The sequence below is a fragment of the Oceanobacillus salinisoli genome, from assembly GCF_009733865.1.
Lineage (GTDB): Bacteria > Bacillota > Bacilli > Bacillales > Amphibacillaceae > Oceanobacillus > Oceanobacillus salinisoli.
The window spans coordinates 173,015-230,685 of record NZ_WOFB01000011.1 but is presented as its reverse complement, the minus strand read 5'-3'; the positions used below and the strand labels follow the sequence as shown (position 1 = coordinate 230,685).

Here is a 57,671-nt window from a genome sequence, read left to right as displayed (position 1 = left end):
ATATTAACTTTCACATCTTCCTCCGAATCAGTGGCTACTGGCTCTGGCAGTTTACCTTCTTCAAATAAAGACTTAATTTGTTTTGCGTCCAATGTTTCCACTTCAAGTAATGTCTTCGCAATCAACTCAAGTTTATCCTTATTTTCGGTAAGAATCCGCTTCGCACGGTCATAACAGTAATTAATAAAGTTCTGCATTTCTTTATCAATCTCATATGCAATGGTATCACTGTATGTTTGTTCGTTTTGAATGTCACGGCCTAAGAATACGTTACCGCCGCCACCGCTGGAAAATTGCAATGGCCCAATTTTATCACTCATACCGTATTCCGTAATCATCTTGTTGGCAATATTCGTGGCACGCTGGAAGTCATTATGAGCTCCCGTACTTACTTCACCGAAGATAATTTCCTCGGCAACACGTCCGCCTAACAAGCCCGTTATCTTATCAAACAATTCCGGTTTTGTCATAAAGTAACGGTCCTCTTTCGGAAGCATGACTGCATATCCGCCCGCTTGCCCACGGGGTACAATCGTCACCTTATGTACCATGTCGGCTTCGTCCAGCACCATACCAATGACCGTATGTCCACTTTCATGGTAAGCAACAATATTTCTTTCCTTCTTAGAAATGACCCTGCTCTTTTTAGCCGGCCCTGCAATGACACGATCTGTCGCTTCATCAATATCTTCTTGGCTGATAGCTTTACGATTATCCCGAGCTGCAACTAAGGCTGCTTCATTTAGCAAGTTCTCCAAATCTGCACCTGAGAATCCTGGTGTGCGCATCGCAATCGTTTTTAAATCAACGGAATCATCTAAAGGCTTATTTCGTGCGTGTACTTTTAATACAGCTTCACGTCCATTTACATCTGGGCGATCTACCGAAATTTGACGGTCAAAACGTCCAGGACGTAATAATGCTGGGTCCAGTATATCAGCTCGGTTTGTTGCCGCGATGATAATAATGCCTTCATTGGCAGCAAACCCATCCATTTCAACAAGTAATTGGTTAAGGGTTTGTTCACGTTCATCATGACCACCGCCAAGACCTGCACCACGCTGACGACCAACTGCATCAATTTCATCAATAAAGATAATACAAGGAGCGTTCTTCTTCGCATTTTCAAATAAATCTCGTACGCGGGAAGCACCTACCCCTACAAACATTTCCACGAAATCAGATCCACTGATAGAGAAGAATGGTGTACCTGCTTCACCAGCTACAGCACGAGCGAGCAATGTTTTACCTGTACCAGGAGGTCCTACTAAAAGTACCCCTTTAGGAATACGTGCACCAACTGCTGAGAATTTACGAGGGTCTTTTAAGAACTCAACAACTTCCACAAGTTCTTGTTTTTCCTCATCTGCACCAGCTACATCCTTAAAGCGAACCTTTTTCTTTTCTTCGGTATACATTTTCGCCTTACTCTTACCAAAATTCATGACACGGCCACCACCGCCGCCACCTTGAGCTTGGCTAAAAATAAATAAAATAAACAGACCAATCAATAAGAATGGAAGTATTCCTGTTAAAAAGGTTAACCATGGACTTGGCTGTTCCTCTTCTATTACATTAAGGACCCCTTGTTCTGTTGCTGTTTCTGTTACTTGAGCAATCACATCTGTATTATCAGGTATTTGAGCAATGAAAGTCGTATTATCTCTTAATTCACCTGTAATACGATAAATACCGTTTGCCGGCTGTAATGTCATATCCTCAATATTTCCAGCACTTAATTCATCCATAAATTCTCTTACATTATATTGTTCTCTTTCTTCACCTTGGCCGTTGAATACTCCTATTACTCCGATAACAACGAAGAAAATAAGCATCCAAAAGAACACATTGCGAAAAATCTGATTCATTTCGTACCTCCTCCCTGACGGGGAAAAACTATAGTTCATCGTACCATATGAAAAACTTTATTTACAACTAATTTAACTTCCTTTTCTTCTGATTTTGCTAATCGCTTTCAGTCATTCCATATTAACTAATTAGATGTGCTCAATCTCACAGTATCGCCTATTATGTTGAAATTATTCTCCACCATAAATTTTCGGTTTAAGTACACCAATATATGGCAGATTTCGGTACTTTTCAGCATAATCCAGGCCATAACCAACAACGAACTCGTTAGGAACATTAAAACCTGCTAAATCCGCTGTAATATCCGCTGTTCTTCCTTCCGGTTTATCCAGAAGAGTGACAATTTTAATGGAGTTTGCTTTACGATATTTAAATAAATCAACGAGATAGCTTAAAGTTAGGCCACTATCAATAATATCCTCGATAATCAGTAAATCCCGACCCTCTACCTTTGTATTTAAATCTTTTACAATTTTTACTTCACCAGAAGAACGAGTTTCATTTCCATAACTCGAAACATCCATGAAATCCATCTCAATATGACAGTCTGTATAACGCAGAATATCAGACATAAAAGGCATTGCACCTTTTAACACACCAACTGCTAATGGGAATTTGCCATCATATTCTTTCGTTAGCAGTTCTCCTAATTCCTTACATTTCGCTTTTATTTCTTCCTCTGTTATTAAGATTTTTTCTATATCATTGTGTATGTTATCTTTCACCATCTATATCCTCCTACTGCTGCCTGCTCTGTATTGAACTTGTATCCATTGACCATCTTTTTGTTCTGATGTTGGATTCCCTTTTTTTAAACCGATTAACCAAAGGATATCATCGTTATTATCAACTAAGATAGGCCAACTATTCCGTTTGCTAATGGGAATTTTCTCATCAATGAAGATATCCTTTATTTTTTTACTTCCATTTAAACCTTTCCAACTCATCCTGTCACCAGGTTTTCTCGTTCTTATATGTAATGGTAACGCAACTTGACCTGCGTTTACTCCATAAGAAAGCTTTTCTTGCTTCACTTTATGATTCGCTTCTGCGGATATGATGACCGCCCCATCTGGCAAAACAATTTCTCCTGGAACATGAAGAATCTTATGGTAAGAATAATCTTGAGTAGATTCATCCGGGAAATAAAATAACACTTCCTCGTATGATTTTTCAACTCTTAGCTGAAATGGAAAATCGATACGGTTATTTCCTTTTTCCGTTTCTAATAATGAAAAAAATGCTTCCTCATGCATATAAGATAAATCATAAGGTAAATCCCCATATAGATAATTTAATATTAGATGAAGTGCACGCCTTTGTAAAGCTTGGGCCTGTTTTTTAAACGCATCGATTTTAAATGTTGCCCTATGTTTTTGTGAATCAAGGACAACCATTTCCCGGACTATCTCCTTCGCTTTTTCTTGCAGGAAACTCTCATCCTCGTGCCGCGTTTCACTTAAATATTGTATGGTAGTATGTATATTATTATTTTTTTCTTTTATTAATGGAAGTAGATGTTTTCTGAAAAAATTCCTTGTATAGGCAGTATCGAAATTGGTCTCATCAGTCCGGTATGTGATGCCATGCTCCTTACAATAGATTTCAATATCTGCTTTGGTTGTACATAAGAATGGTCGTATAATCCAACCTCCTGAAAACGGTCGCTTCACAGGTATACCAGAAAAGGCGGTAGATGAAGCAGATCTGGTAAGACTCATAAGCATCGTTTCAATTTGGTCATCCCCATGATGGCCCAATGCCAAATAATCGGCTTGTAATGTTTCCATTTGTTGTGCAAAAAACTGGTATCTTAATTCACGGGCAGCAACTTCCGTACCTAAGCCTTTTTCTTCTTTGTATGCCGGCACATGTAAGGAATCCGAAACGAACGGTATCCCCCATTCTTGACATGTATCCCGTACAAATTCCACGTCTAATCGGGATTCTTCTCCCCTTAATTGATGATCAAGGGAAACCGCAACAATATGTAACCCCCATCTCTGTCTGTTATGATATAAAAAATGTAGTAATGCCATGGAATCAGCTCCGCCGGATACCCCAACTAATACGGTTGCTCCATTTTGAAGCATGTGATGTTTTTTTATAAAATTAAAAACGGATTGTTTCATATGTCATCTCCACTAAAAATCAGTAAACTCTTTGATATTTATTATATCTAAAAACCTGAAGTACCCTCAACTAAACCATATTAGAATAGCAGGGATATAAGATAATATCCTAATGCTATAACGGAAATGCCCCCGATTTCTATGTAAAAAGGTATATTCGAAACTTTTTGATTGGATTTCTTTTTTATTCTGCTTTTGTTTTGTACCTGATAGAGAATCTTAACGACATCCCTTTTCATTTCCGCGCTAGACTGATATTTTCCTGCAATTGCTTTTTTTAACGGATTTCGATAAGGTTCTAATGGCTTTACATTGTCTATCTTCTTATACAATAATTTTTCAGATTGTGGGACTCTTTCAAATCTCCTTGGATAATAGATATTTAAAAAAACCATTACAAGTGCAAACAAATCATAGCTAGGCTCTGCTTTTCTCGTTCCCAACCCCCAATAGCCTCTGTCATAGAATTCTGTATACTCTTTAATTGCTCTCCCTTTTTGTGTCGTCCCCCCGACATCCACCCACCTGACTCTTGTTGGTGAAGATAAAACCATCAAATTATCTAACTTTAAATCTCCAAAAACCCAGCCTGATTGATGCAGTTTTTCTAAATCTTCCAGCAGTTGAAGCAAGAATACTCCAACCCATACATTTCCATGGCTTTTAATAAAAAGAGACATAGATTCCCCTTTTAAATATTCCATCACATAAAAGGAATACGTGACTCCATAAGGGGATACCCAGTCATCGACATCCAATAAATAAGGCCCAAGTCTACTCCCTTGGACCTGTTGCAACGATTTTAATACATTCACTTCTACCGTCATCGATGTGCCCTTATCACTAATCTTTAGAGCAGCCAGTTTTCCGCCGGATTCGCATAAATAAACGGTCCCTATTGCACCTTTTCCGAGTTTCCTCTTAATTTTATATTGCTTTTTGTGCCATTTTCCGGTTATTTGTGTTCCAGGCTTAAAATCAATATCCTGTTTCTTCCACGTCTGATTCATTTTCATTTCTAAAGCTCCTTAATAGGCTCTTCTTACCGAATTGATACATCGCTTCCCGTAATGCTGGACCAGTTGGGGTAATCCCACCACTTGTTAATTTCGGGAATACTTCTGATATGGAATTTAATTGTGGGGACCAGTCTAATACTTTTTGTATATCCTTCCGTTTTCCAGGAAAACTAAAAATACAAAAACGGTTTTTTCCAATTCGGGAATTAAGACTAATAGAAAGATCAATTAAAGATTCTTTCACGGTTGGAAGTTTTTCATGCATACTCGCACTTGTGTCTACCAATACGACGACTTCCAAATCACTCGTTTCCCCTAAATCTTCCACCACTTCCATAATCTCTCCACGTTTTTCCGGTTCCACATCTTCCAATGATTGGTTTGAACCTAAAATTTGCTTTAGCTCTTTATTTACAAATCCCTGTATCGTTTGTGTCATTGCTTGCCTTGTTACCATTTGTACCGTTTGGGATAGCGTTTCGCGATAAACAATTTGACTTACACCACCACCAGAAAGTGCAATATCTTCTACTTCCCGAAGGCCCTCTGCATCTTCCGTTTGATCATCATCGAGGATTCCTATGACATTGACAGTAATCCCTTGCTGATATGCAAGGGCTGCAACTCCAGCAGGATCTTCTCCCTTGTTAGAGCAACCGTCTGTTATTAATAAAATCTGTTTGAGCGTCCCTTTTTTCAAACCGAAAACCTCCTTTTATTCCACTAGCATCATCGACATAAAAAGGAGATTTTATACATAAAATTACTGTCCTAAGCACGGGAAGAGACTAGCAATCTATTCGGACTCCCTCTAGCTGTAGCATTTGTCGGTTGCCATCTCCCCTCTATAACATTTCCATTTCCCACTGCATAAACATTTTTTCCATAGAGAAAACTTCTCCTCCCTTTTTCTTGAACAATCCCCTTCCTCCCTATTTCTATCTTTAATAGATGTTGTAATTGAAATGGAATAGACATACTTATCTGTTTCCAGTAAAGAAGATATACAATAGCAAATATAAAATTAGTTATGATAGAATGCATCAACATAAACTCGCTCCTTTATAATGCTTTGTCACGATATATAGGGACGGCTGCCCATTTCGGCTGATTTTTTGTAACCTTGGAAACGAGGACGGTCATATCATCGTCAATTTCTCCTGATTTCGTTCGAATGACCTCCTCGAGCAGAAGATCAGCAATTTCCTGGGGGTCATCCGTTGTTATTTCCTGAAGCTTTCTCCTCATCCATACATCTGTGTTCTCAATATGCATCGGCCCATCAAATATTCCGTCACTCATCATTATTAATAAGTCTTCAGAAAGCAGTTGTTCACTGACAATATCTACATCAAATTCCTGTATAATACCGATTGGTAAATTACTTGCCTCCACCTTTATGACATCATCCCCTCTTTTAATGAAGCTTGGTGTAGAGCCAATCTTAAGAAATTGTACAAATGCATTATGCAAATCAATGACGGCAAGATCCAGTGTTGCAAACATTTCATCAGTTGTACGTAAAGACAAAATCGAATTAATCGATTTGATTGCCACTTTTTCGGGTATTCCGGTTTGTAAAATTTGCTGAAGCAATCGAAGTGTTTCCACACTTTCTTCACGAGCACGCTTTCCATTCCCCATCCCATCACTGATTGCCATCGCGTACTTACCTGCTCCCAGCTCAATTGTTGTGAAACTGTCTCCGGATATAATACCACCGCCTTTTGCGGCATTTGCGGCACCAGTAGAAACGACATACTCCTTGGCAGACCCAAAAGCTAAATAGCTTGTCCCATTTGGAAATGGCGATATTTCCTCTTGTTTAATCACAATCATTTCATCTAAAATGTCAGACAAAACCGGTGCAATTAGCTTTGCTCCCTCTCCATGGTAACTATAGAAGGATGCGGTCATTTCAATGTCTACATTTCCTTTTTCCAATGAAAAAATGTCTAATTTCTCCAGTTCAATTCCCATATGTTTTAATGCTTGAATAATTTGGTTCTCCTGTATTTCATGATGTTGTCTTTCTTTTAAAATTTCCTTTGCAAAGTCTCCCATAACTTCTGATACACCTTGCAGCTGGTCAGCAACCAAACGCTTACTCTCCATTACCTGCTGTTTTAATTTACGGTTCGCTTCAAAAAAGGTTATCTCTTCTTTCATGACATCCACTACTTTTTTTGATTTTACACAGTGGTTTTCAAACTCTCTCATCACTTTATGATTGGGGCCATTCCCTCCTTCTATATCATCTTTCATTTCCTCCATCAGGGAATACGTTGTGTCAAACTCTTTTTGCCAGCAGCGGTCTTTCATAAAACAGGACTGACATGTTCGTTCTGTCACTTGAGAAAGAAAATAATCCGTCTCTTTCTTTTTCTCGCTTTCATCCACTGCATAAATTTCTGTCGTATCAAAACTTTTCGCCAGCGCACCAAACACACCGGAAAATTGCTCTACACGTTTTGCTGTTACATTTCGTACCTTTTGCAAATATCTTTCTTGTTCGTTCGTATATTCCTCTGTACCTGGTATATATCGCGAAATTTTACTAAACCATGCTGCAGGGGTTAGAAAAAATAAAGTAATGGCCACTAATGATTCCATAAGAGATGGAACTAACTCTGCTGTACTTCCATAAATACCAATTAAAAACGTACCTACCAATAGTCCAATGCCGACACCGACCTTATTCCCCTCTTTTAACAGACCTCCCAACAACCCTGAGAATGCCAAAAGGCTCATTTGAAACAAATTAGCTACATTTGCCAGTGACAAAATTAATCCTGCAACAACACCAACCGTTGAACCAATCGCAGCCCCTCCTATAAAGGCAAACAATAAAACAAAATAACGTGAAAATACCTGCTCAATGGAAGCATTATAAATCTCCCAGCCAATCGTTCCTGTCAAAATCGAGGCAATGAGAATAATCATACAAACAATTTCCTCATTTTTTAACGTGGATTTATACCTTTTTGGTGATATTAATGGAATACTTTGCATAAAGATTAATACTAAGACAGTACCTAGTACACCTTCAACTGCTAATAGCATCCACTCATACGAGGTTAATTGACTATTGAGTGAATATAAAAATATTCGTGATAAAGCAGTAGACAGGAATACAAACAAAGGCACAAGGATTTGCTGATTCTTCTTGTTTTTAAATAATGCAGCCAGAAAAATAAATACTGTCAGTGCCGTGATGGTAAATAAACTATGTGTCAGTGAAAAGCTGACAGATCCAACAAGAACAGCAAGCATCGTATGAAATGTTTTTGCCCGATCCACGAACCAAATTGTTGCAATAAATGCAACGGCAAATGGGGAAACCTCAGATAAGATCACGGCCCGCCCCAACAAAAATCCGACGATAAAAAATAACCAGCCCTTTTCAAATAAAATGACATTAAACTTTAAAGAAAGATTGCTACGTAGTTTTCCAACTTGTTTATTTTTTTTTACACCAAATCCGCTCGTCTCCATCTTTGGAATAGAACCCATCATATTATCCACTCCTATCTTTTCAAATAAGTAAACCACACTATGCTAATTTTTTTTGTCAAAACATCGGTGCAAGTCCAAAAAATCGTTCGACTACTTTCTAAATAAAAAGCAAAATTCAACAAGCATTATAAAAAACACGGTGACAAGCAGCTGTTACGGTTTAAATATTTTACGTCTCCAATAAATCACTCATTTTGTATAGCTTCATTCCCTTTCAAATCCAATCATTTATATTCGATTCTTTGGCGAATCCCAGTGTGATATGACGAAATACGTATAATCCTCTAAATCCGTTTTGACATTTATACAATTTTTTTAGGACAGGCTGTTTTCTAAAAGATGGTCGCTTTTTAAATGGAAATTGTATGTCGCATTTGATATAAAGTGAATCTTCAATCAGTGGGGTTTTTTTTCCAACCCCCACTGATTGTTAGATGAACGAATCAGGAGTTTACTGGCTGTTAGTCCCCCACTTATAATTCTTGAGGCATCTCGAATTCTTGAAGTGGGGGGCTTACAGCCAGTTAATCACGTGATAAACTGAGAACCAATGAAAATTCCTAACGTGATGCTCCTGTATGTTCTGATGATGATACGTGCATGCATTCGCTCCGGTAGAATACTCACGGTTCGTGGGCACGGCCTAAAGCCTCATTAAGGAAAGATCGCCGCTAATCAGGTCTGGAACGTGCTATACAGGAAAAATAAAACATAAATTTCTAACTTCTTTATTTCTATTGACAGAATTTGTCCGCTGTTGTATTATAAGTTCTGTTGACTATTTGGCGGCGTAGCTCAGCTGGCGAGAGCGTACGGTTCATACCCGTGAGGTCGTGGGTTCGACTCCCTCCGCCGCTATCACTTTATAAGCATATAAAAAAACGGTTACCACTGACTCTGCTGGTAGCCATTTTTTTGTGCTTTAGGTTCTTTCGTAAGCTTTGTTGCTTTTTTATCATCACAAATTGAATAATTCCTATCGTGTTGCTCTCGCTTGTCCTAATGATGATAGGGTGCTTACAAAAATTGTTTTTTAATCCAATCAAACATCGATTAGCAAAACTCAGATAGAAGGTTGAATAGCACAACACTAGCGGAGGAAATACACGGAGACTCCTGCGGGAAAAGAGGCATCGGTGAGACCCCTAAAGAAGACAGCACGAGGAGGCTCACCAGCCGCCCTAAGGTGCGCGTAGTGTATTTCCGGAGCGGTTAAAACGTGCAAAACTATCATTTCAAGTTATGCAGGAGTATATATAAAGAAAACAACATTGAATTAGCGAAAAAGCAGGTATCTGTTAGGTGAACAGATACCTGCTTTTTTCGTATATTCCAGAGCATTAGCTACAATTATAGACAGCAACTGCTAGCCTCTCTTAGCACCTCGACCTCCACGTTTGGATTCGGTGTGCTTCTTCAAAGAGGCTAAACGATCTTCAGAATCTTTGAGGAAGCGACTCATCTTAGCTTCGAAATTCTCCTGGCGTTCCTTCTTCACTTTCGGACGGGCAGGACGATCTTTTGCTTTCTTAATGGACAGACCAATCTTGCCATCCTTTTCGACATTAATGACTTTTACCTCGACTTCATCACCGACTTTTAAATGGTCGTTAATGTCTTTTACATAATTGTCGGCAACCTCACTAATATGAACAAGACCTGTTTTTCCTTTTTCAAGTTCAACAAATGCTCCAAAATTAGTGATTCCTGTTACCTTTCCTTGCAGCTTGCTGCCTACTTCAATTGACATAAAAAAAATGCTCCTCCTTAAAAGATTAGATAAAGTAAAAATTGCTTCAGTTTAAGATGTTGTTCAAAAAATTTTTGAACACTCATTTTAAGATTCTTTTCCATCCCAACTGAAAATTAATTGAACGAATCGGCTATAGGGTAAATTCCCCCCCCTTAATCTTCTTTTTGGGGTATAACTTACTCCTTAACCTCCGATAAGCTCATTTATAGTATATTAATCTTATGAAAAAGTGTCAATAAGCCGGTTCCTCATCAGGAATGGTAAAAATAAGCTCCCCTTCCTTTGAGAAGAAATAATTCGTCCTCGCAATATCTAAAACATAGTCCTCATTATTAAGCAACTCAATTTCTTCGTTTAAATTGCTTTCTTCTTCTTTTAACTCGGCTAATTCCTTTTCCAGTTGTTCATATTGTTCCAGTTTCTCAGCATGAAGTATTCGCTGTTTAATATGGTATCCAGCCATGCTCCCAAATATAATCATAGTAACAATAGAAAATAAAACTAAGCGGCGAATTAACCGTTTCTTTTTTCTCTTTTGTCTTTCTATGTATACATCATACTGCTCCATATAGCTTGAGTCTATTTTTGCAACGTTTTTTTTCCGAGAAGACAAAGCTTCTACCTCCTCTTTGAGTTCATATACTTCGCCCATTTGATTAATATATTCTTTATTTTACTATAAAATCCTGCTATTTGCTTTAAAAAATTTTGAAAACTTTTTGGAAGTATACGATAGATCATCTGTAGTATCCATCTAATAGGAGTGATTAGAAGCTTTGTTATAAATAAAATTATCTTCCACAATATACGAACCGTACCTAAAATGATTGTTATAATTAAAGTAAAAAGCCACGTAATGGGGGAAATAATAAGAACTTGTACCACTCTTCTGCAAAAACGATATACGGAAGCAATTATTCGTATCATATACTCTAGTAAACGCTTATATACATTTTGAGCGAGTGCTTGATAAATAGAAAAGCCAAGTAAACATGCAACGAAGACGTAAAACCTTATTTCTCCTGAATTCACTTGAAATAAAACATAAAACAATATAATCGTTTGCATGAGCCAAAAGCATATTTCCATGAAATAGGTTAGGAAAATATTATGCTTCCAATATGGTGTGAAACGACGAAAGGTATCGAGTATCATTCCTAAGTAAAAGCCGCTTGCCACCATAGATATCATCGTTAAAAACTGAACGCTAAGCGTCATCTAAATAACTTGCTAAAGAATCCTTTAGCTTTCTCCTGTCCTTGATCATCTACATAGGAAAGCTCATAGATTTTACCTTTAATGGTTACAATCCCTTCGCCTACATCCAGATTCTTAAGCTGTAGATTTTGGCCGCGAACGATTAAATATCCCATTACTGTCTCCAGTAAGAACTCTTCATTATCAAAACTGTCTACTTCTTTCACTCCTGTAATTTCCAAATTTCTCCGATTGTTTAATTTCACGAAATGATCTGCTTGTGCCCGTGTTACATTTTCTTTATTATCATAATAGTTCATTTAAAATGCCCTCCTTATCACTATTAATAGTATGAAAGGAGGGACAAGTATAGAACCGTAATCTTATAAGAGAATGGTTAAAAAATCCGTTACAAGCGAAACATTCCACTCCGCTGTTTTTTCCATTCGTTTAGAACCGTTAAATTTTCTCTTCTTTAACAATCGTATAAAGTGTCTCTGCTTCATCTTTTTTAACGATTTCCCGCAGGTCATTAACCTTATATGTAACCTTCTTTTGCCCAAATTGAATGGTCAGTTCATCCCCTTGAGACAGCATTGATGAAGCTTTTGCCTGATTACCATTTATCGTAATCCGCCCCTGTTCAGCAACTTCTTTCGCTAACGTCCGGCGCTTAATGATTCTTGATACTTTAAGAAATTTATCCAGCCGCATATCATCACTCTCTTTCTTTTGCTTGATTCCAATAATCATCCATTTCTTCTAATGTGGCATCATTTATATCTCTTCCTGCTTCTTTTAGTTTTTCTTCTATAAAAGTAAACCGGCTAATAAACTTTTGATTGGTTAGCTCAAGTGCAACTTCCGGATGAATGGTATAGTACCTTGATAGATTTGCGAGTACAAACAATACATCCCCAAATTCCTTTTCTATCTCCAACTTCTCTTTCGTATTAATGGCTTCTTTCACCTCTGTTAGCTCTTCATCCAATTTACTCCATATATCTGAAACGTCATCCCAGTCAAACCCTACCTTTGCAGCCTTCTTCTGCAGTTTATAGGCTTTTGCTAATGAAGGAAGTGGCTTAGGTACTCCATCCAGGATCGATTTTCGCTTATCTCCTTTTTCTTGCTTCTTCAGTTCTTCCCATTTTCGATTCACTTCATCAGAGGAGTTCACCGATACATCGCTAAAAACATGGGGATGGCGATAAATCATCTTATTAGTAATCCCTCGAATCACATCGTCCACCGTAAAATAACCATCATCTTCCCCAATTTGACTATGGAGCATTACATGCATAAGTAGGTCGCCCAATTCCTCGATAATGCCTTCATCATCCTTGTTATCAATCGCTTCAATTAACTCATATACTTCTTCAATCGAATGTTCTCTCAGCGACTCATGTGTTTGCTCTCTGTCCCATGGGCAACCATCAGGAGCTCTTAATCTTCTCATGACTTCTCTTAAATTAGAAAAAGTATGATTTAATAGATTGCTCGGTACAGGTGGTACATAAACACTGGTTAAATTGCTCATATCTATCTGGTGATCCAATTCTTCTAATGGAACGATTTTTAATACCTCATGATTGGTTCCGGCGGCCTCTACAATCGTAACCTGATAATCAGCAGGCAAATCTTCCAAAAGAGCAAGTTTTACTTCAGATGCAACAAACTGATCATATACCTGGCAAAAAATAATATGCTGGCGGTACTGTAGCTGGCTTCGTTTAAAGGATGTCCCATCAACAAATTGGAAACCATCAATAGGGTCAATTTTCAATGCCGTAAATAAATCATCCAAATAACTTTGTCCGCCTGCAATGTCCACTTCTACATCAGTTTGTTCCAGCAGTAATTGAACCGTTCTCTCCGCAAGCATCGGATGACCAGGAACCGTATAAATCAGTTTTTTAGTTGACTTTTTCGCATCCTCTACTAGTGCAGAAACAATGCGATGATACACCGCTTCAAAAGCATCCTCTTGCTCATATATTTTATCAAAGGATTGAAAGTTTATTCCTTCTTCCATTAATGCAGTAATTACCGGGTGATCCAGTGTGCGGGTATAAATCTTAGTCGTTTCCCCTGTTAACTTTTTATAAAGTCCTAGCGATAATTGGTTTATATCACCAGCACCTAAACCAATAATTTCAATTTTACCCATCATCTATAACCTCCCTTTATGGATTCGAATAAACAAGAAAGCATAAGGCAATAAGGACAGCTCCCTTTCTGTGAACACTTGGCCTCTTAACAAACTCACTCCAAAAATACAGGCACCCGTTACAACAACAAATAAAACATATCCTAATAAATGCAAACGTGATGTAATCAGCTGATCAGGAATCAATATATCGATAAGCACAATATACGTGATCATCCAAAGGGAAGATTTGATCAGTGCTCTCCAGTCAATATACTTAAAGAAACAAAGCTCGGGCAGCTTCCGCTTTACTTCTATCATGACGATAATAAGAAGGCCTAATAAACTTATTACCGTTGCAGCAGCACCACCTGTTATGCCAAATAGCGGTACGAACAGCTGATTTAGCATCCATTTTGCAAAAAAAGCAATCAAGATAAAAGCCGCGGTTCGTTTAATGTACCCTAAACCTTGTAATATGGAAGAAGCTGTAATTGCCAGAGAGGATAGAAATACAGACAATACAAGGATTTGCAGATCTGCTGTTCCTTTATCATCCTGAAACAGCAATATATTCGTTTCCGGAAAAATAACAATAAGACCAATAGTTGCTGCAATAGCCAAGTAGAAACTGAATAATAACGCACTTCTTATGTAAAAATAAAATTCGCTCTGATGCTCACGTAATTTTTCCTTTGAGATAGATGGAACAACTGCAAGCGTGAAAGAAGAACCTAATACGGTTCCTAATTGAATTAAAGGTTGTCCTCTATCGAAAATCCCCTTTGCTTCCATTGCTTCTATTTTGGATAACCCAAAGTCCATCAAACCGGGAATAAGGGTGAAGGCATCTGCTAACTGAATGACTAATAAAACCATATGATTTAATGCGGCAACCAAGCCTAACACCATCAATGTTTTCACAAAATAATTCCATGGAACCTTCTGTTTTTCCATGGAAAAAGGTTTTTTTATCCTAAAAAATACAAATAGAATGATAATGGCGGTTATTCCACCAGCAATAGATGCTAAAGAAGCAGCTTTCCCAATTTCATATAAACCCAGTACATGATTAGCTGCCAGTACAGCAGCTGAAATAATAAGGAAGACCCGAATCAATTGTTCGGCTATTTGGGAATAGGCAGTTGGTTTCATATAAAGATTCCCTTGAAACACACCACGCAGTAACGACGTAAAAGGAACAAGCAGAAACACATAAGCAGCATATCGGTATGTATCTGTTAAGCTTCTGTCACCAACCCAAATGGCTAGCGCTTCTGCGTTAAACCATAATAAAAAGAAGAGAGTACCGTTTATGAATAACAATATAGAAAAAACAGGAACATAAAAATTGGAAAAGGATCGCTTTTTCCCATCTTTGTCCAAATCGATAACCATTTTAGAGATGGCTTGCGGAAAACCATATAAAGAAAGCATCATAGCTGTTCCTAAAATGGGATACACCTGCTGATAAATATAAAAACCGACATCCCCTGTTAAATTCTGCAGTGGAATACGATACCCCGCACTTAAGATTTTACTAATCAATCCAGCTAATGTTAGGATTAACGCCCCTTTCACCAGCCGATTGGTTTCATGTTCTTCCATTACTAACGTCCTTTTCGGTGTCCTATTCAAGCACCTTTACTGTTGCATTGGCTCACCAGACTTTTACCAACAGGTACCTTCACTTTTCTCATCATATCCACCTCATTATAGCATAGATATGATGGACGACTAGGAGTTTTCGGGTGGATAAAACTTAAAGAGGATGTTCAAAAAGTCCGGTGAAAATGACACATCGACAGAGGACCTTCTACGTTGCTCACGTATTAACTACATACGTTCCGCTATTCAAATCTTCACCGCCTCGAACTTTTCGGTCCTTTTCATCCTCCTATTTGAACACGCACTTAAAGGAAATAACAGTTTAGAAAAACCACATTCACTCACCTTTTAGTGGATGCTCCATTTTTAAAAATACTTTGAACATTTATATTGTTAGTTGCACCGAATCCACTTCTTACTAAAATGTTATACTTCTCTAAGTGTTAAAAATAAGCAAAAATCAGACTTATTGCTGATTTTTGCTTATGATCATGCGACTTTACTCCATTTGCTTCGCTAAAAAGCCTGATGCCGTTTCTGCCGATTTTTGCTCCACATTGGTTAGCTTATTCCCATCTTTAGCAAAGATTAGCACACATCCAATCGGATCTCCATTTGCAATAATTGGACTAATGCAATAAGAATCAATTTCTAGTTCATTTCCATCAAGAATCTCTAATGTATTTGCTTCTGTTTCAAATACAGTAGAGCGATTTTCAATTGTTTGGGTTATTTTTGAACTAATATTTTTGTTTAAGTAATCTTTTTTTGATTCACCTGCAACCGCTATTACTTCATCACGGTCACAAATTAAAATTGGAAAATGGAGTGAATCAAAAAGTGCTTCAGCATACTCTTTTGCAAAGTGTCCTAGTTCATTAATCGGTGAATATTTTTTCAAGATAACTTCGCCTTCTCTGTCGACGAAAATCTCCAATGGGTCACCTTCACGTATACGAAGAGTTCTTCTGATTTCTTTAGGAATGACCACTCTTCCTAAATCATCAATTCTACGTACAATACCTGTAGCTTTCATTTCAGTATCCTCACTTTCTATGATGATTACACTTGCTTCCGCCTTTTTCTTAGTAAAAAAATCAATATTTTTTTACTATTTCTTTAGCGAATACCTCAGTTCCAGTGATACTGAGTACTTCACAACCTTTACTTCGCCGAAAAGCCTCTTAACAATAATAATGCTTTCCTGAAGTGTAAAAATTTCTCGGGATGTCTAATAATCACCAGGTGTGCTTTTAGTATAAGACAACTCAGGAAGAAGTATACATAACCTACCAATTTTTTAGCCATTTCTATCCACTGCAGCTAATTTTTTTATGAATTCTTCCACTGTTTTATAGCGTTCTGACTTGTTATTAGAGAATTTAAACGAAATTTTCAATTTATTATTTTCCGTCCCGAGTTGCACATTTCTCCCGAATTCATTGGCTAACTCAAACAATTTCGACCCATCGATCTGCTGACTTCGACCTTCGTCAACAAGAAGGACTAATTTATTCGGCTTTTCCGAGATCGACTCCACTTTGTCCTTTTTGGCATACATTTTCAGTGAGGATACAATAAATAAATTTTCTATTTCAACTGGATAATCACCATACCGGTCAATTAATTCCTCTTTCAGTTCATTTATTTCTTCATCTGACTCCAGGGAACGGAAATGTTTATAAATCTCAATTTTTTGTTTTTCGTCTCTAATATACTCATCAGGTATATATGCATCCAATTTAAGATTTAATTCGGTTTCAAATGGACTAATTTCTTCTACTTCTTTGCCTTCTTTTCGGGCTTCAATTGCTTCTTTTAACATTTGTGAATACATGTCATACCCAACCGAATCAATAAATCCATGCTGCTGGGATCCTAATAAGTTTCCCGCTCCTCGAATCGACAAATCACGCATGGCAATTTTAAAACCGGAACCTAACTCTGTAAATTCCTTTATCGCCTGAAGTCTCTTTTCAGCTACTTCGGTTAATACTTTATCTTTCTGATACGTAAAGTACGCATATGCAACCCGATTGGAACGTCCTACACGACCGCGCAGCTGATAAAGCTGACTTAATCCCATACGATCAGCATTACTCACAATTAATGTATTTACATTCGGAATATCAACACCCGTTTCAATAATGGTCGTACTAACCAGTACATCAAATTCCCCTTCCAGAAAGCTCACAATAACGTTTTCCAGTTCGGTTTCACTCATCTTCCCATGTGCTATACCGACCCTAGCTTCCGGGACAAGCATACCAAGGTCCCGGGCCACTTTATCAATATTTTCTACTCGGTTATATAAGAAGAAAACCTGGCCGCCACGGGCCATTTCCCGCTCAATTGCCTCTCTTACAAGGATTGGATTATATTCCATCACATACGTTTGAATCGGAAAACGATTCTCTGGTGGTGTTTCGATAACAGATAAATCCCGTACACCAAGCATCGACATATGCAATGTCCTTGGAATCGGGGTTGCTGTTAACGTAAGAACATCGACATTTGATTTCATTTTCTTTATTTTTTCCTTATGTTTTACCCCAAAGCGTTGTTCTTCGTCTACAATTAACAGACCTAAATCACGAAATTGGACATCCTTCGACAAAAGACGATGGGTTCCGATTACGATATCCATCGTTCCCTTTTTAATTCCATGAAGGGTTTCGGTTTGCTGTTTCTTTGTTCTAAACCTACTTAATAAACCAATATTTATTGGATAATCCTGAAATCTCTCACGAATCGTCTCATAATGCTGTTGAGCCAATATTGTAGTTGGCACTAAAAGGGCTACCTGTTTTCCATCCATAATCGCTTTAAAAGCAGCACGGATGGCAACTTCTGTTTTCCCATAACCAACATCTCCACATAGCAGGCGGTCCATTGGGCGTTCTTTTTCCATATCTTCTTTGATTTCCACAATACACCTTAATTGATCTTCTGTTTCCTGGTATGGGAATGAAGCTTCAAATTCACGCTGCATTTCCGTATCTTCGGAGAATGCATAGCCTTTTCTTGCTTCTCGTTCGGCGTAAAGCCTAATTAATTCATCCGCAATATCTTCTACACTTGATTGGACTTTCCGTTTAACCTTTTTCCATTCTGTCCCGCCTAATTTATATAGTTTCGGCTCTTTCCCCTCTGACCCAACATATTTCTGTACTAAGTCGATTTGGTCAATTGGAACATATAATTTATCGTCACCGGAATAGCGAATAAGCATAAAGTCTTTATGCAGATCATTTAATTTTAGTGTTTCAATGCCTAAATATTTCCCTACTCCATGATTGGCATGGACAACATAGTCCCCGACTTTTAATTCCTGATAGCTTTTAATTCGCTCGGCATTCGACACCTTTTGCTGTTTTCTTGGCCGTTTTACCCGTTTTTTAAATAACTCATTTTCCGTGACGATGACCAATTTATGCATAGGAAGTTCAATACCGCTACTTATATTCCCAACTGCAATCGTTGGTTTGTCTACAGGTAACTGTAATTCTTTCGTGACGACTGCCTCCATATCATAATCCATGAAGATGGAATGAATCTTTTCAGCTCGCTTCTCGTTTGGTGCTAGAATAACGACCGAAAAATCCCCTTTTTCCCAGCGGATCAATTCATTTTTAAACAAATGCATCTGGCCGTGAAACTCCTGCATCGCTCTCGAAGAAAGATTTATAATATTTTGCGGATTTGTATTAGGGATATGCCGTAAAAAAACAGACAAATACAATCGCTGCTGCGTCATGTAATCCAACACCGATTGCCAGTCATACGAAAACCTACTATTTTGAACCATTTTTCCGGCTTCCAATAAGCTGCTGTACCATTCTGCTTCTTCTGTATCCAAATTTTCTGCCGTCTCTTGAATTCTGTTCATTTCATCAAGCACGACGACTCCATCCTGTGTTAGGTAATCTAATAAACTAGCAGGCTCATCATACATAAATCCAATATACTTATACATCTCTTGGAAACGCTCTAGATTTTTTAAACGGCCGATATCTTCTTCTATTACCTCAATTAAATGTTCTTTTGTTTCCGACTTCTTCATTTTCTTCAATGAAACCGCTAGGGCATCTTCCAACCGGCCTGCAGCGGAAAGAACATCCTCATCCGTAAGCAATAATTCCGATGCTGGTTTCACTACCACTTCATTTTGCTTGGATAACGATCGTTGTGTTTCTGCATCAAAAAAGCGAATAGAATCTATTTCTTCATCGAATAATTCCATTCGAATTGGATTTTCCTCTGTAATTGGATAAATATCAATAATTCCACCACGTTTGCTAAATTCACCTGGTGTCGTAACCATGGATACCCGTTCATATCCCATTTCTATTAAAAAGGCAAGGTGCTTCTCAATATCGATTTCCTCACCTAACGTAAATTTTAATTGGTACTTACTCCAATAACTTGGCGGGGGCAGTATCCGTTTTAATGCGGCAACAGGTGCTAACAAAATTCCAGATTTATTTTTGGACCATTCGGCTAATGCTTCAATCCGCTGACTTCTAAGTTCTGGACTCGAAAATGCTATTTCAGAAGCAATTAACTCATTAACCGGGTATAAATGTACATGGTCCTCCCCGACAAATTCCACCAAATCATCGTACAGCTGCTGGGCATGTACAAGTTGATGGGTAACCAATAAAACAGGTTTGGTAATAGATTGATTAATGACGGAAACTAGCATACTTCTAGCAGATCCGGACAAACCAGCTACAAGCTGCTCCTTCATACCGCTAGTGATGCCATTGATAATAGACTGTATATCTTCTTTTGATTGTAAATACTGATTAATCCCTTTCATCGTTACCCCCCGCTTATTACATTACAAAGCGCAAAAACGCTTTGGCCTTCTACCAAAGCTTTTCTTGCGTATCCTATTGTATAAAGAAATCTAATTCATGATATTGCGGATGCTGTCCTAATGTTTCCTCACAACTTTCGCATATCGTTTGCACATGAATATCGCCATCATCGCGATATTGTATCATTTCTTCCTTTTCCTTTACGGATAGTTGATTAAATCCTAAGGTGGATGTATCAACAATCTGATTATCCAGCTTTCCTATCTCCTGTCCGCAGTGTCTGCATTTATAGACAATGGACACAATATATTCCTCCTCAGATATTCAATTCCAAACTTATTAAAAAGTTTATCCGAAAAGCAATATAATATACATGGTACGTACATACTTGCAGACTTCCATTGTCTTTATCTGCATGGACAAATGGCCAACTGGACATACTAATTATTATACATATTCATGACCTCTAAAAACGGTGTACCTTTAAGCCAAGATTCGCATGCATCAGCCGATTTACTGATACTATCCTGCATTTCTCCCTGTACTTCCTTTGGAAAAGTGCCAAGAACATAGTCAATTACTGGTATGTTGGAAGAAGGTCTTCCGATACCAATGCGGATCCGTTTAAAGTCTTTCGTTCCTAAATGATCAATGGTATTTCTAACCCCATTATGACCTCCGTGGCCACCTTTTTGACGCAGCCGAATCTTGCCTGGTGTTAAATCCAGGTCATCATAAATGACTATGATATCTTCTACATCAATATGATAAAAACCCATTACAGCCTGAATGGATTCACCTGAAAGATTCATATAGGTCTGTGGTTTTAGGAGAATGACTTTTTCCCCTTCCAAATATTCGATGGCAAAATTCCCTTTGAATTTAGACTTATTTACATCCCAGTTATAACGTCTGGCTAATTCGTCAATGACCATGAATCCTACATTATGTCTTGTCTGTTCATATTTCTTACCCGGATTTCCTAATCCCACAATACATTTCATTTTTTCCCGGCTTCCTTTATTATTTTTTTCTTTACGCTTTTTTCGTAAAGTTTGTTGTAACATAATGGATATAAACTGCAAACTAACTTTAAATAATATTGGACCATTAACTTACCGCTACGGAAATTACACTACGCACACCTTAGGGCGACCCGTGAGCCTCCTCGATTTGACGTTCTGCGGGGTCTCACTCTGGTCACTGTTCCCGCAGGAGTCTCCGTGTATTTCCTCCGCTGGTTTTGTGCTTTTATCTTCCTTGCATAGAGTTGGCTACAATTCTTATCCTAGTTAACCACAATTAAACTGGTTTGGAGCAGGAGGGCAGTCGACTCCTACGGGAAAAGCACGTGTCTAGACCTGAACAGGAAGTGGTTTTCTTCCGAAGAGGCTGAAGCCGTGCCCGCGGAAAGCGACTGCCCGGATCGGAAATCAACAAAGCAATCACCTAGGCCGGAGCTTATATTAAATTGCGGAATAAAATTATTCTAAAAAAGCAATCTATCTTTTGGAAAACAGTCTCTCATTAAATTAAATATCATTGAATAACCTCATTATATAGTATCGAAAAAAGATAATACAACAATCCCTCCCTTAAGAAATGATGCCAGAGTTTTCTTGAAGGAGGGTTTTGTTGTTATTTCTTCTTTTCTTATTCTTTATTTTAACTTATTCTTTATTTTAACTTATTCTTCTTTTTCCTGATCATCTTCTGCTTTTTCTGCCTCTTCCACTTCATCTGCATGTTCTTCTGATACCTCTGCAGCAGGTGCTAATACAGTAGCTACGGTCGTTTCCGGGTCATCCAATACTTCATAATTACCAGTAATCGGTATATCGGAAATGGTAATACTTTCTCCTATTTCAAGTGCAGATACATCTACCGTGATTTCCTCTGGTATATCATTTGGTTTGGCACGTACTTGAACTTCGAATAGCGGCTGCTGCAGGACACCTTTGGATGATTCTCCTTCCAGTCTCAATGGAACAGAAACATCTCTTGCCTCTGACATATTCACTATGTAGAAATCAACATGAACCAAATCGTCTTTTAGAGGATCAACCTGATAATCATGGAACATAACCTCTACAGTCTGACCTGCATCAATATTCAAAGATAGTACTCCATTCTTCCCTTGCTCCCGAATTACTTTAATTAAATCAATAGCATCTACTGCAATCGTCTGTGCCTCTTTATTTTTCCCATATACGACACCTGGAACTTTTCCATCTTCTCTAAGAACCCTTGTATGCGAACGTGTTAGATCTTCTCGCTTTGTAGCCTTTAATGATACTGACATGTTATATCACCCTCCAAAAATTTACTAATCCTTAAATGAATGATAAATGAAACTGCTTCATATAGATGAATATCAGACACTCTTTTAAAATTTGTATTCAATGGAGCATATAGTCAATACATTTATTCCCCTAACTAAGCGAGTCTAAACATTTTTAATCGAAAAGGATACTTACAGATTCTAATTCATGAACACGTATAATGGCTTCTCCAATAAGTGGAGCGACAGATAATTTTGTTATTTTATCAATTTCTTTTTCTTCTGGAAGTGGAATGCTATTCGTGACAACCAATTCTTTAATTTTAGAGTTTTGAATTCGTTCAATAGCCGGCCCTGATAATACTGGATGCGTACAGCATGCATACACGTCTTTTGCACCATTCTCAATTAATGCATTGGCAGCTAATGTGATAGTCCCTGCTGTATCAATAATATCATCGACTAAAATCGCAGTCCTTCCTTCAATGTTTCCGATAATATTCATGACTTCCGCAACGTTTGGACGAGGTCTGCGTTTATCAATAATTCCAATCGGTGCTTTCAGACGATCTGCCATTTTCCGGGCACGGGTAACTCCCCCGTGGTCAGGTGAAACGATAATCAAATCCTCTAATCCCTTTGATTCGATATAATTGGATAAAATAGGAACCCCTTGCAAATGGTCAATCGGAATATCAAAGAAACCTTGGATTTGTGGTGCATGTAAATCAAGCGTAATGACGCGATTTGCCCCTGCTGTTGTAATTAAATCCGCTACTAATTTTGCAGCAATCGGCTCACGTGAACGAGCCTTTCGATCCTGTCTTGCATAACCATAGTATGGCATGACAATATTAATGGACTTTGCAGAAGCACGTTTTAGTGCATCAATCATAATTAATAATTCCATTAGATGTTGATTAACCGGAGCGCTTGTTGACTGTATCACATACACGTCGCATCCTCGGACACTTTCTTCAATATTAATTTGTATTTCTCCATCACTGAATCTTGATACCGTACTTTTTCCTAAAGTTACTCCAATATGTTCGGCAATATCTTCTGCTAATTTAGGATTTGAATTTAGCGTTAACACCTTCAACGATGAATCGTTGTAGCTTGATGACATGGATTTAAACCCTCCGTTAATCTCTTTTTCTATTTTTAAATTTTGTTACATAGCCTTCTTTATTCGTTTGTCTTGCTCTTGCAACGGACAAAGCATCAGACGGTACATCCTCTGTTATTGTGGAACCTGCAGCAACGTATGAACCTTTACCAATGGTTACCGGTGCTATTAGATTAGAGTTACAGCCTATAAACGCATCGTCTTCTATTGTGGTCAAATATTTATTTGTACCATCATAGTTTACTGTTATTGTACCACATCCAACGTTCACATTGCTTCCAACATTTGCATCACCTAAATAACTTAGATGGGAAGCCTTGCTCCCTTCTCCCATTACGGTCTTCTTAATTTCAACAAAATTACCAACTTTTGCTCCATGTCCTACAACAGATTCAGGGCGAATATGAGCAAATGGGCCAATTTGAACACGGTCACCTATCTTGCTTTCACTTGCAACACTATGTTTAATAATTGTACCCTCTCCGACTTCGCAATTTACTAATTCGCTATTTGGACCGATTTCTGCATTTTCCTTTATAATTGTTGCCCCTTTAATGATTGACCCTGGGTGGATAACAACATCTGATTCAATAGTAGCCTCAGATTGGATATACGTATTATCTGGGTCTATAATCGAAACTCCATTTCTCATATGCCTTTCATTAATGCGTTTTTTAAAGATTTTCTCCGCTTTTGCTAAGGCAACCCGATCATTTATACCTAACGTTTCCTCAATATTCTCTGTCATAAAGGCCGTCACTTTTTCCTGCTTCCCACGTAGTATTTCAATAACATCAGGTAAATAATACTCGCCTTGTGCATTATCATTTGAAACTTCTTTTAATGCTGAAAAAAGGGCCTGATTATCAAAACAGTATGTACCAGTATTGATTTCTGCAACTTGGAGTTCTGTCTCATTCGCATCCTTATGTTCAACGATTCGTTCCACTTCATTTTCTTCGTTACGAATCACTCTGCCATATCCAGTTGGATCATCTGCCTGTGCTGTAAGTATGGTTGCACTTGCCCCTTCTTTCTCATGATGCTTAAAAAGAGCCTCAAATGTTTCATTTGTAATTAAAGGTGTATCACCACAAACAACAATTGTCGTTCCTTCTTTATTTTTTAGCAATTCTTCTGCTTGTTGTACAGCATGTCCTGTTCCCAGTTGTTCTTCCTGAATGACATATTTACTTTGGTTACCAAGGGTTTCTTTTACAGTTTCTGCTCCGAATCCCACAATTGTAACTGTTTCATCTAACTGTAAGGGCTTTAATTGGTCTATAACATGCTGAACCATTGGTCGACCCATTACAGGATGTAATACTTTATAAAGTTTTGATTTCATTCTCGTTCCTTGCCCTGCTGCCAATATAACAGCATACCGATTCGTCATAAGGAAACCTCCAATTATTACTTTTATCCTTTATAAAATATATCCTAAACCAGTAATGATTTCAACACATTAATATCCGGTTACTTTTACTATGAATCCGCTTACAATGGTGCAGATGGATTAAATTGGAAAATACTAGTTTTAGTTTTATTTAGATTTAACTCCTATTTGAAAAAGAATATTTTCTAAAAGGTTGTTGTTAACTTAAAAATCTCTAAAGTGCGAGCGAACCTAGCAGAGACCTAAATAAGAAAAGCGCAAATTTATACTTTCTTATCTTACAAAAAAAAAGGCCAACCTTTTTAAAGATTTGACCCCTTTCGCTAATCATGATTAGGAAGCTCCAGCTTCTTCATATTCAACTTCGGCTTCACCAGCACGGTGGTATTCCTCTAGTACTGCGTCTTGAATTTTTGCACGTGTTCCCGAATTGATTGGATGTGCAATATCCCGGAATTCACCGTCAGGAGTTCGTTTGGATGGCATTGCCACAAACAATCCGTTATTACCGTCAATAACTCGGATATCGTGTACAACAAATTCCTGATCCAATGTAATAGATGCAATAGCGCGCATTCTGCCCTCTGTATTCACGCGGCGTAATCTTACGTCGGTTACTTCCATGATGTCTCACCACCTTTTCCCTTTGAACTTATTATCATTATTCAACAAATCTATGAAAATTCCTGCTAAAAATAGAAAAAAAATTATATATTTTTCAAAAGGTCGCATTTAATTATTAGTGCGTGTTCAAAAAGGAGGATGAAAAGGACCGAGAAGTTCGAGGCGGCGAAGCTTTGAAGCGGGCTTCCACAGGATGTGGTGACTTCTACGTTGCCCACAGGACAAGGAACACTTCGTCAGCGATACATCGCACGTAGAAAAAGTGCTTTTCTTTTTGAAGGACGTGGGCGATTTTAGTAGAAGGTCCTCTGTCGATGCGTCCTTTTCACCGGACTTTTTGAATATCCTCTATTAGAAATAGGCTAAAATCCTTATAAAATAAGTCCTTTAGCCTCTACCATTTTTAATGTTAACAAAATAAATTTATTTTCCAAAAGTTGGTTGTTTCCATCACCAAATATATAAAACTCAGCGTAAGGGATAGCACTCTGGCTCTGGAAAGACTTCCGAGCGTTCCTTGTTTTGTGGAATAAACACGTGTCCAGACCTTAGTAGCTAGGGTACTACTTGAGTAACTTTCTTCGTTCCCTTACGCCGAGGAAGTCTACTACGAAGCATTGCTGTAAGACGCAGGCACACCGGTTTTCTTTGATGAGGATTTAGGCCGTGCCCACGAACTGTAAGTATTTTGCCGGAGCGAATGCAAGCACCCAATCATCATTAGACAAGTGCACGAACGACGATAGGAGTTATTCAATAAGTCGCATTTTATATTAATTCGTAAAAAAGCAATGGTAAATACAAAAAGAACCAAAATAAGTAACTATGTTAAAGCGAAATTACCAGTTTGGACTTCTATGTTTTTATGCGATAAATCCACATTGGATATCTTTACCAATGAAGTGTAATCTGTAACAATCCGCTCTTCTTCTTCATCATCCGCTTCAGCTAAAACGCCGATAGCCTTTACATCCGCATTAAACTCTGCCAGTAAACTGATCATTCCGTTAATCGTACCGCCAGCTTTCATAAAGTCATCAATAATACATACATTGCTACCATCTTGAAGACTTCTTTTTGGCAAGACCATCGTTTGTATTTTACGTGACGACCCTGAAACATAATTAATGCTGACCGATGAACCTTCCGTTACTTTCGGGTCTCTTCTCACAATAACAACAGGCACATTTAGAAATGAGGCAACCGCATATGCCAGTGGTATTCCCTTCGTAGCAACAGTTACCACAGTATCAATATTTAATTTAGAAAAGCGTGATGCAAATACACGTCCAATTTCCCTAACTAATTTTGGATTGCCCAAAATATCACTCATATATAGATATCCACCTGGAAGAATACGGCTTGGGTCTTCTAGTTTCTGGCGCAGGCTTTCAACAAAGTCTAAACTTTTTTCGGCAGAAACCTCAGGAATATACTTGACCCCACCACCTGCACCTGTTGTTCTCTCTAAGTATCCTAACCCTTGTGATTTGAACACATTATCGATAATATCCAGGTCTTCACTTATAGAGGATTTGGTTGTGTCACATAGTTCTACAAAAAATGGTAATTGTATATGCTTCCTTGGATTTTCCATGAAATAATCAGTTAAAATAACTAATCGGTTACTCCTTTTCATTGCTACACCTCAAAACCGTATATTTGTATATTAATATACCATCATTATACGTATTTAGGCAAATATTCATCCTATTAACCGAACTAAATATACTTCTTCGCAAAACCCACGCATTCCGTTATAAATTCTTCTTGCTTTATTTTCATGTTCCACTAAACCATATACAGTAGGCCCACTTCCACTCATTAAAACACCTGGTGCACCAATATTCATCATTGCCTGTTTTATTTGCGATACTTCCGGGTGTAAAGATGAGGTTATCGGTTCAAGTGAATTCCCCATATACTGACAAAGTTTATGAAAGTCTTTCTCATAAAGTGCTTCCATTACCCGTTTTGTATTTGGATGATACAGTTCATTAATCTTTACACGATTAAATATTGTCCATGTCGAGACCCCTATATTCGGTTTCGCTAAAACTACCCAACATGGTGGTGGGGATGCCAGCACTTCAATTTGCTCACCATATCCCCTGGCTATTGCTGTATTTCCATATACACAAAACGAAACATCTGCACCAATGGTTGCTCCTAGCACCGCTAGTTCATCCAATGGAATATTTAGGTTCCACAGTCGATTTAACCCTCTTAATACGGCTGCTGCATCTGTACTTCCACCACCAAGACCAGCAGAAACAGGTATATTTTTTTCTATCCCTATATGCACACCTGTTTTAATTGCATACTTTTTCTTAAAGGCATGGGCAGCTTTATATGCTAAATTCCGCTCATCATTTGGAACATATCTGCTTTCCATGGAAATTTCAATTTTATCCTCATCCAGAGAATGTAATTCAATACGATCAGACAAATCAATCGTTGTCATAATCATCTCCACATCATGGAACCCATCCTCACGTTTTCTTAACACGTCCAGTGATAAGTTTATTTTTGCTGGCGCCTTTTCTATCAGTGCCATACCGTCACCTACTTGTACCATCAAAAGATAAACAAATTGTAACATATCTGAGAAGTGAAGGCGACTGGTTAAAGGGCGTATGCATTTTGGCGACGTCAAACCCCACTTCCCGTCTGAAATTTTATACTTTCCTGGCAAATGTTTAGAAAAACTAACACATTCGCTCGTCCTTAAGCGAATGTGTTAGTTTTTCTTATACTTGGTACATTAAAATTTTAACTAAGTCGAATCCTCTTCATGTTAAAATTTTATACTTTCCTAACGTGAAAAAAAGGCAATCCTATTAAGGATTGCCTTTTTTTACCATGCCTTGTTCAGCTATCTCAATTGCTCGTTTAACCATGTTGCCGGCATCCCTGGATTTGATGCCACCCCAGCCTTCCTGTTGTACCGTGTCGTAAAATCCTAGTTCTTTGGCAATTTCTTCTTTCATATGGTTTGACATAATCCCTCTACGTCCAGCCATGAAAGAACAACCCCTTTCAGGTTAATATTACGACAACCGTAGTTTATGTATGAATCCATACCTTACACCAAACAATTGTTTGTAAAATAGGTAAAATTTTTAAGTACTGCAATATGAATGATTCCACTAATGATTGCCCAAAATAAAAGAGTAGAAAAAAAACAGCAGACTTGGGATCGTCCACTGTTTGATCATTAAATCATTGATTTATTTCGTTCTTCTAAGAAATTAATTTCCACAGTTTCTGTTAGTACGTCTGCATAGCTGTAAGAAACACGTTCGAATGCATTCTCGTCTTGATCCAACTCAACAATAAAGACTGAAGGATACGTTTCCGCTAATATTCCCTGTCGTTCAATTGTCTTTCTTCTTCCACCGTTGGCTTTTAATTTTAGCTTTCTTCCAACTTGACATTCAAGACCTTGCTTAATTTCGATTAATGTCTTAGCCAATACACTCCACCTCACTATGTTTAATTATAACACAGGCTTGTTTATTAGTCAAAAACCTAACATTATAACAAGATGTGTTTTTCCATGTCAACAAAGAGTTTTGTCTACTTTTCGTATTATTTGTAAATGTTAACAATTTATGTATAGATTTTCCCATTTTTATTACTTTTTTTAAGACCAAGAGCATTCCTTTAAAATCAAACGATTAAACCGCTTATACGGCATAAAATCTGAACCTATAAAAGCGGGTTTTAAGGGGTGTGACCTAAATGAAAAAAGGCATTGGAAAGTGCAAAAGAAAAGAACTTATCCCAATCTATACAGGATAAGTTCTCGTTTTACTCCTTTTCATTATCTTCCATATATGGCATTCCAGTTCGTAATAATCCCCTTGTTTCTACTCCACCCATTCCTTTCTCACCTGTCATGGTATTTCTTATCGCATCCCATACACTTACCCTTTCCATAAACGATGTATAGGCAATTTTCGCAGCGATATACACTGGGTCAAGTGCATGTATATTTATTCGCAATGGTGAGCTTGCAAAATTAGCACCCGCACGAATAAGCGATTCAAAATGAGACTGACATGCACCTGCAAAAATAACAAGCTGATCGAGATTGGGATTAATACGCCTTGCTTCTCTTACGGTATCAGCAAAATATTTAGAATGCCGATATGCACGCAAATCATTCTTTGTACCTTTATTTTTGGAGAAGGAATCATGACCGGTTATGACAATAATATCAGGCTGTATTTTCTCAACGAGCTCACCAATTTGATTTGGCATTTCCTTCTCATACAAATGCACACCGTGAACCTGCAGACCTAATCGTTGGTAAAGCTCAATACATTTCCTTAAGTACATCTGATCTCCATCTAAATGAAGAACCTTTGCAGGTAATTGGAAGTACTTTGCATAATGATGATATCCATCTGATGCCTGATAATCCCTTTTTTCCTTCATTAATTGGTAATCCTGGCGAAATAATCGATAGGAGAATTCCTCCTTCTCCTTCTCTTTTTTTCTTCGCTTTTCCAAATCTCTTTCCTCAACCCGTTCTAAATCGTCTATTGGTGCATCTGCTTCCAAACGCCAATCCTCTCCATATAGACTCGCAACATCTTCTTTTATATTGGCAATACGAAAAAGTAAATCATGATTATAGGATTTTCGAGTTACTAATGTACCGATTGAAAAGTTCATAGCCATTCACCTCACAGCCCATTCAGACAAAGCGTTCCTCTATAAACTATGAACAGCAATGTATAAACGTGCTATGACCGTTGTGTAATATCCCAATCTTTTAGAAAACGCCTAGAACAAAAGCGCAAGCGCTCGTTTAGCGACGTACGGACTGCGCCTGGCCATGCCAGGTGGTTCAGTGTTGCCACGCAAAGCGGCGGTTTTAACCGAACAGTCCCCGCAGGAGATAAAGGAAACACGACGAACGAAGGGAGTCGATGTTGACTTATCGTACGGAGGCGAAGGAAGTCTCGCTAGTCGCTGGGCGCTGGAGCTGGATATGGCTACTTATAGTAATGCAAATTATCCACAGGTTTTACATTTTATAATTTCCTAAGCAAATAAAAAAAGCTATTGCACATGCAATAACTTAATTTTTAGCTGCTGCCAGGAATGTATTGGCCAAATGAGCAAATTCCCCTATATCCAATGACTCTCCTCGTCTTTTCCCGTCTATTCCCGATTGTTCAAGTATATCATTGATCATATCTTTATCATACTTATCCTCAAAATAGCTCTTCAGATTATTTTGCAGCGTCTTTCTCCTTTGTGCAAAACTGGCTTTCACAAGATCAAAGAAGAAACCTTCATCATCAACATGCACAGGAGGGGTCTCTCTCAGCACTAATTTTAAAATAGCTGAATCCACATTAGGTTGTGGCATAAAAACACTTTTAGGTACAGTCATAACCACTTCCGCTTCCGTATAGTACTGCAGTGCAATGGTTAAAGAACCGTAGCTTTTTGTATTAGGTTTGGCAGCCATTCGCTCTGCTACTTCTTTTTGAATCATAACCGTAATACTTGATACCGGTAGTTTATCACGCACTAATTTCATCAGAATTGGCGTGGTAATATAGTACGGCAGATTCGCAACGACGTGAACATCCTGATCGTTTTGGAAATTTTCGTTAATTACTTCTACAATATCAGCCTTTAATATATCCTGATGAATTAGATTAACATTAGAATAATCATGAAGTGTATCCTCTAAGATTGGTAATAATCGCTGATCAATTTCGAAAGCTACCACTTTATCGGCATGAATAGCTAATTGCTCAGTCAGTGCGCCAATTCCAGGGCCTATTTCCAAAGCTCCGGTTTGTTTATTTATCCCAGCATGCCTGATAATATTTTGCAGAATATTTACGTCTACTAAAAAATTTTGACCTAGGCTTTTTTTAAATGAAAACTGATATTTATTTAGGATTGCTTTCGTTCGGGTTGGTGTAGCGATGTAATTCTTCATCTTCTTCCTCCTGCTTCAACTTAATGACTGCTTGCTCAAACTGTTTTTTTGTAATTTGAAATAATGTTAAACGTTTTAATAGCTGTTTTCCATTCGTATGGCCAATTTGAAGAAGCTCTCCCAATCTATCCCGTCTCCTGCTTGCTTTTGTGCTTCCAACTAATCCAGCTCGGATGATGTCTTTTTGAAGAATTTCACTTTCCACAGGCTCCATTAATTCATATACATCTGATAACGCCTTTTGAATCGATTCTACCGAGGCGTGTTCAATACCGAGGCTTTTATTATTAGGATGATCTGCCCTTGCCTCATCCTGTGTTAAAAAGGCATGTTTACAGCCTGGAACGTACTGATTAATGATTTGCCTTATCCGTTCTCCCGGATAATCAGGGTCAGTAAAAATAATGACACCACGCTTTTCCTTTGCATGTTTAATTTGTGCAAGAGTATCTTTATTAATAGCAGAACCATTTGTTTCAATAGTATCCGCATCCACAGCAAGTTTAATTTTTGTCGTATCATCTCTTCCCTCTACCACAATAACCTCTTTAATTTTCAATCTGTTTCCTCCATCATTTGATAAAGCTAAAAGCAAGCCTTACTTCATGTGCTAGACATTTCCTATTTGTAAAATAAACAAAGCTCTTACCATTTAGCATGGTAAGAGCATATAACTTACATACATCTTAATCAAGAATTTTCACTTGAACTTTACGAACACCCCAATTATAAGCTTCCGATTTATTAGGAACGTGTAAGTCAATACGGTTGCCGGTAATATGGCCACCCGTATCCCCTGCAACGGCTTCTCCATATCCTTCTACCCACACTTTGGATCCTAAAGGAATGACATTTGGATCGACCGCAATTACTTTTCTATTTGGATTATCCTTTAAATTAATACCTGTTGCTGTATAACCAGAACAGCCATTACAGCTTGAGGTAAATGCACTGGCAGTCATAGTAAGTGTTTTACCACTAGAGTTGCTGCTTTGACTGGAATCAGAGCTTGAGCTTAATGTAGTCAAATTCTGTGCCGGTTCAGGTTCCTTGGTACCAACAGCAACCACGCGGTTTACTTGGTCTTCCTTGACTATTTCATCCACTAACTCACGGTCCACTTCTTCGCCGTTTTCCAAGGTTACTTCAAAGGTTTTCAGAATACGTCCATCTTCCCCTTCTGTTATAACCTTTTCCTTTCCTTTTTCCAGCGAATCATCTTGTTTAGTCACTGTATCAAAAGCAACTTTTTCTTCCACTTCTTCTTCAATTATTTCAACACGTACGATATTTATAGAAGTATCTTCAGTTAATTGGTCATCGAGTGCAGGCTCAATTTTATCATGATCATTAAGTATAATTTCATTTTTCTCCAACAGCTCTTGCACCGTGCCGCCTGTAACCATTGTACTCTGTTTTTTTCCGCCATCATTAATCGTAACTTCAAACGCTGTAGAAACATCTATTTTAAGTCCATCTTTTAATGTGTCTGTGTTGTTAAGAGAAACTTCGTCATGTTCGGAGAAAGAAAGGCCCTCTTCCTCTAAGAATTCTCCTACTGTATCAGCTGTTGAATAGTATGTATTTTCCTTACCATCAATTGCTACAGTAACTTGTTTCGCAGGTTCATAATCAATGGTCATGCCATTTTCAACTTGTTCACTCAGTTCATGTGATAATTGATCATGCTCACCAACGGTAATCCCTACTTCTTCCAGCAGTTCTTCAACAGTATTCTTATGCGTTTTTACTGTTTTCTCTTCTCCGTTATCAGCAATTACTACTTCTGCTTTGGTTGTTTCAAATACGACGATACTGGTAAATACAACTAGTGCTAGAATACCTATACTAGATACGACCAGCTTCCTTTTCGATGCCGGCAATAGCTTTGAAATAAATCTCATGCTTCTTGCCTCCTTTGTAACAACGATTATATTGACTAAAACTTGTAAAGTAAATGCTTTTCCGTTTACGATTGTTTTACAATTCTATTACATTCTTAATTCAACTTATTAAATCTTTCTGTAAAAAAGGCTTCTATCTACTGATACTGCTAGGCTTGAATCATATGAAAAAAAGAATAAAAAAAGGGGTTAGCTATTCTGCTAACCCCTCATTTTTGTTCCATATTTTACTCATTTTATAGCATTTTTCGTATTATTTTGCTGTTTTATTACAATTATGTTTCATTTATTCCAAAGAAACGAATGGCATTTTTTGTCGTCATTTGACTAATTTCCTCAAATGTCATGTCTCTCAATTCTGCTATCTTCTCTGCTACTAATTTCACATAAGCAGGTTCGTTTCTTTTTCCTCTGTTTGGATGTGGTGCCAGATAGGGTGCATCCGTTTCTACTAAAAGACGATCTAAAGGTACTACTTTCGCCACTTCTTTCGGTAATGGAGCATTTTTAAATGTAACTGGTCCACCTAAAGATATATAGAAATCCATATCAAGGCATGCTTGAATATATGCTGCAGAGTCATTGTAGCAGTGCATAATACCGCCAACCTCTTTAGCATTTTCCTCTTGTAAAATTTGAATAATATCTTCGGTTGCTTCCCGGTTATGAATAATAATTGGCATATCTACTTTCCTGGCAAGTCGAATCTGCTTGCGGAAAACGTCCTTTTGTATATCTTTAGGCGACTTATCCCAATGATAATCCAGTCCCATTTCTCCCAGTGCAACCACTTTAGGATGTTGGGATAACTCTTCCAACCATGCGATTTCTTTATCTGTCATATCCACCGCGTCAACGGGATGCCAGCCTACAGCTGCATAGATTGTTTCATATTGTTCAGCAATTTTAATGGCAAGTGGAATCGTTTCATGATCAAAACCTACTACTGTCATATATTTCACACCTGCATCAAATGCTCGCTGAATCGTTTCATCACGGTCTTCCAAAAATTGCCTGGCATTTAAATGAACATGTGTATCAAATAGCACAAGTTAACCTCCTGGTAAAGGCCAAACTCAACGTTTGAGATTGGCCTTTTTTGTTTAGGATTTTCTATAAGTGAAGAACGGAAATGTACAGAAAACAGCCTATTTTACGACGGATCCATTCGGTAGAGAAGATTCCACAGTGGCAAGTGATAAGTTTCCTTCCTCATCCTCCCCAGATAAAATCATTCCTTCTGACATTTCTCCACGAAGTTTGACAGGTTTCAAGTTGGTTACGCAAATTACCTTTTTACCTACCAGATCCTCAGGTTCATAGTATTTTGCAATCCCCGACACAATTTGTCTTTTCTCTGTACCTAAATCAAGTTGAATTTTTAATAGTTTATCTGCTTTCTTCACTTTTTCCGCTTTAATAACTTCACCTACACGCATATCTAATTTCATGAAATCATCATAGACAATCTGTTCTTTTTTATCATCTGTTTGTTTTTTCGGCTTTTTATCTTCCACTGGTTTTGTCATCATTGCTTTAATGGCTTCAATTTCCTTTTCAACATCCAGCCGAGGGAAAATTGGGTCGCCTTTTTGAACTTTGGTGCCAGCTGGTATTTCGCCATCTTTGTAAACACTGTCCCATTCTTTCAAGGTTTCATCTGTTATATTTAGCTGACCGAATATTTCTGCTGGTGCCTCTGTCAAGAATGGCTGAAGCATAACTGCTGATTTACGTAAAGATTCGGCAAGATGTGCCATCACATTACCTAATCGTGCTTTATTTGCGTCATCTTTTGCAAGTACCCATGGTTCCGTTTCATCAATATATTTATTCGTCCTGCTTATGAACTGCCATAAGGAAGTAAGTGCTACGGAAAACTGCATTTCTTCCATCGCATCTTCTACTTTCTTAATGGTCTCTTTCGCAAACTGCTCAAGAGATGTATCCACTTCAGTTTCTGATTGCTGATACGCAGGAATTTCCCCGTCAAAGTACTTTTGAATCATTGCTACAGTACGGTTTAATAAGTTCCCTAAATCATTAGCCAAATCATAATTCGTTCGTTCCACGAATCCTTCTGGTGTGAATACACCATCTGACCCAAATGGAACCTCACGTAATAAGTAGTAACGTAATGCATCCAATCCGTAGCGTTCAGTTAAGCTAATCGGATCGACAACATTTCCTTTAGATTTCGACATTTTTCCATCTTTCATTAAAATCCAGCCATGCGCAAATACCTTTTTTGGCAGCGGTAAATCAAGTGCCATTAAGATAATTGGCCAATATATCGTATGGAAACGAACAATTTCTTTACTCATTAAATGAACATCAGCCGGCCAATACTTCTTAAATTTCTCTTCGTTATCTGAACCATATCCAAGTGCTGTAATATAGTTGCTTAAGGCATCTACCCATACATAAATAACATGTTTTGGATTACCCGGCACTTTAATTCCCCAGTCAAAAGATGTGCGGGATACAGCCAAATCCTCTAATCCCGGCTTAATAAAGTTATTTATCATTTCATTTTTCCGGCTTTCCGGCTGAATGAATTCCGGGTGGTCCTCATAATATTGTACAAGCCGATCCACATACTTACTCATTTTAAAGAAATAGGATTCTTCTTTTACTTTATCAACCTTTCCACCACAATCGGGACAACGTCCATCATTTAGCTGGCGTTCCGTGAAGAATGATTCACAAGACGTGCAATACGAGCCTTCGTATTGGTCCAGATAAATATCCCCTTGTTTGACAAGCTGATCAAAAATTTTAGCAACAACTTCTTTATGCCGATCCTGTGTTGTACGAATAAAATCGTCATTGGATATTTTTAATTTCTTCCACAAGTCCTGAATGCCACTAACGATTTCATCGACGTATTCCTGTGGAGTGACTCCTTTTTCCTCTGCTTTCTTTTGAATCTTTTGTCCGTGCTCATCCGTTCCTGTTAAATACATGACATCATAACCACGCATACGCTTGTATCTCGCAATTGCATCACCGGCAACTGTAGAGTACGCATGACCAATATGTAAATTCCCGCTTGGGTAATAGATTGGTGTAGTTATATAAAAAGTTTTATTGTCCTCTGGCATAATACTACCTACCTCCTAAAATATCCACAGCCATCATAAATTTATAAACTATTTCTATTGTAGCTATTATAACGTATTTTGCCAAATACTGTGCAATATTAATTATTAACCAATCATAAGGAAGATAAGCCTCTTTCAGCTACTTTTTTAAAATGTTAAAAAATTGCTTATTTTGTAGGGATAATATATTGACATCGTTTTAAATAGTTGCTATTCTATATCAAGGAAAATGTCGAAATACCTAGATTACTATAATAAAAATTGTTTGAATTTTAAGAAACCTAATAAAGTACCCCAAACTACCATTTCAGCTTCAGTGGATACTTCTCAATATTTTTCCTTTATATTAAGAGTATTCTTTCCTTATTAGTGCGTGTTCAAAAAGGAGGATGAAAAGGACCGAGAAGTTCGAGGCGGCGAAGCTTTGAGTAGCGGAACGTATGTAGTTAATACGTGAGCAACGGAAAAGCGAACCAACGAAGAAATTCGATGAGTCATTTTCACCGGACTTTTTGAACATCTCTATTAGTAATTCAGAGCAAGATAGCAAAATTAGAAATCTGTTTATTATATATTTTTATAAGGCAAAAGGAGGGAAATAAATGAAGTCGACAGGAATTATACGCAAGGTAGATGAACTTGGACGTGTAGTACTTCCGGTAGAACTTAGGAATACATTAGACATAAATCCAAAGGACAAAATGGAAATATTCGTGGAAAGTGACAGGATTGTTTTAAAAAAGCATATACCGAACTTAACCTGTCAAGTAACTGGTGAAGCATCAGAGGACAACATTATATTAGCAGATGGAAAAATCGTTTTAAGTCCTGCCAGTGCGAAGATGCTAGCAAAAGAAATTGCTTCTCAATTTACTGATGACAAGTAAATATTCCCTTCATTTTTATGTTTTAAACGACTTTTTTATACTTAGGACATGAACATTTTAGCTTCATCGAATACATCTCCTGGCTAAAATGTTATTCTCTCCTAACGTGTAAAAAGTAAATTTTTTAAAAAATTCTATTTACAGTAACTTAATTTATCTGTTAGAATAAGATAACTATTAAAAGTCATAAAGAGAGTCGACGCTTGCATAAGCACGTCGGCTCTCTTTTATTTCACGTTGGGAAAGTATAAAATTTTAGCAAAGGAGCTTTTCGACGTAGCTAAAATTTTAACGTCCTAAGTATAAGAAAAACTACGCATTCTCTAAAGGACGAGAGAATGCGAGTTTTTCTAATTAATCTTAATGCTCTAATTTGAAGCTTTTGCTTTTTTATTCCACGTGATAGGTTTGATAAACTTGGCGTTTGGGCATTTTCCGGTCTGTGGCAACTTGTTTAATAGCTTCTTTCGTAGAGATTTGTTTTTCCGTTACATAATAATCCACATGATCATTGATGGACAAATGGCTCCACCAAATGGTTGACTCCTGTTCTGTCTGCGATTCATTTCCTTCTACAACGAGACAGAACTCTCCCTTTAATTCCTGCTTATCTGCCCAAGTGATTAATTCTTCCGTTGTTCCGCGTGCATACTCCTCAAAACGCTTCGTTAATTCACGAGCCGCGACCACCTGTCTATTACCAAAAACTTTATGGATTGCGGTTAATGTATCTTTTACCCTATATGGTGATTCATAAAATAATAAGGTTGCCTGGAAGCTTTTTAACCGCTCCAGTTCAGACTCTTTATCCTTTTTCTTTCGTGGTAAAAAGCCATAAAAATAAAATTCACTTGCAGGTAAACCGGAGCCTACAAGGGCACAAAGTGCTGCATTAGCTCCCGGTAACACGACAACTTTCAGGTCATCTTCCAAGGCTGCTTTTACGAGCTCATATCCGGGGTCAGAAATAGCTGGCATTCCCGCATCACTGACAAGTGCAATCGATTCGCCAGTTTTTATCCGTTCTACAAGTTGTTCTTCTCTCGTTCGTTTACTATGTTCATGGTAACTAATAAGCGGTACAGTTATCTCAAAATGATTCAGGAGTTTTTTTGTATTTCTCGTATCCTCTGCAGCTATGATGGAAACGTTTTTTAGTGTATGTAAAGCACGGTATGTAATATCTTCCAAATTCCCTATTGGTGTTGGCACAACATAGAGAACCCCTGTTGTCTCATCATTAAAGCTCTTTTGAACCTTCATTTTGCATCACTTCTTTCAACCAATTGCGGATAAGTACCATCTTTCCTTTTCGTCCTAATTGTTTTATTTGATATTCCTTTTTCATTGCTTCTTCTTTGGTAGCAAATTTCTCAATATAGACCACTTGAAAAGGGCCCCTACCTCTTGTATATTTTGCACCTTTTCCTTCTCTATGCATTTTTAAACGATGTTCCAGATTATTGGTATATCCAGTGTACAATGAGTGATCATTACATTTTAAGATATATACCATGTGTTCCATCTCATCCATAAATAATTTCCTCAGCTTCCTTTGTATATGTGCCATCACTTTTATAAATATACAATGGAGGCAGGATCTTTAAATCTGCCTTTCCATCACGAACACCCTCGATTAACAGCATATTTGCTTCTTTTCCCATTCTTGGATAAACAAGCTTTAGTCGTTTCGGTTCCAAATTATATTTTCTGAATAAATGAATGATATCTACCAGTCTCCCTGGACGATGAACCATTGCTACTTTACCACCAGGCTTCACATGAAGTTTACATGCCTTCACAACATCTTCCAATGTACAATACACTTCATGTCTGGCAATGGTTAGATACTTATTTTGATTCTGTTCGTTATTAGAAGGTGTCCGAAAATATGGTGGATTACACGTTACAACTTCAAAAGAACTATGGCCTAAGACAGGTTTCATCTCTTTTAAATCACCATGTATCATCCGTAACTGTTCTCCCAAACCATTCAAAACAATATTGCGTTCGGCCATATTATAAATGCGTTCCTGAATCTCTACCCCAGTGATTTCTGCTTTTGTCCTTCTGGATAAAAGCAGAGGAATAACCCCGTTTCCCGTACATAGGTCGAGTATTTCCCCTTTCTTTTTAGGTACGGATGCAAAATGTGCCAGCAATACTGCATCCAATGAAAAGGCAAAGGCGGTAGAACTTTGGATAATTTGCATACTTTCATCGGCTAATAGGAAATCAATTCGTTCATCTTCATATAGTTGTACCATCGTTCTCTCCTGTTTCTTATGCTTTGAACATTAAAATTTTTGTTACAGGTTTCCTAAGTGTATTTTCTTGTCTGCCAACAAATGCCACATGAATTAATTCGCTAACATTCCCCGGCACCGTTATGGAGCGTAACGGTATTCTTAACTGTTAGAAAAACTCGCATTCGCTCGTCCTTTAGCGAATGGGTAGTTTTTCTTATACTTGGGACGTTAAAATTTAAGCTACGTCGAAAAACTCCTTTGCTAAAATTTTATACTTTCCTAACGTGTAAAGAAAGCTGCCTCATTTGAGACAGCTCCTTTTCCACGTGCTTATTATATCTTACTGGCGTGAAAACTCCATGATCATTCATTAAATGATCCCTTATTTCGTCTTGTCAAAGAATTCCAAGCAAAACATACAATCTTCATTTCTTCGCGGACTTCCAAACTCTAAATTACAAATATGGAATCCTTCCTCGTATAATCTTGCCAAATTGTCATACCCTTCACTTGGTAATTTCCTTTTTTTATCATCAGAAGTATTTTCTTTATTTGCAGTCTCTTCATTTCCTTCTATTGTATCCAAATGGTTTCTAAGGTTGTGATTTTCCATGGCAAGTCGGTGATTTTCTTCCAGTAATTCGCTTAATCGCTGTTTAAGGTCACCTAATTGCTCATATAATTCCCCAATTTGTTTTTCCATATCAGACACTTGATCAAAGATTTCCCGATTACTCACGCCCGCTCACCTCATTATCTTTGGCCCTGAGCTAAAATTCCCTCATCAATTAGTTCATCTAATGTATATTCAATCACACGTTCTTTTTCAGGAATTTCAATTTGGATCAGTTTTTCAAGAATATTTAACCCAACAACTTTCCCTTTACCATATGGTGTGTTAATAGCTTCCCCAATATCCGGTAATTCACGCTTTGCAGTTTCATAATCGTCGTTTTCGTATTTTAAGCAGCACATTAAACGTCCACATAAACCTGATATTTTAGCAGGGTTTAAAGAAAGATTTTGATCTTTTGCCATTTTAATAGACACAGGTTCAAAATCACCCAGAAATGTAGAGCAGCAGAGCATTCGCCCACATGGGCCAATTCCCCCAAGCATTTTTGCTTCATCACGAACACCGATTTGTCTTAATTCAATCCTCGTTTTAAACATGGCTGCTAAATCTTTTACTAATTCCCGAAAATCTACACGCCCATCTGCAGTAAAATAAAAAATAATTTTATTACGATCAAACGTATATTCTACTTCCACTAGATTCATATCTAGTTGATGTTCCTGAATCTTTTTTGTACATATGTCAAAAGCTTTTTTCGCTTCTTCCTGATTTTCAACTACCGTGAGTTTATCTTTCTCATCAGCAACTCTAAGGACCTTCTTCAATGGAAGAACAACATCTTCCTGATCTACTTTTTTATTGGTAATAACTACTTTACCAAATTCAATACCACGTACCGTTTCTACGATAACATAGTTATTTAAGGATATGTTGTCTTTACCGGGGTCAAAATAATATATTTTACCCGCCTTTTTAAAGCGGACACCAATTACTTCTATCATTTGTTTCACCTCTGTATTTGAAGTGCCAGCTGTTCAAACACCAGCGTCGGCTGAACATTTTGCTTCAATTTCCTTTTTGCTTGTAAAATAACATTTAAGCACTTCAGAATTCGCTCTTGTGAAAAAGACATAGATGCTTTTTCAAGCAAGGCATCTGCAGGATCAAAAAAAACAAGTGCCTTTTCATTGCCAATATGATAATAAAGAATATCTTTAAATGCCAATAATAATAAATCGAGAGCTTTTTCCTGTTCTTTTCTTTCTTTTAAATGAGGCAGCAAATGACTATGAATAAATAAATAGACATCTTCTGTGTTTTTGCATAACATTTCTATTAATTGTACCACTAATTTTCTCGCTTCTGCAAACCACTCATTCTCAGACCATTCTATCGCTTCTTGAATATTATTGGTTAAAGCGCTCATTAATAGTGCTGTCTGATGATTCACTCCGTTTTCTATTAATTTCTCTTTAAAATAAATCGGATTAAGTGGCTTTAAATCTATAACTTGACAACGAGAACGAATCGTTGGAATAATCGACTGGCTATTTTCCGTTAGCATAATTGCTGTGGTCTGCCTGCTTGGTTCTTCCAAAAATTTTAGGATTCGATTGGAAGCATTGGTCGTTAATGTATCCGCATCTTTAATAATATACACCTTTCGATTGGACTCAAGTCCCGAATAGGTGAATTCCTTTTGCAAACTTTCCACTTGTTCTTTCTTGATGGATTTCCCTTCTGGCTCTATCCAATGAACATCCGGATGATTATGAGAGTCAATACGTTTACAATTACTGCATGTTTGACAAGGTTCCGTACCATCTGAACTCTCACAAAATAGAACTTTGGCAATCAATAACGCTATTTCTTCTTTTCCTGTACCACGCTCACCTTGGAGCAGATACGCATGAGAAATACGGTCTTTTTGGATGCTATTTGTAATGACTTTACTTGCCAGGGGTTGTACCTCTGCTACTTCAGACCATGTTTTCATATGTACCCGTCCTTTTACTGTTTAAAAAATTGCCGTTCGCCATGCTTTTAGAAGAATGCCTTTGTATTGTACTAATCCAGATAGGAAAGTTTTATACTTTCCTTATAATTGAAATAAAGAAATCGGTTGTTGTTTCCTCACCGATTTCCTCTGTTGATTTACGTGTATAAATTAATTAACAATCCCTTGATTTCTCCAATCAAACCGAGGATATTTACTGTTTTTTCTTCTTGATTCATGATTTGCTCTGTCAATTCCAATAATTTCTCATCGACTTCTTTTACAAGGGTTAAATTCCTGCTTCCATTCATACCGAAACTTTGCCTTTGTTGTAAATCAAATCCATTCGACACGGTTTCATCCAAAAATGATTTGATTAACCGTTTAAATTTAGCAAGGTCCCGAAATGTACGGGAACGGGCAAGTTTATCTCCTTGTAGTGTAATATTCTTCATCAAGTTGTCTAATTCCTGGTGTTTTTGAAAGAGATGCTGGGACTGAAGCTGGGTTTGAAACGATTTTGTTTCAGCAGATGGTTGTCTTTTATATGTTGTATCTGTTTGTCTATGCATTTCATTGGTTATTTTCATTAGCTCCGCCCCCTCTAGTGAATAAGCTTAAAACTGATAAAAGGATTCAATTGGTAAGACAAATACGGTTGCTCCGCCAACTTCAACTTTAACTGGATTTGGAATATACGAATCTGCATTCCCTCCCATAGGAGAGATTGGTGCTACCATTTGTTCCCGATTGGAGCAGTTATCTTTAATGATATCCAAAACCTTATTAACATTTTCATCCTTGCACCCAATCATCAATGTTGTATTTCCTTCTTTTAAAAAACCACCTGTTGAAGCAAGTTTCGTTGATTGAAAATTTCCTTCCCCTAATGCATTTATTAGGCGGTTCGTATCTTTATCTTGAACAACAGCCATTATTAGCTTCATGCCTGACCTCCTTCATAAATTTGTTTGATATGTTAAAACACGAGTGACTAAGATTGGTTAACTAAACTTCGCTGCACTTGTTTTTTATACTTTCCTAACGTGCAAAAGGAAAGTTTATCTATCTGCCAAGATAAGAAAGTATACAATCCAGCACTTCTTCTTCAACTTGTTCCAGTGGTTGATCCGCATTGATGGTTTGGATACGATTAGAGAATTTTTTGGCAAGAATTTGATATCCTTCATATACTTTTTCGTGGAATACGATGTTTTCCAGATCTAAACGATTTCTCTCTCTATTTTTATTCGACGCAATACGTTCCAAACCCTTTTTTGGCTCAATATCAAAAAACAAGGTTACGTCTGGCATATGATCTGTAATCGCAAATTGATTAACAGCAAATACCTCCTCTATACCAAGACCTCGTGCATACCCTTGATAGGCTAAACTGCTGTCAATAAATCGATCACATAATATAATCTTACCCTGTTCAAGTGCTGGAAGAACTCTTTCCACTAAATGCTGTCTTCGGGCTGCGGCATATAATAACGCTTCCGTTCTTTCTTCCATTTTCGTATTGTTTGTATCAAGGATAATTTTCCGGATCTGTTCTGCAATATCTATTCCACCAGGTTCTCTTGTTGTCAGAACATCATAACCTAATGATTCTAACTTATGGTGAATGTTATGCAAAATCGTTGTTTTTCCGGCACCCTCTCCACCTTCAAATGTAATAAAATATCCGCTCACTTCATGTACTCCTTTAACTATCGCTGTAAATCCTAATACCTTGAGTTCGCTGTTGCAACTTTACACCTTGTTGAAGCAAATAATTGATGGTGAAAAGATGTGTTTCCGTAATTTCCTCTCCCTTTAAAACAAGAGGTATTCCAGGTGGGTAAGGTATGATTGATTCAGCGGCTATCTTTCCTATTCCTTTTTCAAGAGGAACATCTGTATATGTTAACTGATTCATTTCCTGGTAAGATAAAGCTAATTCCTTAATGGATTTAGGAAAGAGCTCTGATATATCTATTGTAGCACGGATTTCCCCTTTTTTTAATCGTTCATTGATTCTTTTTATCGCTTTTTTTAAGCGGTTGACATTTTCATAGGAAGCTAGCCCATGAACGAGAAGAATCTGATTGTCTGTGGTAAGTTCTGGGAATATGGATGACTCTTCCAATGAGGCCACAACTTCCTGGATGGAAAAACCCGGTTTCACGTGTAACGTTATTTTTAATAAGTCATTCTCATCTGTATGGGGAAGTACATCCCAACAAATACATTTTTCAAGCAGAGCCCTAACATTTCGTATACTGCACTCAATCCTTCGCAAATTTTCCTTTGTTCTTGTTGCTAAGAAATACCTTGCAATATCCAATGATGCCATTAATGGATAGGATGGACTGCTTGACTGCAGCATCTGTAAATAATAGGCAATTTTATCACGTAGAGCAGAACTGGATTTAATATGTAGATAAGAAGATTGAGTCATCGCTGGTGCCGTCTTATGAGCCGACTGAACTACCACATCCGCTCCAAGATGAAGGGCAGATGGTGGAAACGGTTCTCCTAAAGAAAAATGCACTCCATGAGCTTCATCCACTAAAACTGGAATATGATAAGTATGAATCCAATCTATCATTCTTTTGATCTGATACGTTTTTCCAAAGTAATCAGGATAGGTAAGTACGACCGCCTTTGCATCACGGTGCTGCTTTAATGAAGCTTTTACTGTTTCCAAACTGGGTGAAGTAAAGCGGCCAACTTGTTTATCATATTCCGGTGCAAGAAAGACAGGTTTTGCCCCGCTTAATTCCAGTGCATGGAAAATAGATTTATGGCTGTTTCGCTGGACAATGACTTTATCCCCAGGATGACAGCAAGCAAGAATCATTGCCAGATTCCCCGCTGTACTGCCACCTACAAGGAAAAACGTATCATCTGCCTGAAAAAAATCAGCCGCAAGCTGCTGTGCCTCTTTAATCGCTCCAGCCGGTGCATGCAAATCATCTAATCCGGAAAGCTCTGTAACATCTAATCTTAGAATTTGCCGAAAATCCTCCTGAACATGTTCAGGAAAAATCCTGCCATTTTTATGTCCAGGTACATGAAAAGATACCGGGTCATTGGATGCAAATTGATGGACCGTAGAATACAACGGTAATTTATTCTGATTCATGTCATATCTCCATTCTATTACTGCTGCTATTATATTAATCCAAGAAAAAAAGCCTTTGCAAGCAAAGACTTAGATTACGAGTATAATTTCGGTTTACTTATATTTTTTAATTTTTGTAAGTAGTAGTTATACTTTTTCTCTCTTGGTTCGGTATGAATAATATTATGTTCGCATTCTGAGCAAATAAACATGTTGTATAAATGAATTCCTGTTTCCTTTTCATCCTCACAAATACCACAACGTTCGTTTAAATTTGTCTGTTCCATCTAAACCACCTCCGTTAGAAAATAGTATCTCCTAATCTAACGGAATGTATACAAGGAAACTTTGAAACTTTTTCCCTTTTAAATGATAAATAGATGAATGGCTGTTAACGATGCCACTCCAAATAATCCTAAAAATCCTGCAACTACTGCGGTAAATAGATTGATAGGAATATGTAGTCCGATAGCACCGCCAAACACATTAACAAAAAATAAAAACAGAATGCCAATTCCAAGTTTAATGGTTGCTTGTCCAATAAATCGCATCGGCTTAATTGGAGCACCTACAAGTAAAAGAATAACAATTAATCCAACCATAATGCTAATAACGAGTGTGGAATTCACCAATAACCAACCCCTCTTTTTCTTCCGCTTTTTTATTTACCCTTATTTATTATTTATGACGAAAAGAGGAAGAAAAGAACCAAATTTAATAAGGGATGGGACATTGCTAGAACACTCTTGTTCTATAGCGAATGATTTCATAAGGGAGAAATTTTGTTGTTTTATCACGTGATAAGAAAAATCCGAACTAATTCAAACTCTAAAAGGAAGAAGTTTGAATCATAGTTCGGATTTTTCTTTAACTATACTATTTTTTGTCCCAGCCTCTTTATCGTTATTCTTATATTCTAGTAATCTAGTATTTTAACGAAGCGCACTCAACTTACGATGTCTTGCTTCTTTTAATAAGAAAATATACTTTGCTTGGGCAAGCGCTTCATGAAGCTGGCCGTTTTGAGTAGGTTCAATACTTTTTTCCATAATCGAATGAATCTGTTTCCATTCACTCTCCAATTTATATATCGTTTCCAGCAAATTGCTGTCTATTTCTTTTTTCTTTATTTTTCTACCCATGAACCCCACCTAATTTCTTACAAATCTCTTCTTCCCTCTAATGCTTTTGACAAAGTAACTTCATCTGCATACTCTAAATCTCCTCCAACTGGGAGACCATGAGCAATTCGTGTGGTACGGATGCCCGATGGTTTAACTAAGCGAGAGATATACATTGCCGTAGCTTCACCTTCAATATTCGGGTTAGTTGCCAGGATGAGTTCTTCTATTTCATCATCCTTTAATCGTTTAATTAAGTCAGGGACATTGATATCTTCTGGACCAATGCCATCCATAGGTGAGATTGCACCGTGAAGAACATGGTACTTTCCACGATATTCTTTCATTTTTTCCATCGCAATGACATCTTTTGGATCTTGTACAACACAGATAATCGACTGATCTCGAGATGTATCTGAACAAATGGAACATGGATCTTGGTCGGTTATATGACCACATACAGAGCAATGTGTCAGTTCACGCTTTGCATTCACTAATGCATTGGCAAAATCCATGACGTCATCATCTTTCATATTGATAACAAAAAATGCCAGGCGGACAGCTGTCTTTGGCCCTATGCCTGGCAATTTAGTAAAACTGTCAATCAGTTTTGAAATTGGTTCCGGATAATACATGATGTGCCTCCTAGAACATTCCAGGCATATTTAGACCTTTCGTAAATTGCCCCATAGTGGAATTTGTTTTATCGTCGATTTGTTTTAAAACATCATTGGTAGCGGCTAAAATTAAGTCCTGGAGCATATCGATATCATCAGGGTCCACTACTTCTTCTTTAATTTGAACATCTGTGATTTCCTTTTTCCCATTAGCAACCACGGTAACCATTCCACCGCCTGCCGATGCTTCAAACGTCATTTCATACAGCTCTTCCTGCGCCTTCATCATTTTCTTTTGCATTTTTTGCATTTGTTTCATCATATTATTCATATTTCCCTTCATGGAAATACCTCCTTTATAATTTCAGTTCATTCCTTGTTTTTCATTCAAGGAAAATTAATCATGTATTTCTATCAAGTCATCCCCAAAAAGCTTCTTGGCTTCATCTACAATCGGATTTGACTGGTCCTTTGGTTCTTCAGGATTACTTTTTTCTTGCTTGCTAATAAAATCGGCACGTAGCTCCGTCCAATCATTATCTGGAATGGCAATTATCTCCAGCTGCCTACCCAATACATTGGATAGAACGGACTCCACCGTCTCTTGATGTTCTAAAAATAAAGAACAATGTATTTCATATTTAAAAGCAACAACTAACGCCTGATCTGAAGCAGCAGCAGGTTTACTATCCTGAATGGTAGCATGTGCTGGAGCATTCATCGCCTTTAACCGACTCAAGAAATCAGCCCAATTGGACTGAACTTGTTTTAATGCTTGCTTCTCTGCTTGCTTCAATACTTCACGAATTCGTTCATATGGAACTTTGTAACTGTTTTTACCGGTTCTTGCAGGTCTTCTTTTTTCCTTTGCTGCCTCTGGCTGATTCACAGCTGGACCAGGATTTTGTTTTAACTGCTGCAATTGTTTTTCAAGCTGTGATATCTTTTGATTCATCTGCAACACCGCATCCGAATCAATGGAACCAGTCTTCTGTTCTTGATCATGGTAACGATTCGTTATTGTTAAAAGTGCAATTTCAATAAACACTTTCGGACTGTTTGTCCATTTGATTTCCTGCTGACACTGATTCAACTGCATAATCGCATCCTGAATCCAATCATTGGAAACTGCTTCAGCCAATGATTGAAATGCCTCATCAGCCCTGGCTCTTTCCAGTAGTCCTTCAAGGCTTGGAGCACTTTTAAATAATAGTAAGTCACGCATAAAATAAATTAAATCATATACAAACCGTCCTGGATCTTTCCCGTTTTGAATGATGGTGTCCAATAATTGTAATGCTTCCTGAACATCTTTATGATACATAGCTTGAACGATTTCCGTAAGTACTCCCTGGGATACCCCTCCGGTCACAGCTAATACGTCTTCTAACTGTACCATCTCGTCACTGTAGGAAATGGCTTGATCTAATATACTTAATGCATCACGCATTCCGCCTTCTGCAGCTAGTGCAACTGTTTCCAAAGCCTCTTTTGAAACAGCTATATTTTCCGCATCTATAATCGTCTTCATGCGTTCCACGATAGCCTGATTGGAAATTGGTTTAAAATCAAACCGCTGACATCTGGAAAGAATGGTTAGTGGAATCTTATGCGGTTCTGTCGTCGCTAAAATAAATACAACATGCTTAGGTGGTTCTTCCAATGTTTTTAATAGTGCATTGAATGCATTATTCGAAATCATATGCACTTCATCAATGATGTACACTTTATATGGAACAGAACTAGATGCGTATTTCACATTTTCACGTATTTCACGAATATCATCGACACTTGTATTGGAAGCTGCATCGATTTCTATGACATCTGAAATCGACCCATCCTGAATGCCTCGGCATGCGGCACATTCATTACATGGTTCCTTAACAGGCGTATGTTCACAGTTAATCGCTTTTGCAAAAATCTTGGCAGCACTCGTTTTCCCAGTTCCTCTAGGCCCTGAAAACACATAAGCATGCGAAAACTTCTGCTGAACAATTGCATTTTGCAATGTGCGTGTAATATGAGTTTGTCCTGCTACATCTTTAAAATTCCTTGGGCGCCAAACGCGGTATAATGCTTGATAGCTCATAGCAAAAATTCCCCTCTACATTCTATTTTTTATTATACCCGATTTGAGGGGTGAATGTGAACTATGACGGAAAATGATTTCTTCAAAAATATTTCCATTTATTGATCACAGGTTATTTAATAGAAAAACCCGCATTCACTCTTTCTTTAGTAAATGTGTTAGTTTTTCTTATATTTGGGACGTTTAAATTTTAGCCATGTCAAACCCACTTCTCAGCTAAAATGATGTGTAATCATCAGTTTGCATGTAAATAAAAAAAGCTAGAGAATTATCCCTAACTTTTACTTATTATATGTATGCCGTGCACCCATCGTTGATGAAACGACTATATGCGTTACTCAAGTTCATGGCTCAGCCTAGGCTTCCCCGCGGCACACAGAAATGACCACTTACTGCTGCTTCCTTCCGGACCTGACAGGGTTCATGGGTTTCTGTTGCGCAGGACCCGGGCGTCAACACCAATTCCTTGAGGCAGACCATACAGCCGCCCACCTCGGATGGGATTTCGGCCTCGCTATAGCGGATTGCGAGTACAGGGCACCGCTACCTCCCCGCTTAGCACGGTAATTACCATTATAGCGACATTAATCGAATTTTGCAATGGTAATTAAAGTAAATCCCCTTTTTTCCTATTTCTTAGTTCTCGAAAAAAGTCAGTTAATAGTCCTGCACATTCAGCTTCTAATATTCCGCTCGTTACCTTGACCTGATGATTAAATCTTGGCTCATCCAGTAAATTCATTAATGTTCCAGCACATCCTGCCTTTGGATCATGTGCACCATAAACAACATGTTTTATTCTGGATTGGACAATTGCTCCTGCACACATCGGGCATGGCTCTAGGGTTACATAAAGCGTACAGTCCTCTAAACGCCAACTCCCTATTTTTTTATTTGCTTCTTGAATGGCAATTAATTCTGCATGAGATAAGGTCGTTTGAGACGTTTCCCGTAAGTTATAGCCGGAAGCAATGATTTCATCTTGAAAAACAATTACTGCTCCAATCGGTACTTCATTCCTATCACGAGCCTTTTTTGCTTCATTAATTGCCGCTATCATAAATTTTTCATCAAACATCAAATCACAACATTTCTTTAAATATGTTCTTTTATAAAGGCTGTTACCCTAAAGGTTGTTGTTGTTAAATAACATATATAATATCCGGACTAACAAAAATTCCTATCGTGATGCTCTCGCTTATCCTAATGATGATAGCGTGCATGCATTAGCTCCGGTAGAATACTTACGGTTCGTGGGCAGACCTAAAGCCTCATCAAGGAAAACCGCAGCTGCTCAGGTCTGGAACGTGCTATTCCCACAGGACAAGGAATACCAGAGTGAGATCCTGCAGTGCGTTAGCACGAGGAGGATCACGGGTCGCCCTAAGGTGCGCGTAGTGTATTTCCGTAGCGGTAAGTTGGTACTCCAATATCATTTAAAGTTAGTCCACAGTTTATTTCAACTGCGAAGACTTACGAAAAAGCCTTTATAAAATACCTCTTATCGTTATAATAATCATCTTATGTACCGAGGGCAAGTACACATTTACTTTAAAGTGATGAGAAAGTATTTCCAAATGCATAACTTTTCCGGGAGATTCATACAGTGTAGTAACAACTACAATTAAAGGAGGAAGTTTATTGCAAATTCATGTTGTACAGCCAGGAGATTCCTTGTTTTCGATTGCCAATACATATAGTTCATCTACCAATATGATTATTGAAGCAAATGAATTAGATGCTCCAGAAAATCTTGTGGTAGGTCAGGCTTTGGTCATTCCCATTGTAGGACAATTTTACTTTGTACAACCGGGAGATACCCTATACACCATAGCCAGTAGATTTGGTATATCGTATCAAGAATTGGCGGAAATCAACAACTTCCCAATTGGTAACATATTACCTATTGGTTTGCGACTATATGTACCTCCACCTACCAAACGTCCAATTACATCAATGGGTTATGTAGAACCACTTGGCGGGACGGTATCAGAAACGTTAGAAAATGCTGCTAGCAAAACAGCCCCGTATTTAACGTATTTAGCACATTTTAGTTTTAGAGTAAATCGGGATGGTACGCTTACTCCTCCACCATTAGGGAATTTAAGGCAAATAGCCGAGGCGAATGATGCTTCCTTAACACTAGTGGTGACGAATTTGGAAGAAGGAGAATTCAGTTCTGAATTAGGACATATTATCCTAACTGTTCAAGCAGTACAAAATACCTTACTGGATGAGATAGTTAACACCGCTACAGCAGGCGGATATCGTGATGTTCACTTTGACTTTGAATTTATCTTCCCTGAAGATAGAGAAGCATACAATACTTTTTTACGAAAAGCTAAAGATCGCCTGTCTCAAGCTGGATTAATTATGTCGACTGCTTTAGCTCCAAAAACGAGTGCTGAACAAACCGGGATTGTATATGAAGCACATGACTATAGAACACATGGGGAAATTGCTGATTTTGTTGTGTTAATGACATATGAATGGGGATACAGTTATGGACCTCCGATGGCCGTTTCTCCATTAGATCAAGTACGACGCGTTGTGGAATACGCCGTAACAGAAATACCTCCCGAGAAAATTATTCTGGGACAAAACCTGTATGGATATGACTGGACGCTTCCATTTGTGGAAGGAGGAGATCCAGCAAGAGCAATTAGTCCACAGCAGGCCATCGCATTAGCGAGAGAGAATAATGTAGCTATTCAGTTTGACCAAACAGCTCAGGCACCTTATTTCTTTTATACAGACACAGAAGGAAACCAGCATGAAGTATGGTTTGAAGATGCCCGATCCATTCAAGGCAAATTTGATCTAATTCGTGAATTTGGTTTACTGGGAATTGCATATTGGAAGCTGGGATTAGCATTCCCACAAAATTGGCTCTTAATAGATGACCAATTTGATATAACTAAATTAGACTAATTTCCATTTATGTATTTAGTGATAAAAACATCAAATCTTTTAGAAAACAGCCTTATAAAAACAAAAATCCGAACTAATTCGAATTCTAACGTAAGAATTTTGAATTATTGTTCGGATTTTTTCTTTTACTAAAACACCTTTCCCCAGCCTCTTATTCATTTGACATCCCCATCAGTTTCCTTAATTCTTCTTCATTTGTTATTAAATCCTTCAGTGTGTATTCCTCCAGGACTTTAAAGAATGAATGTAATGCCTTATTTAATGCGTGTTTTAATGTGCAGGCAGGGGTAATGACACAATGATTCGTTCCCTTATCAAAACACTCCAGTAAATTAAAGTCATTCTCTAGTATACGAACGAGCATCCCAATATTAATTTCGTCTGCTGGTTTAGCTAAACGGATACCACCATTTCTTCCTCTAATCGTTTCTATTAACTCCAATTTATTCAACTCATAAACTATTTTTCCTAAATGATGCTGAGATATATTAAATACATCCGAAATCTCTTTTATACTAGCAAGCTCTCCATCTGGTTTCATCCCAGAAAAAATTAATACACGCAGTGCATAATCGGTATATTTCTTTAACTGCAAGCTATGCCACCTCACTTTTGCCCCTTCACAATATTGTAACACATATTTCATTTCTCCTATTGATACAGTGTGAATATTTTATATACAATAAAGATGTATTCAGAATACAGGTTTAATTTTTATAGAAATGGAGTGTTATGATGACGACTGAAACAAAAAAATTAGATGAGCAAACCATTGATATTGTTAAATCTACTGTTCCTGTTCTTCAAGAATTTGGCACCACCATTACCAAGCGATTCTATGAAACAATGTTCGAAAATCACCCAGAATTAAAAAATATCTTTAATCAAACCAATCAAAGGAAAGGTAATCAGCCTAAGGCTCTTGCAAACGCTGTCCTTGCCGCAGCAAAGTATATTGATAACCTGGAGGAAATTTTACCGGCAGTCAAGCAAATAGCCCAAAAACATAGAAGCTTAAATATTAAACCTGAACAATACCCGATTGTAGGGGAGAATTTATTATTTGCTATTAAAGATGTATTAGGAGATGCCGCTACGGACGATATCATCAACGCCTGGGCAAATGCCTATGAGGTTATAGCCGATGTCTTTATATCTGTGGAGCGTGATATGTATGAAGAAGTACAGAACTTACCAGGTGGATGGGTCGGTTACCGAGATTTTAAAGTAGTGGAAAAAGTGGTGGAAAGTGATGTCATTACATCTTTCTATTTACAGCCAGCAGATGGTGGGGAAATTCCTCCATATCAGCCTGGACAATATATTACTGTTAAAGCGGAAATAGAGAAGGAGCCTTACACCCATTTACGCCAGTATAGTTTGTCAGATGCTCCTGGGGAAAATTATTACCGTATCAGTGTCAAACGAGAAGATGCTACAGGGGATAATCCAGCGGGTGTTGTATCCGCTTTCCTACATAATAACATTAAAAAAGGGAGTATGATTCCTATTAGTGCGCCAGCTGGAGATTTTGTATTGGACCAAACGGATAGCCGTCCATTAGTGTTATTAAGCGGAGGCGTCGGTTTAACACCAATGATGGGTATGCTGGAAACAGTTATTAAAGAACAATCCGATCGTGACGTATACTATATTCATGCAACAAGAAACGGAAAGTTCCATGCAATGAAAAATCGTGTAAATGAGATTGCACACAATTATCAGCAAGTAACAAGCTATACGGTTTATGATGATCCGGTTGAAGGAGATCAATTCGATAAAAAAGGGTATATCGATTATGAATGGTTGGCTTCTATTTTACCAACAGAAGATGCAGCATTTTATTTCTGTGGACCAAAAGGATTCATGCGAGCAATGTATCAAAACCTAATTCAATTCGGCGTTTCCAACGATGATATCCATTATGAAATTTTCGGGCCAGCAGACGATATTACGAGATGAACTTAACTTTTACAAAAGTAAAATCTGTGAAACAATATGGCTATCGTCACAATGAACGATAGCCATAGTTTTCTTATTATTCTTCTAATGTTGACGTATCTCCTGTTGGTAAGCCAAGCTCCCATGATTTTAAGAGACGGCGCATAATTTTACCACTGCGTGTTTTCGGAATACTGTCTTTTACTTCTATTTCGCGAGGTGCTGCATGGGCACTTAAACCTGTTTTTACAAATTTGCGGATGTCTTCTAAGAGCTCTGGTGACTCTTCATATCCTTCATTTAATGTAATAAATGCTTTAATAATTTCACCACGTTCCGGATGCGGTTTTCCAATTACCCCCGCTTCCACAACTGCTTCATGTTCAATTAGTTTACTTTCCACCTCAAATGGTCCAACACGTTCACCCGATGTATTAATAACATCATCCAAACGCCCCTGGAACCAGAAATAACCATCTTCATCCCGGTAAGCACTATCCCCTGATACATACCATCCATTAATAAAATAACTTTCATATTTACTTGGATTATTCCAAATCTGCCGCATCATGGAAGGCCAACCGGCTTTAATAGCCAGATTTCCCATCTGATTAGGTGGAAGCTCATTTCCTTCATTATCGACAATGGCTGCTTCTACTCCTGGGATTGGTTTGCCCATGGAACCAGGGCGAATTTCAAGTGACGGTATATTCACAATAAGCTGTGCCCCTGTTTCCGTCATCCACCATGTATCATGAATTCTTAAGTCAAATGCCTTCAGCCCCCAAGTAATAACTTCAGGATTAAGCGGTTCACCGACACTCATAATATGTCGCAGTGAGGATAGATCGTAGTTTTTCACTTTCTCCTCTCCGTGACTAACAAGCATGCGCAATGCCGTTGGTGCCGTATACCAAACCGTAACTTTATACTTTTCCAATGTTTGATACCAATCATCCGGTGTAAATCTTCCACCTCGAATGACATTGGTTACTCCGTGCAGCCAAGGGGCAAAAATCCCATAACTTGTTCCCGTTACCCAGCCTGGGTCGGCAGTACACCAGTATATATCGTCTTCTTTTAAGTCAAGAACCCATTCCCCTGTGGCATAATGCTGAATCATCGCATGGTGAACGTGGTATACTCCTTTTGGTTTTCCAGTAGATCCAGAAGTATAATGAAGCAGCATTCCGTCTTCTAAATCCACCCATTCTATTTCAAAATCATCTGATGCAGCTTCCATTTCTTTGTTGTAATCGATATACTTATCTGAGTTATCAGCAACTTCTCCAACTACCACTATTTTTTCTAAATCCGGTAAATCTGCCTGTGGTACTCGTTCAAGAAGATCTGGAGTTGTAATAAGCACTTTTGCTTCACTGTCCTGCAAACGGTCGCGGACAGCCTGCTCCATAAACGCTTCAAAAAGTGGACCGGCAACTGCAGCTACCTTTAAGATTCCAAAGAAAGCTGTATAAAATTCAGGACTCCTTGGCATGAACAAAAATACACGATCGCCTTTCTCAATGCCATAATTTCTCAAGACATTGGCGAATTTATTACTGTCTTTGCTTAATTGTCCAAATGTAACCTTTTCTTCTCTTTCCGGCGAAGAGTATAACAGGGCAACTTTATCTTTCTTTTCCGGGTTTTCTGCATGACGATCTAAAGCTTCATAAGCCATATTCACTTTTCCGGTCTTATCCCATGAGAAATTCTTTTTTACCTGTTCCCACGAAAAATTTCCCCGATACTTTTCATAGTCCTTTAAGTTATGATTTCCATCTCTTACTGGTACAACTTTCATATCCATCCGTTTTCACCTCACCCAAGAATTGAAATCGATTACAAAACTAATAAAATAAAATAATTAAAATATTAAGTAACTTACTTCTATTTTAGAACATTCTGTGACAATTTTAAAGTGGGAAGCCTAAAAAAAATAAAAAACACACTAAAAATTATTTTCAGTGTGTTTTTTAGCTTGGAAAGGAAGAATCAAGACGCTTGCAATTTGGTTCTTTCTTCCTTCCGTTTCATGTTGTTAGAAATAATCAAGGCACAGCTTGCGTCCCCTGCGATATTTAGTGACGTTCGGAGCATATCCAGGATACGATCGACACCAACGATAAGTGCAATCCCTTCAACTGGTAACCCGATTTGGTTCAATACCATTGCCAGCATAATTAATCCTACTCCAGGAACACCTGCCGTACCGATGCTTGCTAATGTAGCGGTAAGAATGATGATAATAATGTCGGTAAAATCCAATGATATCGTATAAACTTGAGCAATAAAAACGGTCGCAACAGCCTGCATGATTCCTGTCCCATCCATATTAATCGTTGCCCCTAAAGGCTGAACAAAACTGCTGACTTCTTTTTTAATTCCCAATTTTTCCTGGGCAATTTTTAAAGATAGTGGCAACGTTGCACTGGAACTGGATGTACTAAACGCAACAGACATAGCTGGGGAGAAATCTTTATAGAATGTAAGTGGATTGCTTTTACCAAGCAGCCATATTGCTAAACCGTAAGTAACAGTTCCATGAATGATCAAACTTAGAATAACCGTCCCCATATACATTGCCATCGATCCAATAGCATTTATACCGGCTCCTCCAATAGCAGAAGCAATTAGGGCAAATGCCCCATATGGTGCGGTCTTCATTACAATTTTTATTAACCACATCAATAATTCATTGGCTTGTTCGAATAAACGATGAATTCCCTTCGTTTTTTCACCTAGTACCCCTAATCCCAGACCAATAAATATGGCAAAAGCAATAATTTGCAGCATGTCCCCTGATGCCATGGATTTTATTGGATTGCTTGGGATAATATTTACCAGCGTATCCATAATTGGCGGAGCGGATTGTTCTTCGTATTCCATATTGCTTGTATTAAATATTCCTTCTTCTCCAGGCTGGATCATATATGCTAAGCCAATCCCAATAGAAAGTGCTATAGATGTAGAAACAAGAAAGAAAAAGATTGTTTGAATGCCTATTTTACCAACTTTCGCTGGTTCACCTAATCCGGCTGCTCCAAGTACAATCGATACAAATACTATCGGGACAACCAGCATCATAATTAAATTCAGAAAGATTTGACCGACCGGAGATAAAATATAGGTATCTATTATATTAAAGAAAGAAACCGGTGAAAAACTCAGACTAATACCAACAATAACCCCTAAAATAAGAGCTATCATTATTTTCTTTGTTAAGCTCATGTTGGTAGCTCCTCTCATTTATGAAGTTTCGTGATTACATGAAATGACTCTAATGTGCTAAATCTTGAACTGCAGCTAGTATGATAAGGAAGTGAAGAAACCACATCGTGAAATGTTACGTTGAGGGGGTGTAGGAATGATAGCAAGCGGCCCCGGCAGGATTCGAACCTGCGACACATGGTTTAGGAAACCATTGCTCTATCCCCTGAGCTACGAGGCCAAAAAAATTTACGTTAGTACTTTAAATTATACAAAAAATTCATCGAAAAGAAAAGTATAAAACCAGTGAGATGTATGTTAAAATAATAAGTTGTGTATTACACGTGTAAAGCCAAATGGATTGGAGGATTGGCTATGGCTGAAGTTCCTTTTATTGCTATAGAGGGACCTATTGGAATTGGAAAGACATCTCTTGCAAAAAAGCTTTCCAATCATTATGATTTTC

57 protein-coding genes, 2 tRNA genes and 1 other RNA gene (2 of these 60 running past the window's edge) are annotated in these 57,671 nt (G+C 37.8%); 6 read left to right on the top strand and 54 right to left on the bottom strand.

Translation table 11 applies throughout. The features are described from left to right. From ftsH to spoIIE, 7 genes are all read right to left on the bottom strand, one after another. Positions 1 to 1,868, bottom strand: the 5' portion of a protein-coding gene (gene ftsH, locus GMJ66_RS09125; RefSeq protein WP_156290007.1) for an ATP-dependent zinc metalloprotease FtsH. Its footprint begins 136 nt before the window's first position; the window shows 1,868 of its 2,004 coding nt (coding positions 1-1,868); the start codon lies at positions 1,866 to 1,868; its stop codon lies beyond the left edge, outside the window. A 171-nt stretch (positions 1,869 to 2,039) separates the two neighbouring features. Continuing rightward, positions 2,040 to 2,597, bottom strand: a complete 558-nt coding sequence (gene hpt, locus GMJ66_RS09120) for a hypoxanthine phosphoribosyltransferase (protein WP_156290006.1) — start codon at positions 2,595 to 2,597, stop codon at positions 2,040 to 2,042. Further along, positions 2,598 to 4,001, bottom strand: a complete 1,404-nt coding sequence (gene tilS / locus GMJ66_RS09115) for a tRNA lysidine(34) synthetase TilS (protein WP_156290005.1) — start codon at positions 3,999 to 4,001, stop codon at positions 2,598 to 2,600. It lies immediately after the preceding gene. Between the two features lie 80 nt (positions 4,002 to 4,081). Continuing rightward, a complete protein-coding gene (locus GMJ66_RS09110) occupies positions 4,082 to 5,017 on the bottom strand; it encodes a protein kinase domain-containing protein (protein ID WP_156290004.1) in 936 nt (311 codons plus the stop codon). Continuing rightward, entirely contained in the window at positions 4,980 to 5,720 is a 741-nt protein-coding gene (locus GMJ66_RS09105; RefSeq protein ID WP_156290003.1) for a VWA domain-containing protein, read from the bottom strand. The genes GMJ66_RS09110 and GMJ66_RS09105 overlap by 38 nt, the downstream gene beginning before the upstream one ends. Positions 5,721 to 5,791: 71 nt before the next feature. Next, entirely contained in the window at positions 5,792 to 6,070 is a 279-nt protein-coding gene (locus GMJ66_RS09100) for a hypothetical protein (RefSeq protein ID WP_156290002.1), read from the bottom strand. 12 nt (positions 6,071 to 6,082) lie between these two features. Then, entirely contained in the window at positions 6,083 to 8,536 is a 2,454-nt protein-coding gene (gene spoIIE / locus GMJ66_RS09095) for a stage II sporulation protein E (RefSeq protein ID WP_156290001.1), read from the bottom strand. A 784-nt stretch (positions 8,537 to 9,320) separates the two neighbouring features. On the opposite strand from spoIIE, the gene GMJ66_RS09090 reads away from it, so the two are divergent. Continuing rightward, positions 9,321 to 9,394, top strand: a tRNA-Met gene (locus GMJ66_RS09090). 508 nt (positions 9,395 to 9,902) lie between these two features. On the opposite strand, the gene GMJ66_RS09085 is transcribed toward GMJ66_RS09090, so the two are convergent. The 20 genes from GMJ66_RS09085 to yabG all read right to left on the bottom strand — a co-directional run bounded on the left by GMJ66_RS09085 (position 9,903) and on the right by yabG (position 30,179). Continuing rightward, the gene (locus GMJ66_RS09085) at positions 9,903 to 10,286 is read right to left on the bottom strand and encodes a S1 domain-containing RNA-binding protein (RefSeq protein ID WP_156290000.1); all 384 of its coding nucleotides are present in this window, start codon (positions 10,284 to 10,286) and stop codon (positions 9,903 to 9,905) included. 235 nt (positions 10,287 to 10,521) lie between these two features. Further along, positions 10,522 to 10,902 (bottom strand): FtsB family cell division protein, encoded by a 381-nt coding sequence (locus GMJ66_RS09080; protein WP_156289999.1) that lies wholly within the window; start codon positions 10,900 to 10,902, stop codon positions 10,522 to 10,524. 5 nt (positions 10,903 to 10,907) lie between these two features. Beyond that, positions 10,908 to 11,507, bottom strand: a complete 600-nt coding sequence (gene yabQ, locus GMJ66_RS09075) for a spore cortex biosynthesis protein YabQ (protein WP_156289998.1) — start codon at positions 11,505 to 11,507, stop codon at positions 10,908 to 10,910. Further along, entirely contained in the window at positions 11,504 to 11,806 is a 303-nt protein-coding gene (gene yabP, locus GMJ66_RS09070; protein WP_156289997.1) for a sporulation protein YabP, read from the bottom strand. Before yabP ends, yabQ begins: the two co-directional genes overlap by 4 nt. Positions 11,807 to 11,945: 139 nt before the next feature. Then, positions 11,946 to 12,200 (bottom strand): RNA-binding S4 domain-containing protein, encoded by a 255-nt coding sequence (locus GMJ66_RS09065; RefSeq protein ID WP_156290027.1) that lies wholly within the window; start codon positions 12,198 to 12,200, stop codon positions 11,946 to 11,948. Positions 12,201 to 12,204: 4 nt separating this feature from the next. Next, entirely contained in the window at positions 12,205 to 13,656 is a 1,452-nt protein-coding gene (yabN, locus tag GMJ66_RS09060; protein WP_156289996.1) for a bifunctional methyltransferase/pyrophosphohydrolase YabN, read from the bottom strand. Between the two features lie 3 nt (positions 13,657 to 13,659). Beyond that, positions 13,660 to 15,243, bottom strand: coding sequence for a putative polysaccharide biosynthesis protein (locus GMJ66_RS09055; RefSeq protein WP_156289995.1), 1,584 nt, complete (start codon positions 15,241 to 15,243; stop codon positions 13,660 to 13,662). Positions 15,244 to 15,742: 499 nt separating this feature from the next. Then, positions 15,743 to 16,279: a stage V sporulation protein T gene (spoVT, locus tag GMJ66_RS09050; RefSeq protein ID WP_156289994.1), complete on the bottom strand. Its 537-nt coding sequence runs from the start codon at positions 16,277 to 16,279 to the stop codon at positions 15,743 to 15,745. Positions 16,280 to 16,543: 264 nt separating this feature from the next. Then, a complete protein-coding gene (mfd, locus tag GMJ66_RS09045) occupies positions 16,544 to 20,065 on the bottom strand; it encodes a transcription-repair coupling factor (RefSeq protein WP_156289993.1) in 3,522 nt (1,173 codons plus the stop codon). A gap of 73 nt (positions 20,066 to 20,138) precedes the next feature. After that, on the bottom strand, positions 20,139 to 20,369 hold the full coding sequence (locus GMJ66_RS09040) for an anti-sigma-F factor Fin family protein (RefSeq protein ID WP_156289992.1): 231 nt from the start codon (positions 20,367 to 20,369) through the stop codon (positions 20,139 to 20,141). Positions 20,370 to 20,506: 137 nt separating this feature from the next. Then, positions 20,507 to 21,070, bottom strand: a complete 564-nt coding sequence (gene pth, locus GMJ66_RS09035) for an aminoacyl-tRNA hydrolase (RefSeq protein WP_156289991.1) — start codon at positions 21,068 to 21,070, stop codon at positions 20,507 to 20,509. Positions 21,071 to 21,753: 683 nt separating this feature from the next. Beyond that, positions 21,754 to 22,368 (bottom strand): 50S ribosomal protein L25/general stress protein Ctc, encoded by a 615-nt coding sequence (locus GMJ66_RS09030; protein ID WP_156289990.1) that lies wholly within the window; start codon positions 22,366 to 22,368, stop codon positions 21,754 to 21,756. A gap of 154 nt (positions 22,369 to 22,522) precedes the next feature. Further along, positions 22,523 to 23,476, bottom strand: a complete 954-nt coding sequence (locus GMJ66_RS09025) for a ribose-phosphate diphosphokinase (protein ID WP_156289989.1) — start codon at positions 23,474 to 23,476, stop codon at positions 22,523 to 22,525. A gap of 16 nt (positions 23,477 to 23,492) precedes the next feature. Then, the gene (gene glmU, locus GMJ66_RS09020; protein ID WP_156289988.1) at positions 23,493 to 24,872 is read right to left on the bottom strand and encodes a bifunctional UDP-N-acetylglucosamine diphosphorylase/glucosamine-1-phosphate N-acetyltransferase GlmU; all 1,380 of its coding nucleotides are present in this window, start codon (positions 24,870 to 24,872) and stop codon (positions 23,493 to 23,495) included. A gap of 333 nt (positions 24,873 to 25,205) precedes the next feature. Next, positions 25,206 to 25,496 carry a septation regulator SpoVG gene (gene spoVG, locus GMJ66_RS09015; RefSeq protein ID WP_026680175.1) on the bottom strand — a complete coding sequence of 97 codons (291 nt, stop codon included), beginning with the start codon at positions 25,494 to 25,496 and terminating at the stop codon, positions 25,206 to 25,208. 823 nt (positions 25,497 to 26,319) lie between these two features. Further along, the gene (purR, locus tag GMJ66_RS09010; protein WP_156289987.1) at positions 26,320 to 27,135 is read right to left on the bottom strand and encodes a pur operon repressor; all 816 of its coding nucleotides are present in this window, start codon (positions 27,133 to 27,135) and stop codon (positions 26,320 to 26,322) included. A gap of 66 nt (positions 27,136 to 27,201) precedes the next feature. Beyond that, positions 27,202 to 28,053, bottom strand: a complete 852-nt coding sequence (gene ispE / locus GMJ66_RS09005) for a 4-(cytidine 5'-diphospho)-2-C-methyl-D-erythritol kinase (RefSeq protein ID WP_156289986.1) — start codon at positions 28,051 to 28,053, stop codon at positions 27,202 to 27,204. Positions 28,054 to 28,336: 283 nt separating this feature from the next. Then, positions 28,337 to 28,519, bottom strand: coding sequence for a small, acid-soluble spore protein, alpha/beta type (locus GMJ66_RS09000; protein ID WP_156289985.1), 183 nt, complete (start codon positions 28,517 to 28,519; stop codon positions 28,337 to 28,339). 194 nt (positions 28,520 to 28,713) lie between these two features. Beyond that, the gene (gene veg, locus GMJ66_RS08995) at positions 28,714 to 28,971 is read right to left on the bottom strand and encodes a biofilm formation stimulator Veg (protein ID WP_156289984.1); all 258 of its coding nucleotides are present in this window, start codon (positions 28,969 to 28,971) and stop codon (positions 28,714 to 28,716) included. A 338-nt stretch (positions 28,972 to 29,309) separates the two neighbouring features. Continuing rightward, positions 29,310 to 30,179 carry a sporulation peptidase YabG gene (yabG, locus tag GMJ66_RS08990; RefSeq protein ID WP_156289983.1) on the bottom strand — a complete coding sequence of 290 codons (870 nt, stop codon included), beginning with the start codon at positions 30,177 to 30,179 and terminating at the stop codon, positions 29,310 to 29,312. A 181-nt stretch (positions 30,180 to 30,360) separates the two neighbouring features. On the opposite strand from yabG, the gene GMJ66_RS08985 reads away from it, so the two are divergent. Continuing rightward, positions 30,361 to 30,555: a hypothetical protein gene (locus tag GMJ66_RS08985; protein WP_156289982.1), complete on the top strand. Its 195-nt coding sequence runs from the start codon at positions 30,361 to 30,363 to the stop codon at positions 30,553 to 30,555. Between the two features lie 33 nt (positions 30,556 to 30,588). On the opposite strand, the gene rsmA is transcribed toward GMJ66_RS08985, so the two are convergent. From rsmA to metG, 5 genes are all read right to left on the bottom strand, one after another. Beyond that, positions 30,589 to 31,467, bottom strand: a complete 879-nt coding sequence (gene rsmA, locus GMJ66_RS08980; protein ID WP_156289981.1) for a 16S rRNA (adenine(1518)-N(6)/adenine(1519)-N(6))-dimethyltransferase RsmA — start codon at positions 31,465 to 31,467, stop codon at positions 30,589 to 30,591. Next, positions 31,418 to 32,026 carry a ribonuclease M5 gene (gene rnmV, locus GMJ66_RS08975; protein ID WP_156289980.1) on the bottom strand — a complete coding sequence of 203 codons (609 nt, stop codon included), beginning with the start codon at positions 32,024 to 32,026 and terminating at the stop codon, positions 31,418 to 31,420. The genes rsmA and rnmV overlap by 50 nt, the downstream gene beginning before the upstream one ends. A gap of 127 nt (positions 32,027 to 32,153) precedes the next feature. Continuing rightward, positions 32,154 to 33,371, bottom strand: coding sequence for a G5 and 3D domain-containing protein (locus GMJ66_RS08970; RefSeq protein ID WP_156289979.1), 1,218 nt, complete (start codon positions 33,369 to 33,371; stop codon positions 32,154 to 32,156). Between the two features lie 275 nt (positions 33,372 to 33,646). Further along, on the bottom strand, positions 33,647 to 34,420 hold the full coding sequence (locus GMJ66_RS08965; protein ID WP_156289978.1) for a TatD family hydrolase: 774 nt from the start codon (positions 34,418 to 34,420) through the stop codon (positions 33,647 to 33,649). A gap of 99 nt (positions 34,421 to 34,519) precedes the next feature. Then, entirely contained in the window at positions 34,520 to 36,475 is a 1,956-nt protein-coding gene (gene metG / locus GMJ66_RS08960; protein ID WP_156289977.1) for a methionine--tRNA ligase, read from the bottom strand. A gap of 602 nt (positions 36,476 to 37,077) precedes the next feature. Here metG and GMJ66_RS08955 point away from each other — a divergent pair. Beyond that, positions 37,078 to 37,362 (top strand): AbrB/MazE/SpoVT family DNA-binding domain-containing protein, encoded by a 285-nt coding sequence (locus GMJ66_RS08955; RefSeq protein ID WP_156289976.1) that lies wholly within the window; start codon positions 37,078 to 37,080, stop codon positions 37,360 to 37,362. A 390-nt stretch (positions 37,363 to 37,752) separates the two neighbouring features. On the opposite strand, the gene rsmI is transcribed toward GMJ66_RS08955, so the two are convergent. From rsmI to tadA, 18 genes are all read right to left on the bottom strand, one after another. Continuing rightward, positions 37,753 to 38,625 (bottom strand): 16S rRNA (cytidine(1402)-2'-O)-methyltransferase, encoded by an 873-nt coding sequence (rsmI, locus tag GMJ66_RS08950; protein ID WP_156289975.1) that lies wholly within the window; start codon positions 38,623 to 38,625, stop codon positions 37,753 to 37,755. After that, on the bottom strand, positions 38,603 to 38,896 hold the full coding sequence (locus GMJ66_RS08945) for a GIY-YIG nuclease family protein (RefSeq protein ID WP_197046652.1): 294 nt from the start codon (positions 38,894 to 38,896) through the stop codon (positions 38,603 to 38,605). Before GMJ66_RS08945 ends, rsmI begins: the two co-directional genes overlap by 23 nt. Then, entirely contained in the window at positions 38,889 to 39,629 is a 741-nt protein-coding gene (locus tag GMJ66_RS08940; protein ID WP_156289974.1) for a tRNA1(Val) (adenine(37)-N6)-methyltransferase, read from the bottom strand. Before GMJ66_RS08940 ends, GMJ66_RS08945 begins: the two co-directional genes overlap by 8 nt. A gap of 364 nt (positions 39,630 to 39,993) precedes the next feature. Next, on the bottom strand, positions 39,994 to 40,350 hold the full coding sequence (gene yabA, locus GMJ66_RS08935) for a DNA replication initiation control protein YabA (protein ID WP_156289973.1): 357 nt from the start codon (positions 40,348 to 40,350) through the stop codon (positions 39,994 to 39,996). A gap of 14 nt (positions 40,351 to 40,364) precedes the next feature. Continuing rightward, positions 40,365 to 41,189, bottom strand: a complete 825-nt coding sequence (locus GMJ66_RS08930) for a PSP1 domain-containing protein (protein WP_156289972.1) — start codon at positions 41,187 to 41,189, stop codon at positions 40,365 to 40,367. A gap of 5 nt (positions 41,190 to 41,194) precedes the next feature. Beyond that, positions 41,195 to 42,184 (bottom strand): DNA polymerase III subunit delta', encoded by a 990-nt coding sequence (gene holB, locus GMJ66_RS08925; RefSeq protein ID WP_156289971.1) that lies wholly within the window; start codon positions 42,182 to 42,184, stop codon positions 41,195 to 41,197. Between the two features lie 158 nt (positions 42,185 to 42,342). Continuing rightward, positions 42,343 to 42,774 (bottom strand): YaaR family protein, encoded by a 432-nt coding sequence (locus GMJ66_RS08920; protein WP_156289970.1) that lies wholly within the window; start codon positions 42,772 to 42,774, stop codon positions 42,343 to 42,345. 27 nt (positions 42,775 to 42,801) lie between these two features. Further along, on the bottom strand, positions 42,802 to 43,131 hold the full coding sequence (locus GMJ66_RS08915) for a cyclic-di-AMP receptor (protein ID WP_156289969.1): 330 nt from the start codon (positions 43,129 to 43,131) through the stop codon (positions 42,802 to 42,804). Between the two features lie 118 nt (positions 43,132 to 43,249). Beyond that, complete coding sequence (gene tmk, locus GMJ66_RS08910) at positions 43,250 to 43,879, bottom strand: dTMP kinase (RefSeq protein ID WP_156289968.1); 630 nt, start codon at positions 43,877 to 43,879, stop codon at positions 43,250 to 43,252. A 13-nt stretch (positions 43,880 to 43,892) separates the two neighbouring features. After that, the gene (locus GMJ66_RS08905; RefSeq protein ID WP_156289967.1) at positions 43,893 to 45,314 is read right to left on the bottom strand and encodes an aminotransferase class I/II-fold pyridoxal phosphate-dependent enzyme; all 1,422 of its coding nucleotides are present in this window, start codon (positions 45,312 to 45,314) and stop codon (positions 43,893 to 43,895) included. A gap of 74 nt (positions 45,315 to 45,388) precedes the next feature. Continuing rightward, the gene (locus GMJ66_RS08900; protein WP_156289966.1) at positions 45,389 to 45,580 is read right to left on the bottom strand and encodes a sigma factor G inhibitor Gin; all 192 of its coding nucleotides are present in this window, start codon (positions 45,578 to 45,580) and stop codon (positions 45,389 to 45,391) included. A 78-nt stretch (positions 45,581 to 45,658) separates the two neighbouring features. Continuing rightward, entirely contained in the window at positions 45,659 to 45,922 is a 264-nt protein-coding gene (locus GMJ66_RS08895; RefSeq protein WP_156290025.1) for a pro-sigmaK processing inhibitor BofA family protein, read from the bottom strand. Between the two features lie 303 nt (positions 45,923 to 46,225). Next, positions 46,226 to 46,435, bottom strand: coding sequence for a YaaL family protein (locus GMJ66_RS08890; protein WP_156289965.1), 210 nt, complete (start codon positions 46,433 to 46,435; stop codon positions 46,226 to 46,228). A 17-nt stretch (positions 46,436 to 46,452) separates the two neighbouring features. Next, complete coding sequence (recR, locus tag GMJ66_RS08885) at positions 46,453 to 47,049, bottom strand: recombination mediator RecR (RefSeq protein WP_156289964.1); 597 nt, start codon at positions 47,047 to 47,049, stop codon at positions 46,453 to 46,455. Positions 47,050 to 47,059: 10 nt separating this feature from the next. Then, positions 47,060 to 47,380, bottom strand: a complete 321-nt coding sequence (locus GMJ66_RS08880) for a YbaB/EbfC family nucleoid-associated protein (RefSeq protein WP_331279674.1) — start codon at positions 47,378 to 47,380, stop codon at positions 47,060 to 47,062. A 48-nt stretch (positions 47,381 to 47,428) separates the two neighbouring features. Then, positions 47,429 to 49,120 carry a DNA polymerase III subunit gamma/tau gene (gene dnaX / locus GMJ66_RS08875; protein WP_156289962.1) on the bottom strand — a complete coding sequence of 564 codons (1,692 nt, stop codon included), beginning with the start codon at positions 49,118 to 49,120 and terminating at the stop codon, positions 47,429 to 47,431. 299 nt (positions 49,121 to 49,419) lie between these two features. Further along, an RNA gene (ffs, locus tag GMJ66_RS08870) (signal recognition particle sRNA large type) lies at positions 49,420 to 49,684 on the bottom strand. Between the two features lie 43 nt (positions 49,685 to 49,727). Continuing rightward, positions 49,728 to 50,198: a tRNA adenosine(34) deaminase TadA gene (gene tadA / locus GMJ66_RS08865; protein ID WP_156289961.1), complete on the bottom strand. Its 471-nt coding sequence runs from the start codon at positions 50,196 to 50,198 to the stop codon at positions 49,728 to 49,730. Between the two features lie 563 nt (positions 50,199 to 50,761). On the opposite strand from tadA, the gene GMJ66_RS08860 reads away from it, so the two are divergent. After that, positions 50,762 to 52,051 (top strand): LysM peptidoglycan-binding domain-containing protein, encoded by a 1,290-nt coding sequence (locus GMJ66_RS08860; RefSeq protein WP_156289960.1) that lies wholly within the window; start codon positions 50,762 to 50,764, stop codon positions 52,049 to 52,051. 151 nt (positions 52,052 to 52,202) lie between these two features. Here the strand turns inward: GMJ66_RS08860 and GMJ66_RS08855 are convergent, their stop codons facing one another. Further along, positions 52,203 to 52,646, bottom strand: coding sequence for an Rrf2 family transcriptional regulator (locus GMJ66_RS08855; RefSeq protein ID WP_156289959.1), 444 nt, complete (start codon positions 52,644 to 52,646; stop codon positions 52,203 to 52,205). 140 nt (positions 52,647 to 52,786) lie between these two features. Here GMJ66_RS08855 and hmpA point away from each other — a divergent pair, with 140 nt between their 5' ends. Beyond that, on the top strand, positions 52,787 to 54,013 hold the full coding sequence (hmpA, locus tag GMJ66_RS08850) for an NO-inducible flavohemoprotein (protein WP_156289958.1): 1,227 nt from the start codon (positions 52,787 to 52,789) through the stop codon (positions 54,011 to 54,013). Positions 54,014 to 54,089: 76 nt separating this feature from the next. Here hmpA and acsA read toward each other — a convergent pair whose 3' ends face one another. From acsA to GMJ66_RS08835, 3 genes are all read right to left on the bottom strand, one after another. Next, on the bottom strand, positions 54,090 to 55,805 hold the full coding sequence (gene acsA / locus GMJ66_RS08845) for an acetate--CoA ligase (RefSeq protein ID WP_156289957.1): 1,716 nt from the start codon (positions 55,803 to 55,805) through the stop codon (positions 54,090 to 54,092). 185 nt (positions 55,806 to 55,990) lie between these two features. Continuing rightward, positions 55,991 to 57,226 carry a dicarboxylate/amino acid:cation symporter gene (locus GMJ66_RS08840; protein ID WP_156289956.1) on the bottom strand — a complete coding sequence of 412 codons (1,236 nt, stop codon included), beginning with the start codon at positions 57,224 to 57,226 and terminating at the stop codon, positions 55,991 to 55,993. 147 nt (positions 57,227 to 57,373) lie between these two features. Then, positions 57,374 to 57,446 (bottom strand) — tRNA-Arg (locus GMJ66_RS08835). Positions 57,447 to 57,580: 134 nt separating this feature from the next. Between GMJ66_RS08835 and GMJ66_RS08830 the strand changes: the two genes are divergently transcribed. Continuing rightward, on the top strand, positions 57,581 to 57,671 hold the 5' portion of the coding sequence (locus GMJ66_RS08830) for a deoxynucleoside kinase (RefSeq protein ID WP_156289955.1). It continues 599 nt past the right edge of the window; 91 of the gene's 690 nt are visible here — the first part of the coding sequence; its start codon is at positions 57,581 to 57,583; its stop codon lies off the right edge, out of view.

Excerpts from the sequence above, each read along its gene's own strand:
- yabN (WP_156289996.1), bottom strand. The coding sequence starts at position 13,656 with ATGGGTAAAATTGAAATTATTGGTTTAGGTGCTGGTGATATAAACCAA.
- ispE (WP_156289986.1), bottom strand. The coding sequence starts at position 28,053 with ATGGCACTGATAGAAAAGGCGCCAGCAAAAATAAACTTATCACTGGAC.
- acsA (WP_156289957.1), bottom strand. The coding sequence starts at position 55,805 with ATGGATATGAAAGTTGTACCAGTAAGAGATGGAAATCATAACTTAAAG.
- GMJ66_RS08915 (WP_156289969.1), bottom strand. The coding sequence starts at position 43,131 with ATGAAGCTAATAATGGCTGTTGTTCAAGATAAAGATACGAACCGCCTA.
- yabG (WP_156289983.1), bottom strand. The coding sequence starts at position 30,179 with ATGAACTTTTCAATCGGTACATTAGTAACTCGAAAATCCTATAATCAT.
- hmpA (WP_156289958.1), top strand. The coding sequence starts at position 52,787 with ATGACGACTGAAACAAAAAAATTAGATGAGCAAACCATTGATATTGTT.
- dnaX (WP_156289962.1), bottom strand. The coding sequence starts at position 49,120 with ATGAGCTATCAAGCATTATACCGCGTTTGGCGCCCAAGGAATTTTAAA.
- GMJ66_RS09000 (WP_156289985.1), bottom strand. The coding sequence starts at position 28,519 with ATGGCTGGACGTAGAGGGATTATGTCAAACCATATGAAAGAAGAAATT.
- pth (WP_156289991.1), bottom strand. The coding sequence starts at position 21,070 with ATGAAATGTATTGTGGGATTAGGAAATCCGGGTAAGAAATATGAACAG.
- GMJ66_RS08955 (WP_156289976.1), top strand. The coding sequence starts at position 37,078 with ATGAAGTCGACAGGAATTATACGCAAGGTAGATGAACTTGGACGTGTA.
- GMJ66_RS08945 (WP_197046652.1), bottom strand. The coding sequence starts at position 38,896 with ATGGATGAGATGGAACACATGGTATATATCTTAAAATGTAATGATCAC.
- GMJ66_RS09025 (WP_156289989.1), bottom strand. The coding sequence starts at position 23,476 with ATGTCATCAAGCTACAACGATTCATCGTTGAAGGTGTTAACGCTAAAT.
- hpt (WP_156290006.1), bottom strand. The coding sequence starts at position 2,597 with ATGGTGAAAGATAACATACACAATGATATAGAAAAAATCTTAATAACA.
- spoVG (WP_026680175.1), bottom strand. The coding sequence starts at position 25,496 with ATGGAAGTAACCGACGTAAGATTACGCCGCGTGAATACAGAGGGCAGA.
- GMJ66_RS08900 (WP_156289966.1), bottom strand. The coding sequence starts at position 45,580 with ATGGAACAGACAAATTTAAACGAACGTTGTGGTATTTGTGAGGATGAA.
- GMJ66_RS09055 (WP_156289995.1), bottom strand. The coding sequence starts at position 15,243 with ATGGAAGAACATGAAACCAATCGGCTGGTGAAAGGGGCGTTAATCCTA.
- spoVT (WP_156289994.1), bottom strand. The coding sequence starts at position 16,279 with ATGAAAGCTACAGGTATTGTACGTAGAATTGATGATTTAGGAAGAGTG.
- GMJ66_RS08940 (WP_156289974.1), bottom strand. The coding sequence starts at position 39,629 with ATGGTACAACTATATGAAGATGAACGAATTGATTTCCTATTAGCCGAT.
- tilS (WP_156290005.1), bottom strand. The coding sequence starts at position 4,001 with ATGAAACAATCCGTTTTTAATTTTATAAAAAAACATCACATGCTTCAA.
- GMJ66_RS09030 (WP_156289990.1), bottom strand. The coding sequence starts at position 22,368 with ATGTCAGTATCATTAAAGGCTACAAAGCGAGAAGATCTAACACGTTCG.
- holB (WP_156289971.1), bottom strand. The coding sequence starts at position 42,184 with ATGAAAACATGGTCTGAAGTAGCAGAGGTACAACCCCTGGCAAGTAAA.
- mfd (WP_156289993.1), bottom strand. The coding sequence starts at position 20,065 with ATGAAAGGGATTAATCAGTATTTACAATCAAAAGAAGATATACAGTCT.
- glmU (WP_156289988.1), bottom strand. The coding sequence starts at position 24,872 with ATGACGAATCGGTATGCTGTTATATTGGCAGCAGGGCAAGGAACGAGA.
- purR (WP_156289987.1), bottom strand. The coding sequence starts at position 27,135 with ATGAAAAGGAGTAACCGATTAGTTATTTTAACTGATTATTTCATGGAA.
- GMJ66_RS08905 (WP_156289967.1), bottom strand. The coding sequence starts at position 45,314 with ATGAATCAGAATAAATTACCGTTGTATTCTACGGTCCATCAATTTGCA.
- rsmI (WP_156289975.1), bottom strand. The coding sequence starts at position 38,625 with ATGAAGGTTCAAAAGAGCTTTAATGATGAGACAACAGGGGTTCTCTAT.
- tadA (WP_156289961.1), bottom strand. The coding sequence starts at position 50,198 with ATGTTTGATGAAAAATTTATGATAGCGGCAATTAATGAAGCAAAAAAG.
- recR (WP_156289964.1), bottom strand. The coding sequence starts at position 47,049 with ATGTATTATCCGGAACCAATTTCAAAACTGATTGACAGTTTTACTAAA.
- GMJ66_RS08970 (WP_156289979.1), bottom strand. The coding sequence starts at position 33,371 with ATGAGATTTATTTCAAAGCTATTGCCGGCATCGAAAAGGAAGCTGGTC.
- GMJ66_RS08890 (WP_156289965.1), bottom strand. The coding sequence starts at position 46,435 with ATGGGTAGAAAAATAAAGAAAAAAGAAATAGACAGCAATTTGCTGGAA.
- GMJ66_RS09110 (WP_156290004.1), bottom strand. The coding sequence starts at position 5,017 with ATGAAAATGAATCAGACGTGGAAGAAACAGGATATTGATTTTAAGCCT.
- GMJ66_RS08930 (WP_156289972.1), bottom strand. The coding sequence starts at position 41,189 with ATGATAGAAGTAATTGGTGTCCGCTTTAAAAAGGCGGGTAAAATATAT.
- yabQ (WP_156289998.1), bottom strand. The coding sequence starts at position 11,507 with ATGACGCTTAGCGTTCAGTTTTTAACGATGATATCTATGGTGGCAAGC.
- GMJ66_RS09085 (WP_156290000.1), bottom strand. The coding sequence starts at position 10,286 with ATGTCAATTGAAGTAGGCAGCAAGCTGCAAGGAAAGGTAACAGGAATC.
- yabP (WP_156289997.1), bottom strand. The coding sequence starts at position 11,806 with ATGAACTATTATGATAATAAAGAAAATGTAACACGGGCACAAGCAGAT.
- GMJ66_RS09065 (WP_156290027.1), bottom strand. The coding sequence starts at position 12,200 with ATGCGGCTGGATAAATTTCTTAAAGTATCAAGAATCATTAAGCGCCGG.
- metG (WP_156289977.1), bottom strand. The coding sequence starts at position 36,475 with ATGCCAGAGGACAATAAAACTTTTTATATAACTACACCAATCTATTAC.
- rsmA (WP_156289981.1), bottom strand. The coding sequence starts at position 31,467 with ATGAAGAATTACATCGCTACACCAACCCGAACGAAAGCAATCCTAAAT.
- spoIIE (WP_156290001.1), bottom strand. The coding sequence starts at position 8,536 with ATGATGGGTTCTATTCCAAAGATGGAGACGAGCGGATTTGGTGTAAAA.
- GMJ66_RS08920 (WP_156289970.1), bottom strand. The coding sequence starts at position 42,774 with ATGAAAATAACCAATGAAATGCATAGACAAACAGATACAACATATAAA.
- GMJ66_RS08840 (WP_156289956.1), bottom strand. The coding sequence starts at position 57,226 with ATGAGCTTAACAAAGAAAATAATGATAGCTCTTATTTTAGGGGTTATT.
- GMJ66_RS09100 (WP_156290002.1), bottom strand. The coding sequence starts at position 6,070 with ATGTTGATGCATTCTATCATAACTAATTTTATATTTGCTATTGTATAT.